Here is a 57,671-nt window from a genome sequence, read left to right on the forward strand (position 1 = left end):
GTTAGAAAGAGGAATATCTGGAATTATTTATACAAATGATCTTTCATGGATAAAAAAAATAAAACATTCTTCTGAATTTTGCAACATTAACGATAAATTAGAAGTTATTGTTTTATCATTAGATATTCAAACAAGAAGATTAAATTTAGGACATAAACAATTAACGGAAAATCCATGGAATCAATATGAAAAAATTTACCATGTAGGAAGTATTCATAATGGAATGATAGTCAATTTTTTAGATAAAGGTGCTATAGTCAAATTTTCAAATCAAGAATTTGAAGCATTTGCTCCACTACGTTTTTTAGAAAAAAAAGATGGGAACATTATTAAAAAAGGAGAAAATATTAATTTTAAAATCATAGAATTTAATAAAGATACTAAAAAAATTGTAGTTTCTCATACTTCAGTTTATCGTGATAAAGAACAAAAGAAAGAACAACGTATTAGTAGAAATAGGAAATTAGAAAAATCAACTTTGGGAGATATTGCTGGATTAGTTAAGTTAAAAGAACAAATAGAAAAAGAAAAAAAATAAATAATTTTCAGAGTATATTAGTATAGTCGAGTAGTTAGTTTAGTAGTATGGAAACACACCCTATTGCAGAAAAAGAAGGATGGAAAGTTGGAAAAGATATCCCAATATGGGCTAATAACGAACTGTATTTAACTACGATTAAAGGAGGATATTTATTAGATGGAGAAACTCCTTTTGAAGCGTATAAAAGATTGTCTAAAAATGCTGCTAGAATTCTTAAAAAACCAAAAATAGAAGAAAAGTTTTTCAATATCCTATGGAAAGGATGGCTTATTCCTTCTACTCCAGTTATGGTCAATTTAGGTACTGAAAAAGGATTGCCTATTAGTTGTTTTTCAGGAAGAATTGGAGATAGTATGTATGAAATTTATAGAAAAAATTTAGAGATGGCAATATTAAGTAAGCATGGAGGAGGAACTTCTTATGATTTTAGTCTTGTAAGACCTGTAGGAAGTCCTATAAAAAATGGAACATTGGGGTCTTCTGATGGAATAATTCCTTTTATTAAATCATATGATAGTACCATTGTAGCTAGTAAACAAGGAAGAACAAGAAGAGGTGCAGTTGCTATTTATTTAAATATAGAACATAAAGAATATCCAGAATTTTTAAAGATCAGAGAACCTAAAGGGGATATTAATCGTCAATGTCATAATGTTCATCAAGGTGTGATAATTACTAATTCTTTTATGGAAAAAGTGTTGAAAAATAATGGAAAAGAAAGAAATTTATGGATCAATACATTAAAAGAACGTGTAAAAACTGGAGAACCTTATCTTTTTTTCAAAGATAATGCTAATCAAAATCTTCCGGAAAACTGGAAAAAACATGGATTAAGAATCCATCATAGTAATCTTTGTTCAGAAATTATGTTGCCAACAGATGAAAGTCATACTCTTGTATGTTGTCTTTCCTCATTAAATTTATACAAATATATAGAATGGAAAAATACAAATACTGTATTTTATGCTGTTTTATTTTTAGACGCTGTTTTGCAAGAGTTTATTGATAAAGGAAAAAATATACGAGGAATAGAGGATTCTGTTCGTTTTGCGGAAAAAAGTAGAGCATTAGGTTTAGGCGCTTTAGGTTGGCATTCTTATTTACAATCTAAAATGATTCCATTTATATCTAAAAAATCTGAAATACTAACTCATAATATATTTAAATATATACAATTAGAATCTAAAAAGGCAACTCAATATTTAGCTAAAGAGTATGGAGAATCAGAATGGAATAGAGGAACAGGAAGAAGAAATTTAACCTTAATGGCTATGGCTCCGAATAGAAGCTCTGCTAAATTAGCAGGAGGACTATCACAAGGGATAGAACCTTTAGCCGCAAATATATATGTGGATGATGATGCAAAAGGAATGCATATTCGAAAAAATCCTCATTTGGAAAAAGTTCTTATAAAAAGTGGATATAATCTACCAGAAATTTGGGAACAAATAGCTAATGAAAAAGGATCTTGTTTAAACTTAACTGATCTTAGTGAAAAAGAAAAAAATGTGTTTAGATGTTTTAAAGAAATAAATCAGCTAGGATTAATAAAACAAGCTAGCATACGACAAAAATATATTGATCAAGGACAAAGTCTCAATTTTGCTTTTCCCCAAAAAACTCCTGCTAAATTTATAAATCAAGTTCATGTTGAAGCTTGGAAAATAGGATTAAAAAGTCTTTACTATTATAGAAGCGAAAGTATTTTACGTGCAGAAACAAAAAGTAGAGATTTATATTCGGAGTGTTTACTATATAATAAAAATAAATAAAAAAAAGGGCGGCGACTTACTCTCCCAGAATAACCAGTACCATCAGCGCTAATGTGTTTAACTTCTCTGTTCGGAATGGAAAGAGGTGGGACCACATTGCTATAACCACCCATATAATTGAAATGACATAACATACATACATAATCATATAAATCATGAATTGAATTGAATGAAAAAAAATAAAAGCTTATGGGTGATTAGTACTACTTAGCTATGACATTACTGTCTTTACACTTATAGCCTATCAACGTTGTCATCTTCAACGACCCTTAAAAGAAGCCTAATCTTGTGGTGAGTTTCGCACTTATATGCTTTCAGTGCTTATCTCTTCCGAACATAGCTACTCAGCAATGCATCTGGCGACACAACTGATACACCAGAGGTTCGTCCAATTCGGTCCTCTCGTACTAGAATCAGGTCCACTCAAGCTTCTAACGCTCGCAATAGATAGAGACCGAACTGTCTCACGACGTTCTGAACCCAGCTCGCGTGCCACTTTAATGGGCGAACAGCCCAACCCTTGGGACCTTCTCCAGCCCCAGGATGTGACGAGCCGACATCGAGGTGCCGAACCTCCCCGTCGATGTGAGCTCTTGGGGGAGACTAGCCTGTTATCCCCGGAGTACCTTTTATCCTTTGAGCGATGGCCCTTCCATGCGGAACCACCGGATCACTATGCCCTACTTTCGTACCTGATCGACTTGTAAGTCTCACAGTCAAGCACCCTTATGCCATTACACTCTACACACGATTACCAAACGTGTTGAGGGTACCTTTGGGAGCCTCCGTTACCTTTTTGGAGGCGACCACCCCAGTCAAACTACCCACCACGCAATGTCCTCAATAGTTAATTATCGAGTTAGATTTCAACTAAAAAAAGGGTGGTATTTCAAGGGTGACTCCATACTGCCTAACGACAATACTTCAAAGTCTCCCACCTATCCTACACATTTTTTAATCAAAACCAATACGAAGCTATAGTAAAGGTTCACAGGGTCTTTTCGTCCCATTGCGAGTAATCGGCATCTTCACCGATATTACAATTTCACCGAGCTCACGGCTGAGACAGTTTCCAGATCGTTACACCATTCGTGCAGGTCGGAACTTACCCGACAAGGAATTTCGCTACCTTAGGACCGTTATAGTTACGGCCGCCGTTTACTGGGGCTTCAGTTAAAAGCTTTGCTAAAAAAAAGCTAACCTTCTTCTTTAACCTTCCAGTACTGGGCAGGTGTCAGACCCTATACATCATTTTTCAATTTAGCAGAGTCCTATGTTTTTGATAAACAGTCGCCTGGATATTTTCACTGCGACCTTCCTGAAGGAAGGCTACCTTTCTCCCGAAGTTACAGGTTTATTTTGCCTAGTTCCTTAGCCGTGAATCACTCGAGCACCTTAGGATACTCTCCTTAACTACCTGTGTCGGTTTTGGTACGGATCACTTTTATCTGAAGCTTAGAGGCTTTTCTTGGAAGTTCTTACCTGTACTATCCATTCGCCCGAAGGTTTATGGTACTATCATAGATCAGCAAAATATACGGATTTTCCTATATATTTTATACCTAACTATTTTAACGTACACTTCCGTCCGTACGCGACAGTTTCATAACTCCGTCCCCCCTTCGCAATAAAAGCAAGTACCGGAATATTAACCGGTTTCCCATCGATTACATCTTTCGATTACATCTTAGGATCCGACTAACCCTCAGTTGATTAACATAGCTGAGGAATCCTTAGTTTTTCGGTGTGCGGATTTCTCATCCGCATTATCGTTACTTATACCTACATTTTCTTTTGTAAGAACTCCACTATATTTCACAATATAGCTTCAGCGTTCTTACAATGCTCCCCTACCGATTGATTTTTCAATCCCATAGTTTCGGCGATATATTTATGCCCGATTATTATCCACGCTCAATCACTAGACTAGTGAGCTGTTACGCACTCTTTAAATGAATAGCTGCTTCCAAGCTAACATCCTAGCTGTCTATGTAATTAAACCTCGTTTTTTTCCAACTTAATATATACTTAGGGGCCTTAACTGATGGTCTGGGTTGTTCCCCTCTCGGACATGGATCTTAGCACCCATGCCCTCACTACCGTGAAACATAATAACAGCATTCGGAGTTTGTCAGGAATTAGTAGGTGATGAAACCCCTTCATCCAATCAGTAGCTCTACCTCTGTATTATTTAACACGATGCTGCACCTAAATGCATTTCGGGGAGTACGAGCTATCTCCGAGTTTGATTGGCCTTTCACCCCTACCCACAAGTCATCCGAAGACTTTTCAACGTCAACCGGTTCGGTCCTCCACTATGTGTTACCACAGCTTCAACCTGCTCATGGGTAGATCACTCGGTTTCGCGTCTAATTCTTCCGACTAAACGCTCTATTAAAACTCGCTTTCGCTACGGCTCCATAGCTAAACTACTTAACCTTGCCGGAAAAATTAACTCGTAGGTTCATTATGCAAAAGGCACGTCGTCACCTCACTAAGAGGCTCCGACAGCTTGTAAGCGTATGGTTTCAGGATCTATTTCACTCTTCTATTCGAAGTACTTTTCACCTTTCCCTCACGGTACTAGTTCACTATCGGTCTCTGAGTAGTATTTAGCCTTACCGGATGGTCCCGGCAGATTCAGACAAGATTTCCCGTGTCCCGTCCTAATCAGGTTACTACTAGATGATTTTTACATTTCGCATACAGGATTATCACCTTCTATGATTGGTTTTTCCAAACCATTCTACTATATAAAAATCTACCTTATTTGTAGACCTACAACCCTATTGTAGTTTTATCTACAATAGTTTAGGCTTTTCCGATTTCGCTCGCCACTACTAACGGAATCACTATTGTTTTCTTTTCCTCTAGATACTTAGATGTTTCAGTTCTCTAGGTTTGCATTACTTCTTCAAAAGTAATATCATATGATTAATATGATAGGTTCCCCCATTCGGACATCTGCGGATCAATTTGTATGTGCCAATCCCCGCAGCTTATCGCAGCTTATCACGTCCTTCTTCGCCTCTCAGAGCCAAGGCATCCACCATACGCCCTTACTTAGCTTTTTTTTATTACCTCAATTCAATACAAGAACAATAAATTATTTTGTATGTTATGTTATGTCAAAGAACTTTCTTAAAAAATGAAAAAAAACAATGGAGAATATCGGAGTCGAACCGATGACCTCCTGCGTGCAAAGCAGGCGCTCTAGCCAGCTGAGCTAATCCCCCTTCTACAATCTCATACTCATAGTACATAAATTACATTTACATTACAATATATAATAATCACTAAAAACTACTACAATATTCCACATACAACAACACAATAGTCTCGCGCGGAATTGAACCGCGGACCTCTACATTATCAGTGTAGCGCTCTAACCGTCTGAGCTACGAGACTGATGATACCACCATTATATATATATTATTATTCATTTTAGCTTTTAGCATTCTTTATTATCAATATATAAACTTCTAAAGTCTGATTCCTCAAATTTTTTAATAAGTATTATAAAAATCCTCTATAAAAAAAGAGATGTTCCAGCCGCACCTTCCGGTACGGCTACCTTGTTACGACTTAGCCCCAGTTATCGATTCTACCTTAAGCAGCTCCTTATTATGGTCACCGATTTCAGGTCTCCCCGACTTCCATGGCTTGACGGGCGGTGTGTACAAGGCCCGGGAACGTATTCACCGCATCATGGCTGATATGCGATTACTAGCGATTCCAACTTCATGGAGTCGAGTTGCAGACTCCAATCCGAACTGAGATCGGTTTTTAGAGATTAGCTCTTGATTGCTCAGTAGCAACCCTTTGTACCGACCATTGTAGCACGTGTGTAGCCCAAGGTATAAGAGCCGTGATGATTTGACGTCGTCCCCACCTTCCTCTCGACTTGCGTCGGCAGTCTTGTTAGAGTCCCCGACTTAACTCGCTGGCAACTAACAATGAGGGTTGCGCTCGTTGAGGGACTTAACCCAACACCTCACGGCACGAGCTGACGACAACCATGCAGCATCTTGTACTCCGTCCGAAGACTAAACTATTTCTAATTTATTCGCAGTACATTTAAACCTTGGTAAGGTTCCTCGCGTATCATCGAATTAAACCACATGCTCCACCGCTTGTGCGGGCCCCCGTCAATTCCTTTGAGTTTCAGCCTTGCGGCCGTACTCCCCAGGTGGATCACTTATCACTTTCGCTTAGCCACTGAATATTAAAATCCAACAACTAGTGATCATCGTTTACGGCGTGGACTACCAGGGTATCTAATCCTGTTTGCTCCCCACGCTTTCGTGCCTCAGCGTCAGTATAGACTTAGTAACCTGCTTTCGCGATCGGTGTTCTGTGTGATATCTATGCATTTCACCGCTACACCACACATTCCAGTTACTCCAATCTCACTCAAGTCTATCAGTATCAATAGCCATTTTAACAGTTAAGCTGCAACATTTCACTACTGACTTAATAAACCGCCTACGCACCCTTTAAACCCAATAAATCCGGATAACGCTTGTGTCCTCCGTATTACCGCGGCTGCTGGCACGGAGTTTGCCGACACTTATTCGTATAGTACATTCATAATCTCTATCCCGTAGAGATCTTTATTCCTAAACAAAAGCAGTTTACAACCCATAAGGCATTCTTCCTGCACGCGACGTGGCTGGTTCAGAGTTTCCTCCATTGACCAATATTCCTCACTGCTGCCTCCCGTAGGAGTCTGGTCCGTGTCTCAGTACCAGTGTGGGGGATCACCCTCTCAGGCCCCCTACCGATCATTGTCTTGGTAGGCCTTTACCCTAACCAACTAACTAATCGGACGCACGCCCATCTTTTGCCGCATTTCTGCTTTAATAATATCATCATGCAATAATATTATTTTATTATAGAACATTAATCCAAGTTTCCTCGGGCTATTTTCTAGCAAAAGGTAGGTTACGTACGTGTTACGCACCCGTTCGCCGGTCGCCATCAAAATCTAAATACATAGATTTTATGCTGCCCCTCGACTTGCATGTGTTAAGCCCGCCGCTAGCGTTCATCCTGAGCCAGGATCAAACTCTTCGTTGTATTTTATATAAAAAAATAATAATATCAAAATACGCAAAAAACTTACTTAAAAATCCTTAGAATCAGGCCTAGAAGCAATTTCCAATATACAAAGAACAATCATAATAAACAATGCAAATATACACTTTTTATTGGAAAAAAAAAAGTTTTACACAAATAAAATAACAAATATATATATTTTTTTACAAAAAAAAAACGGACCTTATGTTAAAGAATTCAATATTTAGTATGAAAATATGAGAACTTCAGATTTTGACTTTGTATTTCCATCAAATCTTTTAGCTTATCAACCAACTCAGGAAAGAGACGAATCTAAATTAATGGTAATTCATAGAAAAAATAATAAAATTGAACATAAATTATTTAAAGACTTATATCAATATTTTGAAGAAGGAGATACTATAATCCTTAATAATACAAAAGTTTTTCCAGCAAGACTGTTTGGAAATAAAGAAAAAACAGAAGCAAAAATAGAAGTTTTTTTACTTAGAGAATTAGACACAAAAGATAGAACTTGGGACGTTTTAGTAGATCCAGCAAGAAAAGTAAGAGTAGGAAACAAATTAAATTTTGGATCTGGATTAACTGGAGAGGTTATAGATAATACAACTTCCAGAGGAAGAATTTTACAACTTCATTTTGATGGAAATCATGAAGAACTTATAAAAAAAATAAAAGAATTAGGAAAAACTCCTTTACCAAAATATATTGATAGATTACCAGATAAAAATGATGAAGAAAGATATCAAACTGTTTATGCAAAAACAGAAGGATCTGTAGCTGCTCCTACAGCAGGTCTCCATTTTTCAAAACATTTATTAAAAATATTAGAAATAAAAGGAATTAATCTAGTAGAAATTACTTTACATCTTGGATTAGGTAGTTTTTTACCAGTAGAAGTAGAAGATATATCTAAACATAAAATGGATTCTGAAAAATGTTTTATAAACAAAGATACATGTGATTTAGTCAATCAAACAATTCAACAAAAAAAATGTGTATGTGCAGTAGGAACTTCATCTATGCGTGCTATTGAAAGTTCTGTATCTTCCAGAAGATATTTAAATCCTTTTTCCGGATGGACTAATAAATTCATATTTCCTCCTTACAACTTTAGTATAGCAAATTCTATGATTACAAATTTTCATATGCCTAAATCCACATTACTTATGATGACAGTAGCTTTTGCAGGATATGACTTAATTATGAAAGCATATCAAATAGCTATACAAGAAAAATACAGATTCTATTCCTATGGAGATGTTATGTTAATCTTATAGAAATAGAAAGATCTAGTCTTTTAGACTACTCTACTCCACTCTACTACTATACTATATTATATCCCCTCTATATTTTTAAAAAGATAAGAAATATATCAGTAAGTAGTTAATAGGAGGGAGCAGCATAGCATAATCGTAATTATGACAAAAAAAATCCTTGAAAAAATAAAAATATCTATAAAAGAGGAAATGAAAATTTTTGAAAAACAATTCCTTTCTATTATTATAGAAAGTCAAGTTCCTCTTATAAATCAAATTACTCATTATATTATCCATAGAAAAGGAAAACAAATTCGTCCTATGTTTGTTTTTTTAATTGCTAAAATGTTAGGAAAAACGAAAAAAAAAACATATCATACTGCATCTTTAATAGAACTAATTCATACAGCAACCTTAGTCCATGATGATGTTATAGATAATAGTCACCTTAGACGTGGTTTTTTTTCTGTCAATGCAATATGGAAAAATAAAATAGCTGTTTTAGTAGGAGATTATTTACTGTCTAAAAGCCTTTTATTAGCTACAAATAATAATTATTATGACCTTCTTAAAATTGTTTGCAAAACAATAAAAGATATGAGCGAAGGAGAATTATTACAAATGGAAAAATCAAAAAAATTAGATATCACTGAAAGTGTTTACAATAAAATTGTTTATCATAAAACAGCTAGTTTAATTGCAGCTTCTTGTGAAGGAGGAGCTCGTTCAGTTGATGCAGATGAAAATACAGCATTAAAAATGAGAGAGTTTGGAGGATTAACTGGAATTGCTTTTCAAATAAAAGATGATCTATTTGATTATGAAGATAAATATAATAAAAATCTAATAGGAAAACCTGTTGGAATGGATTTAAAAGAGAAAAAAATAACACTTCCACTTATTTATGCCATAAAAAATGCTTCTCAAGAAGATCAAAAATGGATCCTTAATTCTATAAAAAATTATGATGAAAAAAAAAGAGATCAAATTATTGCTTATGTCAAACAATCTGGAGGATTAGAATATGCTTCTCAAAAAATGAAAAAGTTCCGTAATCATGCATTAAAAATATTAGAAAATTATCCAGAAAGTACAATTAAAGATGCTTTAAAAACAATGGTTAATTTTCTTGTTGAAAGAAATAAATAAAACTAAAATCGTATTTTTTTTTTGTTCTAGAATATTTTTTAATATTGAAAAATGAAAGAAAATTTAGTAATTGTAGAATCACCTACCAAGGCTAATACTATACAAATGTTTCTTGGAAAAAACTTTTATGTAGTTCCTAGCTATGGACATCTTATAGATTTACCAGAAAAAAAAATAGGAATTGACATAAATAAAAATTTTCATCCTAATTATGTTATACTTCCCAAAAAAAAGAAAATAGTTCAAAATCTTCAATCTTTAATTGAAGATTATAAAATTATCTGGTTAGCTTCTGATGAAGATCGTGAAGGAGAAGCTATTGCTTATCAAATTTACAAAACATTAAATATTCCCAATGAAAAATTTAGAAGAATAGTTTTTCACGAAATTACAAAAAAAGCTATTTTTGATGCTATAAAAAATCCTAGAAAAATTAATTATAATCTTGTTTATGCTCAACAAGCAAGACGTATTTTAGATAGATTAGTAGGATTTCAATTATCTCCTATTTTATGGAAAAAAATTAATTCCGGTCTTTCTGCCGGAAGAGTTCAATCTGCAGCAGTTAGACTAATAGTAGAACGTGAACAAAATATTCAAAATTTTATTCCTATTCCAGTTTATCAAATTCACGGTATTTTTACCGATGAAAAAAAAACAATTTTTAATGCAAAATTGGAAAAGAAAATAGAAGATAAAAAGAAAATGGAAAATATTTTAATGTCATGTATAAATACTTCTTTTTTGATAAAAAATATTATTACTAAATACGAAAAAAAAGCTCCTCCTCATCCATTTACAACATCTTCTTTACAACAAGAAGCTAGTCAAAAACTAAATTACTCTATATCTAAAACTATGTTTCTTGCACAAAAATTATATGAAAAAGGGTATATCACATACATTCGTACTGATAGCACAAATTTATCAAAAGATATTTTATCAAGTATTAAAGATTATGTTCTTTTTTCATATGGAGAACAATATTTTTCTCCAAAAGAATTTTCATCCAAAAATAAATTTGCCCAAGAGGCTCATGAAGCTATTCATCCCACAGATATCAGAAAAAATTCTGTAGATATTTTAGATGGGGTCCAAAAACGTCTTTATCAACTTATATGGGAAAGAACCATAATAGGACAAATGTCAGATGCATATATAGAAACTAAAAATTTTTACATTCAATCTTCTAATTTCGAGTTGGAACATCCTTTTATACATACGGAAAAAACTGTAATATTCGATGGTTTTATGAAAATAAAAAATAAAAGGAATCTTGATCTTGATGAGATTGATAATAAAAAAAAAGATTTTTTTTTATCAAAAATAAAAGAAGGAACTCCATTGCAAAAAAAGGAAATAATAGCAAAACAAGTTTTTACGAAACATTTACCGAGATACAATGAAGCATCTTTGGTCAAAAACTTGGAAAAATTAGGGATAGGAAGACCATCTACTTATGTTCCTATTATTTCCAATATACAAAAAAGAAATTATGTGAGTATACAAAAAATTATTAAAAAAATAGAAGTTCGTGAAACTTTTTTCCTTAAAAAAAATACTATAACCGAAAGAAAAGATAAAATAACTGAAATAGAAAAAAACAAATTTATTCCTACAGATATGGGAATTTTAATTACTAATTTCTTAAAAAAAAATTTTCAAGAAATTATAGATTACAGTTTCACAGCAAATTTAGAAAAAAATTTTGATGATATAGCTAAAGGAGAAAAATCTTGGAATAAGATTATTCAAAATTTCTATGATGGATTCCATAAAAAGATAGAATATGTAAAAAAAAATGTAGATAAAATTCACAAAAAACGTTTTCTTGGAATAGATCCAATATCGAACAAAAAAATTTTTGCAAAAATAGGACGATTTGGGCCCATTGTTCAAATGGGAGAATTTCAAGATAAAAAAAAACCAAAATTTTCTCCTTTGTTAAAAAATCAAAAAATTGACACTATTTCTTTAAAAATAGCATTAAAGCTTCTTGAATTACCTAAATTATTAGGAACTTTTGAAAACAAAGAAATTTTTTTGAAAATTAACAAACATAATATCTATATAAAACATAAAAATAAATCAATTCCAATTGAAGAAAATATTTTTTTTAATTCTATTAATTTGGATTTAGAACAAGTAATAAACATTATATTAAAAAACAGAAAAAAAGAAAAAAAATCAATTTTATGATTCATTTTTTTTTATAAAAAAATAAAGAGGAAAGTAAGGAACTAACTATCAAAATATCTTTGATTTAAATAAGTAGTAGGATATGCTTGATCATGTCCTGTGCGTCTGACATGATCCAAATATTTAGGAATATATGATAAAGCTTTTACTCTATCAGACAAAGACATTCTGTTCCATATATTTTCTGCCATTTTTTTTTTACCCACTTTATATTTATAATCTGTCCAAAAACGATTAAAAGATAAATCTGCAGGAATTTCTTCTATAGAAAATGAAGATTTTGTATTTTTCATTTTATTTATAATAGATTCATTATAAGGTAAATATTTTCCTATCCATATATAATGTGATAAAGAAAGACTTTCAGGAAAGATTACCTCTCTTAAAAAACCATTTAAATCATATTTAAATATGATATCTCCAGAGACTAAACGACTTCTAAATATATATTGTTTACCTTTCATTCCTTTTTTTATTTCATCAGCATTAATTCATTTTTTCCCCTTCATTTCATGAATTATTTATTTATTTGATAATGATAATTTTATAAAGAAGATCAAGATAATTCTTTCACATAATTTAGGGATATTTTTTTTCAATTAATAATAAATAATATATAATTGAATGATTCAAATCATCTCATTTTAATTTCATTTAATTTTATAAAAAAAGATGAAACTCATAGTTTATTTTTATTATAGTTAGAGTTAGATTCATATTCTACTAATAATTTATCCATACGAAAGTATTTATGGAATTTTACTCTTTTACTCTATATCTATACTATAAAAAAGACAATATCTTTTTTACACAATTTCAAAATTTAGTAAAGTGCTATTATACATTGTTCCTACTCCTATAGGAAATCTTGAAGATTTTACTTTCAGAAGTCTACGAGTCTTAAAAGAAGTAGACCTTATTCTGGTAGAAAATTACAATTTTTCAAAGAAATTATTAAATTTTTATAATATTAAAACTCATACCAAAACTTATCATATTCATAATGAACATAAAATAATTCCTTCTATTTTAGAAAAAATAAAGAAAGGAAAAAAAATAGCATTAATTTCCAATGCAGGAACACCAAGTATATCTGATCCAGGTTTTTTGCTCATTAAATCCTGCATAAATGCTTCTATATCTGTAGAATGTTTACCAGGACCGACAGCTTTTATTCCAGCATTAGTCATTTCTGGATTTCCTATTCATGAATTTGTATTTATTGGTTTTTTACCGAAAAAAAAAAGAAAAAAAAAACTAGAAAATTTATCTAAAGAAAATAGAACCTTGATTTTTTATGAATCTCCTCATAGATTAGTACGAACATTAAATGATTTAAAATATTTCTTTGGATTGGAAATAAATATTGTCATATGTAAAGAAATATCAAAAATTTTTCAAAAAACGTTAAGAGGAAATATTGAAGACATCATTTTATATTATAAAACACAAAAAAAAATATTGGGAGAATATACTTTAATTATTAGCAAAAAAAATAATAATTAAACATACTTTTTTTCCATCAATAATTCTGCAATTTGAATCGTATTTTTGGCAGCTCCTTTACGTAAATTATCTGCTACAATCCAAAGATTTAATGAATTTATACATGAATAATCTTTACGAATACGTCCAACAAAAACTTCATCTTTTCCATGAGAAAAAAATGGCATAGGGTAGATATTTTCTTTTGGAGAATCTTGAACAATGACCCCTTTTGTTTTGAAAAGAATTTCATATATTCTATTGATATTTGGTTCTTTTTTAAATGTTATATTGACACTTTCTGAATGTCCTCCTGTGACAGGAACTCTTACAGAAGTTGCTGTAATGGATATATTTTGATCATTCATTATTTTTCTTGTTTCCTTCATTAATTTGATTTCTTCCATTGTATAACCATTGCTGCTATCAAATGAATCACAATGTGGTAATACATTTTGAAAAATAGGATATGGATATATTTTCTCATATTCATCTTTATAATAAGAATACCCTTCTTTTTCTTTATTAAATTGATTTAAAGCTTTTTGTCCTGTACCAGTGATTGATTGATATGTAGATACGACTACACGATCTATACAATATTCCAAATGCAAAGGATATAAAATCATCACCAATTGTATTGTGGAACAATTTGGATTAGAAATGATTTTATCTGTTTTTTTTAAACAAGAAGCGTTTATTTCAGGAACAATTAATTTTTTGTCAGGATCCATTCTCCATGCAGAAGAATTATCAATAACAGTCACCCCCATTTCTGAAAATTTAGGAGCCCATTTTTTTGAAACATCTGATCCAGCTGAAAATAAAACAATCTGAGGAGATTTTGATAATAATTTTTCTATACTAATAACATTATATTTTTTTTTTTTGAAGAAAAATTCTTTTCCTATTGATTTTTCAGAAGCAGATAAATACAATTCATCTATTGGAAAATTTATTTGTTCTAAAATATCTATCATTACACGTCCAACCATACCGGTAACCCCTACTATTCCTAATTTCATAATATACATAGAATTAAAAAAAACGTAAATTTATAATAAAAAAAGGAAATAATAGTCTTTTCCATGTTTTTCATTTTTTTTATTTATTATGAATTAAATTGAAAAATCATAACAATGAAAATGGGAAAAATGATCATTTTATCAGGCCCTTCAGGGTGTGGAAAAACTACAATTTCTCATTATCTTCTTTCAAAAATTCCAGAATTGAAATTTTCTATATCATGTACTACACGAACAATTCGTTATCATGAAAAACATGGAAAAGACTATTATTTTCTTTCTAAGGATCAATTTATTTCTAAAATAAAAAAATATCAATTTGCAGAATGGGAAGAAGTTTATCCTAAACTATTTTATGGAACCTTAAAAAGTGAAATTTTAAGAATTTGGAAAATTAATAAACATGTTTTGTTTGATGTGGATGTAAAAGGGGGATTACATTTAAAAAAACAATATCCAAATAATTCATTATCTATATTTATAATGGTTCATTCCATAGAAATTTTAAAAAAAAGACTTTTCATAAGAAATTCTGAAAAGTTATCAAAAATTAAAATACGTTTAAATAAAGCAAAAATAGAATGTAATTATGCAAAATTATTTGATATTATATTACCAAATATTAATTTGATTAAGGCACAAAAAGAAGCAATAAAACTTGTTTCTAATTTTATATTTTAGAATAAATAAAAATCGGGGTGACTGGATTTGAACCAGCGACCACACGCCCCCCAGACGTGTACTCTTACCAATCTGAGCTACACCCCGAAAGCAATTTCCTGCTCCTCAGGCTGGATTTGAACCAGCGACACCCTGATTAACAGTCAGGTGCTCTAACCAACTGAGCTACTGAGGATTATTTATTTAATGGAATTTTTTCTATTCTAATTTTGTGTCTTCCTCCTTCAAAATCTGTTTTTAAAAACATTTCTACTATTTCTAGAACTTTATTTTTATTTATAAAACGTGCTGGAATACTAATCATATTAGCATTATTATGTCTTCTTGCTAAAAAAGCAACTTCTTTTTTCCATACTAATGCAGCACGAATTTTTTGATATTTATTAGCAGTCATAGCAGCGCCATTTCCGCTACCACAAATAATAATACCAAAATCTGCTTCTCCTTTTTCTACAAATTTAGCAACAGGATGAACAAAATCAGGATAATCCACCTTTTTTCCATAATGGGAAAATCCAAAATCTTTTATTTGACATCCTTGATTGATCAAAAAATCAATAATTAAACATTTATAATTTATTCCTGTATGATCGGATCCTATTGCTATTTTCATCAAAAAAACCAAATACCACAAAATTACATTAAAAATTTGTAATTTTTAATCGTTTTTTTTATTTCCAAAAAATTGTCACATTGATATTGTGAATAAAATAATATGTATGATATGATAAAAATCAATCAAATAAAAACTGTAAATGATTTTAATTTCAAAGATAAAATAGCTATAGTAAGAGTTGATTTTAATGTTCCCATTAATCATTTTTCTCATAAAATAATAGATGATACTAGAATTCAATACAGTATTCCTACTATTCAAAAAATTATTTCTGATCATGGAAAAATCGTATTAATATCTCATCTTGGAAGACCAAAAGGAAAACATTGTAAACGTGATTCTCTAAAAATTATAGTTCCTTTATTATCCAAAATCCTACAAATACCTATCAAATTTTCTGAAGATTGCATAGGAGAAAATGTAAAAAAAAATGTTTTTGAACTAAAAAATAAAGAAATTTTATTATTAGAAAATCTTCGTTTCTACAAAGAAGAAGAAGAAGGAAATAAAAATTTTGCCTTCAAATTAGCAAGTTTAGGAAATATTTATGTTAATGAAGCTTTTAGCGTTTCACATCGTTCACATGCTTCTATAAGTGTTATTCCAAAATTTTTTGGAAATAAAAAATGTATTGGACTTCTAATGAAAAAAGAAATTCAATGTTTAGAAAAAATATTAGGAAAAGGAAGAAAACCTATTACTATTTTATTAGGAGGAGCTAAAATATCTTCTAAAATTAACATTATTGAACATATTATTCATTTTGCAGATCATATTTTAATAGGGGGAGGAATGGCGTATCCTTTTATTAAGATGCAAGGAGGAAATATAGGAAAATCCATGATAGAAAAAGATCAAAATGAAAAAACTAAAAAAATACTAAAAAATATTCTTAATAAATGTAAAAAAAAAAAAAATTTATTTTTTCCAAAAGATGTTGTTATAGCCGATTCATTCAACAATCATGCTAATAAAAAAATTGTATCTATTCATTCTATACCTAATGGATGGATGGGACTAGACATAGCTCCTAACTCTATAAAATATTTTTGCGATATAATAAATCAATCTAATACTATTTTTTGGAATGGTCCTGTAGGGGTTTTTGAATTTTCTAATTTTTCCTTAGGAACTCGATCCATAGCAAAAGCAATTGTTAATGCAACTAAAAAAGGAGCTTTTTCTTTAATAGGTGGAGGAGATACTATTGCTTCATTAAAAATGGAAAAATGCGAAAAAAAAATAAGTTATCTCTCTACTGGAGGAGGCGCTATGTTAGAAAGTTTAAAAAATGAAACACTTACAGGAATAAAAGCTATCATTTCATAAAAACGAAACTTACAGTTAATTTTTTTAAAATTATTATATTTGTTGTCAATATTTGTTTTCAAAATAAAAAACTATGTTATTTAAACTTCCAAAATTATCTTATTCTTATAAGGATTTTGAACCTTATATAGATCGAAAAACTATGGAAATTCATTATACAAAACATCATTCGGCATATACTAACAACTTAAATAAAGCTATTGAGGGAACAGACATGGTTAATTTATCCATTGAAGAAATTTTAAGAAGGGCAAATATTGAAACTTCAATAATACGAAATAATAGTGGTGGATTTTATAATCATAATTTATTCTGGAAAATATTAATTCCTCATTCAGAAAGTACTCTTCCAAGTATGGATCTAAATGAAATTTTTAAAAAAAATTTCAAATCTTTTGATTCTTTTAAAGAAAAATTTTCTGAAATTGCGGCAAATCGTTTTGGTTCTGGATGGGCTTGGCTATGTGTGAAAAATAAAAATGAATTAACTATTTGTTCTACAGGAAATCAAGATAATCCATTAATGTTAGGAATAGGTTGTTGTGAAGGAACTCCAATTTTAGGACTAGATGTTTGGGAACATGCTTACTATCTTCAATATCAAAATCGTCGTTTAGATTATATTTCTTCTTTTTGGAATATTGTTAACTGGAAAAAAGTTGAAGAAAATTATAAAATAGCCATAGAAAAATAATTGAGAATACAAACAAAAATACATAAATCATAAATGATAATGATCTTATCATAATTCATTAATATTAATGGGGAAGATTATTTTAGAAAACATAAAATTATTTGGATTTCATGGATGTATGCCGGAAGAAGCATATGTAGGTTCTTATTATACAGTAAATATAGAAGTTGAATTGGATTTTTCTCAAGCTTCTATCAAGGATGATTTATCAAAAACCATTAATTATATACACTTATATCGTATTGTAAAAGAAGAAATGGCTATTAATTCTAAATTATTAGAACATTTAGCTCAAAGAATAATTCAAAGAATTAAAAAATATAGAACAAATTTAATCAAGTATACAAAAATAAAAATTTGTAAAGAAAATCCTCCCTTACAAAGTAGTGTAGATAGAGTATGCATTCTTTTAGAGGATCTCAGAGAATAAATCAATAAGAAAATTGTAAAATTATTTATTAATAATAATTTTTATTTTGGCACTGTGGCCGAGTGGAAAGGCAGAGGTCTGCAAAACCTTTTATAGCGGTTCGATTCCGCTCTGTGCCTTTTTTTATTAAGAATCTCTTAAAAAGAGAGAGATTTTTTTTTAGATTTATCTATTTCTATATTTTCTGTACATTTGCGAATTTAAATTGTAATTATAAAAATTTAAAAAAGAAAATAAGAATAACAAGATTTGATTTATTATATATTTATAAATTAAAATAATGAAGATCAATAATATTCTCATTTCACATCCTATGACAGGTTCAAATTCTCCATATCTAGAACTCAGTAAAAATAATAAAAATATAAAAATCGATTTTCGATCTTTTATAGAAGTAAAAGGAGCATCATCTGTCGATGTTAGAAAACAAAAAATTAATTTTTCTGATTTTACGGTGGTTCTTTTTATAAGTAAAAATTCTGTAGATCACTATTTCAGATTAGCAGAATCTATGCGTTTCAAAGTTCCTATTTCTATGAAATATGTTTGTCTAACAGAAACAATAGCTTATTATTTGCAAAAATATATAGTCTATAGAAAAAGAAAAATCCATGTTGGAAAAAAATACTTTCAAGATATACTCCCTTATATCAAAAAACATTCAAAAGAAAAATTCCTTTTACCATCTTCAGACATATTGAAACCAGAAATACCAAACATGCTAAATAAACTCAATAATCTTTTTTGGAAAAGAGCTATTCTATATAAAACTTCTTCCAGTGATTTATCTGATTTAAAACATATTATATATTATGATATTTTAGTTTTTTTTAGCCCTGCATGTATCAAATCTTTATTTGAAAATTTTCCAAATTTTAATCAAAAAAATATAAAAATTGCAACTTTCGGAAAGAATACTTTGAACGCTGCAGCTAAAGCTGGATTAAAAATAGCTATTAAAGTTCCCACTCCAGAATTTCCTTCTATGTCTATGGCTTTAGAAAAATATATAAAAGAATATCGTTAACTATTTATTATTCCACTGTTACAGACTTAGCTAAATTTCTTGGTTGGTCCACATTTTCTCCTCTTATAAAAGCTATTTGATAAGCCAATAATTGAAGAGGAATCACGGTTACTAATGGACTAAGTTCTTCAGAAATATTTGGAACCTTAATAACATAATCCGCTAACATGCTCACTTGAATATCTCCCTCATTTACTATAGCTATAATCTTTCCTTTTCTTGCTTTAATTTCCTGAATATTTCCTATTATTTTTTCATAACACCCTTTTTTTGTTGCAATAATAACTACTGGCATATTTTCATCTATTAAAGCAATAGGTCCATGTTTCATTTCAGCTGCAGGATACCCTTCAGCATGAATGTAGGAAATTTCTTTTAATTTTAAAGCTCCTTCCAAAGCCACTGGAAAATTAATTCCTCTTCCCAAATAAAGAAAATTATTGACATTATGATATACTTTAGATATTTTTTTTATGGATTCTTCATCTATTTTTAACGTTCTGTTCACTTTTTCTGGAATAGATCCAAGCTCTTGACACAAATAATTATAACGACTTTCTGTAATAGCTAGTCTATATTTCCCTATTTTCAAAGCTAACAAAACAAGAACTGTAATTTGTGCAGTAAAAGCTTTTGTAGAAGCAACTCCAATTTCAGGACCTGCATGTGTATAAGCTCCTGCATCTACATTTCTTGCAATAGATGATCCTACAACGTTGCAAATACCAAAAACAAAAGCTCCTTTTGTTTTTGCCAAATTTAAAGCCGATAAAGTATCTGCAGTCTCTCCTGATTGAGAAATAACTATAACAATATCTTTTTTTTCTATAATAGGATTTCTATATCTAAACTCAGAAGCATATTCCACTTCCACTGGAATCCGTGCAAGTTCTTCCAACAAATACTCTCCAATTAAACTTGCATGCCATGAAGTCCCACATGCAACTATAGTAATAGATTTGGCATTAATAAAAATATCTTTATTAGATTCAATTCCATTAATACAGATTAATCCATTTTTTATCAATAATCTTCCACGCAAAGTATCCAAAATGGTTTTTGGTTGTTCATAAATTTCTTTTAACATAAAATATTTATATTCTCCCTTTTCAATTTCTTTGAGATTAATTTGAAGCTCTTTAATAATTGGACTAAGTTTATGATTATCCACAATCTTACGAAGGTCCAATTCTTGATCCTTTCTAAGAATTGCCATTTCTCCATCTTTCAAATAAATAGCATTTTTTGTATAATCTAAAAAAGGAATAGGATCAGATGCAATAAAAAATTCTCTTTCATTAATTCCTAATGCAAGAGGACTTCCTAATTTTGCAATAACAATTCTTTCTGGATGAGATTTTTCTACTATAGCTATAGAATATGCTCCAACTATCTCATTCAAAGAAATTCGTACCGCTTCTTCTAAGGATAGCTTATTTTTCTTTTGAATATATTCAATCAAATTGACAAGAACTTCTGTATCTGTTTTACTTTTAAAAGTAAAACCATTTTTAAGTAAAATAATTTTAATTGCATGATAATTTTCTATAATTCCATTGTGAATTAAAATAAGTTCATTAGAATTAGAAACATGAGGGTGTGCATTAATATCATCTGGAATTCCATGTGTTGCCCATCTAGTATGTCCTATCCCTGTTGTTCCTTTAATTTTATAAGAAGAAATTTTTTTCTTTAATTCATGAACTTTCCCTTTGGATTTATATAAACTATATCCATTTTCATAAAAAATGGCAATTCCAGAACTATCATATCCGCGATACTCCAATTTCTTTAATCCATTAATCAGAATAGGATATGCTTCTCTATATCCCAAGTAACCAATTATACCACACATTCTAACTGATGATTAAATTAGAATTTAATTTTTTTTATTATATTAGTTAGATTAATTAATTTGTTCTAAAACAGTTTCTTTATAAAATTGTTGATAAACGGTCTCTATTTTTTCTACAGGATAATATTTTAATACTAAAAACTTGTTTTTTTCTATATAATCTTCTATTTCTTTTGGAAAAAAAAGATCTCCTTTTATGATAGCATCAGAAAAATCCATACACAACTTAATTAAGTTGAAATAATTTGGATTTTCTAGTAATTTTATTTTTTTATACTTAATTCCATCAAATTTAATTTTATTAATAAGATCTTCATTTAAAGATCCTTTAAAAGTCTTATTATATATAGATACAATTATTTTTGCATTTTGATAAATAGGATCATTTTTATAAAAATTCTTAATATATAATGGAATTAAAAAACTAATCCAACCGTATATATGAATAATGTCAGGAATCCAATTTAATTTTTTTACGGCTTCCAAAACTCCTTTTGTAAAGAATAAAGCTCTTTCATCATTATCATGAAAAAAAATCCCATTTTCATCTTCATATATTGCCTTTCTTTTAAAATATTCTTCGTTATCTATAAAATAAACTTGTAATCTGGCATCAGGAATAGACGCCACTTTAATCAATAAAGGTTGATCTATATCATTAATAATTAAATTCATTCCTGATAAACGAATAACTTCATGTAATTGATGTCTACGTTCGTTGATTACTCCAAATCTAGGCATAAAAATACGGACATCGTTACCAATAGACTGCATAAACTTGGTAACCTTAAAAACTGATAAAGAAATTGTATTCTCTGAAGAAAAAGGAAATAAATCTGAAGAAACATATAATATACGTTTACCTGTCATCTTAGAGTTATTTTTTTTATATTTTGATATATATATAGTAAAAAAACGGATCATTGCAAATATAATAAATAATATCCAATACTGAATGAGAACATATATGTCAAAAATGTATTTATCATTTCTTTATATCTAAATTTTTGTAGATTGCAGATTTTTTAATCTATAAAAAAACGGATCATTTTTATTGTTTATCATGAAAAAGAAAAAAAATAAATATAATAATTTCACTACTGGATTCATCAACATAACTAGATATGGATATGCATTTGTAAATGCAAATGGATTTCAAAAAGATATTTTTATTTCTAAAAAAAATACAAATAGAGCTTTAGAAGGAGATTTCGTTAAAATACGATTTAAAAATCGTTCTTCTAGTAGTAGTGGAAGAATAGAAGGAGAAGTCCTAAAAATTATCAAAAGAAAAAGAAAAAATTTTATTGGAATATTGAAAATTCAATCAAATTATAAATATGGATCAGTTATAATTTATAACAAAACTATTCATGTAAACATTCATATTTCAAAAAACAAATTAAAAGGACATTTTCATAATGAAAAAGTATTAGCACGAATAATATCATGGCCAAAAAATTTCAATAATCCTTTAGGAGAAATTATAAAAGTCTTTGGATTCTCCGGAGAACATAAAACAGAACTTTCTTCTTTGTTAGAAGAATATGAAATCCCATATAAATTCCCTAAAGAAGTAGAAAGAGAAGCGAAAAAAATTGGATACGAAAAAAATTTGGAGACCAATCAAAGAAGAGATATGCGAAATATTAATACTTTTACTATAGATCCTATTGATGCAAAAGATTTCGATGATGCTCTTTCCATTAGAAAATTAAATTCAAACATTTGGGAAATAGGAATTCACATTGCAGATGTATCACATTATGTAAAAGAAGGGAGTTTGTTAGATCAAGAAGCATATACACGTGCTACATCTATTTATTTTGTAGGTAGAGTAATCCCCATGCTTCCAAAAATATTATCCAATGATATTTGTTCTTTGCATCCAAAAAAAGATAAACTCAGTTTTTCATTCATTTTTAATATAAATAACAAAGGAAAAATATTAAAAAGTTGGTTTGGAAAAACAATTATACAATCTAATAGAAAATTTACATATGAAGAAGTTCAAAAAATCATAGATAAGAAAAAAGGAGATTTTTACGAAGAAATTTCTACTTTATTATTTTTTTCTAAAATTTTAACTAAAAATAGATTAAATGATGGGGCTATTTGTTTAGATAAAATGGAAATAAAATTTCATTTAGATGAAGAAAAGAATCCAACAGAATTATATTTAGAAAAAAATAATGAATCTCATAATCTAATAGAAGAATTTATGTTACTGGCTAACAGAAAAATTTCAGAATTTGTCAGTTTAAACATAGATGGAAAACCTTCCCAAAAAACATATATTTACAGAGTACACGATAAACCAGATTTTCAAAAAATTTTTGTTTTAAAAAAAATAATAGAACCTTTGGGATATTTCTTAGATATAAAAAATTTAAAAACATCCATTAATCATCTATTGAAAATAATTAAAGAGAAACCAGAAAAAAATATGATTGAAAATTTGATTTTACGTTCCATGAGTAAAGCAAAATATTCTACAAAAAATATAGGACATTATGGATTATCTTTTGTTCATTATACTCATTTTACTTCCCCTATAAGGAGATATTCAGATATTATAGCACATCGTTTATTGTATTATTATTTATTAAACAAAAAAAAATGGAAATCAAAATTAAAATCTGTAGATTTTTATGAAGAACAATCTAAACATTGTAGTTATAAAGAACGTATAGCAATAGATGCAGAAAGAGAATTTTCTAAATTTATACAAGTTAAATACCTAAAAAAATATTTAGGTCAAGAATTTGATGGTATCATTACAGGATTTACAGATTGGAGTGTTTATATTGATTTGATATTATTTCAAACTGAAGGAATGATACGATTACGTGATATTAAAGGGGATACTTATAGACTAAATCAAAATAATTACAGTATCATTGGTAAAAAAAAAAGAAAAGTTTACCATTTAGGAGATAAAGTAAAAGTTAAATTGATTGATGCCGATATAGAGAAAAAACAAATAACTCTTGATTGGTTGTAAAAAATTTAAATTCTCACAGAAGGAGGAACAAAAACAGTATAATCTCCCCCATTTCTTATGATATCTCTCACAATACAAGAACTAATATGAGATTTACTATAAGAAGAAAGAATCAATACCGTTTCAATACAATTCGTTTTTTCTAATTCTCTATTTGCATAAAACATATTTTTTTCAAATTCAAAATCTAATTGATTTCTAATTCCTCTTAACAAAAATTTAGCCTGTTTTTTTTTACAAAAAGAAGTCATCAGTCCTTGACATAATATATCTATTTCTATTTTAGAAAACCCTAAAAAAGTTTTTTTTATCCATTCTTTTCTTTTTTTAAAAGAAAACATATTTTTTTTTTCATAATTTTTTCCAATAACTATAATTATTTTATCAAATAGATTTAAAGATCTAATAATAATATCATAATGCCCTAAAGTTATAGGATCAAAAGAACCAGGAAAAACAGCAATTCTTTTCTCCATAAAATGAAAATGATCTTCTATCTATTATACACATAATATAAAAATTATTCTCAATAAATAAGAAGCATAAGAAAAGTTTTATTTTTGTTTTTGTAAACTCATTAAAATAAGATAATGGAAAAATTATGTTCTGGTTGTTTAAAAAAGGAATTCATCAACAACAATAATAATAATTTTTTATCAAAAAATAATATGAGACAAAAAAAACAATGTCTAAAAAAACTCGACGTAGTGGATTGGTTATCTAATATACAAACTCCTTTCAATTTTAGAAGAGATGATGATAATGATAACATAGTGGAAGTACAATTTAAAAATGATAGAAAAGAATTTTTTCATAATAAAGAAAAAATTATCCTGAGTAAAGGAGATTTTGTAACTGTGGAATCTAAATCTGGTGGATATGATGTAGGAAGAGTAACTATAACTGGAGAATTAGTAAAATTACAAATACGAAATAAAAATATTCCTTTGAATTCCTTAACAAAAAAAATATATAGAAAATCAACGGATAAAGAAATAGAAATATGGAATTCTTTGAAAAAAAAAGAGGACATAAGACTTATTCAGTCTAGAAAAATTGCAAAAAATTTAAATATTTCCATGAAAATTTGTGATATAGAATACCAAGGGGATGGAAAAAAAGCTACATTTTATTATACCTCAGAAAATAGAATAGATTTCAGAAAATTGATTAAAAAATTAGCTTTAACATTTCGTATACGTATAGAAATGCGTCAAATAGGATATAGACAAGAAGCAGCAAAAATTGGAGGAATCGGATCTTGCGGTCGTGAACTTTGTTGTTCGACTTGGTTAAAAAGTTTTAAAAGCGTTAATACGAATTCAGCGAGATATCAACAACTTTCTATCAAGATAGAAAAATTAACTGGACAATGTAACAAATTAAAATGTTGTCTCAATTATGAATTGGAGACCTATTTATTATCTATAAAGGATTTTCCAGAAATTAATAATAGTAAAATATACACAGAGAAAGGAGTGGCACAATGCATGAAAATTGATGTATTCAAAAAAACAATGTGGTATTCTTACATTAAGAATCCAAATACTTGGTTTAGAATAGAAGTAAAAAAAATAAAGGATATTTTAAAAAATAGAAACAATCAAATAGCTCCTTCCCTGGAGAAATTATCAACAATTAATGCTATTCATAAAACAGAATTAACATATTCTATTTAATAGTAGAGTAGTAAGTAGTAGAAGATAATCGTAGGAGTATGTTTTTTTTACTACAACTATATAATAATAAATAAAGTAGAAAAGTAGGCGTTAGTAATAATAATATATTGTTTTGCTTTTGTAGTAGTAGTAAAAAATAAAGACACAACAACATAAAATGCAAAAAAATAAAATAATTTTTATACGTGTATAAAAAAAATACAAAAATAAGTTTTTATTTTCGTATGCTTCTTTTTTATTTTTGGTTTTTCTTTTTTTTAGGGATTAGTATACTTTTTATAATTTTTTATGCTGCATCTAAAGGATACTTAGGAAATTTACCCAGTACTAAAGATATAGAAAAACCTACAATGGAAGTAGGATCAGAGGTCTATGATACCAATGGTATTTTACTTGGAAAGTTTTTCTCAGAAAATAGAACATTAATTACTTATAAACAACTTCCAAAAAATTTTGTTAATGCTCTTATAGCAAAAGAAGATATTCGTTTCAAATATCATTCAGGAATAGATATTAAATCTCTTATTAGAGCTATTCTTTCTTTAGGGAAAAAAGGTGGAGGAAGTACCATTTCTCAACAATTAGCAAAACTTCTTTTTACAGGAACATCTGCAAAAAATAAATTACAAAGAATTCATCAAAAACTTTTAGAATGGGTTATGGCAGTTGAATTGGAAAAACGTTATACAAAAGAAGAAATTATTACGATGTATTGTAATAAATTTGATTTTTTATATAATGCAAAAGGAATTGAAACCGCAGCTCATACTTATTTTAACAAAACAGCTTCTGAATTAAATTTAGGAGAATGTGCAACATTGGTTGGAATGCTAGAAAACCCTTCTTTATATAATCCAAAAATGTACCCCAATAGAGCTAAGAAACAAAGAAATTTAGTTTTGCATCAAATGAATAAATATGACTTTTTGAATATGTATAAATATAAAAAAGAGTTAAAAAAACCTATAATAATAAACTTCAAAATACAAAAAAAAGATTTTGAGTTGTTAACCTATTATGGAGATTTTTTGAAAAAGGAAATTCAAGAAGCATTAGATGCTTACGAAAAAAGAACTGGGGAAAAACTGAATCTTTATTCTAGTGGACTAAAAATATATACATCTATTGATGCAAAAATGCAAGATTATGCAGAAAAAGCTGTGAAAAAACATCTAAGTCAGTTGCAAATTTTATTTAATAATTTTCAAAAAAAAAATAAAAATGCTCCATTCTTAAATATATCTCCAGAAAAAACAAAAAGAATTCTTATATCTGCTATGCATAGAACACAATTTTATCAATATCTTAAACAAAAAGGAATAACAGAAGAAAAAATTATAGAAGAATTTAAAAAACCGAAATATATAAAATTGTTTACCTGGAATGGAGAAAAAAAAGTTTTAATGTCTCCATGGGATTTTATTCGTTATCAAAAAAGTATTATACAAGCTGGTTTATTATCTATAGAATCTTCTACTGGATATATAAAAGCATGGGTAGGTGGAATAGATTTTAATTATTTTCAATATGATCATGTGGCAAAAACACAACGTCAAATTGGTTCTGTTTTCAAGCCTATTTTATATGCTACAGCTATTAATGAATTACATTATACTCCTTGTACAAAAATTTCAAATGAAAAATTTCATTTAGGAAAATGGAGTCCTAGAAATTCAAATGGAAAATATGGAGGATTTCTTACATTAAAAGATGGATTAGCACAATCTGTCAATACTATTTCTGCTCGTCTCATTTCACAAATGACCCCTGGACCAGTTATTAGATTAGCAAGAAAAATGGGGATAGAATCTATAATTCCTGAACATCCATCTATTGCTCTTGGATCTGCAGATTTAACATTATATGAAATGACAGGAGCTTTTAATACATTTACTAATTACGGGGGGTACATCAAACCTAGTATTTTAGTTAAAATAGAAGATGAATATGGAAAATTCATCAAAGAACCCATAGATCTTAGTAGTATAAGGCAAGTATTTAGTGAAGAAGTGGCATATATAATGTTAAAATTAATGCAAGGAGTAGTGCAATATGGAACTGCTAAAAGATTGTTGAAGAAATATAATTTTTTTGGAATAGATATAGCAGGAAAAACTGGAACAAGTAATGATAATTCAGATGGATGGTTTATAGGAATGATTCCAAATTTAACTACTGGAATTTGGGTTGGTTGGGAAGATAGATTTGCTCATTTTGATAATATTAAATTAGGACAGGGAGCTAATATGGCATTACCTATATGGGCTTATTATATGCAAAGTTTATATAAATACATGAGACTCATTTATCATGAAAACTTATTATTTCATAAACCAGAAAACTATCAATATCATTGGGATCATTGTGAAGAAAACTTTTCTAAAAAGAATGAACATAAAGATGAAAAAGAAAAAAATACTGTTAAAGAAGAAGATATTATAATAAATTTTGATGAAAATTTAAATACTGAAAATAATAAAGATTATGATCAATAAAATTGATATTAGTTATGATAAAAAGAATATTAATTTTAGATAAAAATCATCCTTTTATTGTCTATAAATTAAGAAAAGAAGAATTTATTTGTGATGAAAATTATTCTGATTCTATAGAAAAAATTATAAAAAATATTTACTTGTATGATGGGGTTATTTTGAGAAGTCGTTTAAAAATAGATAAAACATTTATTAAAAAAGCAACAAATTTAAAATTTATAGCTAGAGTTGGATCTGGGATAGAAAATATAGATAAAGATTATGCTTTAAAAAAAGGAATTACATTAATTTCTTCTCCAGAAGGAAACAAAGATTCTGTAGCTGAACATGCTATAGCTATGCTTTTATGTATGATGAATAATGTTATTCGTTCGAATCAAGAAATTAAAAAAGGAAAATGGAATAGAGAATCAAATAGAGGAAAAGAGATAATGGGAAAAACAATAGGGATTATTGGATATGGAAATACAGGAAAAGCTTTTGCTAAAAAACTTTCAGGATTTGAAACAAAAACTTTATGTTACGATATACTCCCTAAGGTAGGGGATGCTTATGCAAAGCAAGTAGATATGAAAACAATTTTTATAAAATCGGATATAATTAGTTTACATGTTCCTTATACAAAGAAAACAAAAGGAATGATAAACGAAAATTTTATAAAAAATTTTTGTAAGCCTTTTTATTTTGTTAACACTTCTCGTGGAGGATGTGTGCTTACTGATCATTTAGTAAATGCATTGAAAAATGGGAAAATATATGGAGCATGTTTAGATGTATTAGAATATGAAAAATCTTCTTTTGAAGATTTTTTTGCTCATAGAACCCTTCCTAAAATTTTTTTTCAGCTTATTCGTTCTGAAAAAGTTATATTAACTTCACACATTGCTGGATGGACAAAAGAATCAAAATATAAAATGGCTAAAAATATTGTTGATAAAATTATTTCTTTAAAAAAAAAGTTTCAATTTAATTAATTGAATTGAACTCATTTATCACACATGATATTTATTCATATTCATTCTATTTTTGTCAATAGACAGATTTTAAATAACGTCCATTTTTTTTCATTTTTTTTATGAATTTTTTTGAGGAAAATATTCCTATTTCTTCTTCTATTAGACGAAATAATGTATTTTCTACATCTATGCTCATAGGATTTTTTTTTCCACAAATGTATATATATGCCCCATTTTTTATCCATGTGAAAATATTTTTACGATTTTCCCATATTTTATCTTGAACATAAATCTTTTTATTTTTATTATCTCTTGAAAAAGAGGTAGTTAAATAATTTAATACTCCATTTTTTTTCCAATTTTGGATTTCCATTTTATATAAAAAATCATTTTTAAAATGTTGATTTCCAAAAAAAAGCCAATTTTTTCCAGAATCTTGATGAACTTCTCTTTCATATAAAAAAGAACGGAAAGGCGCTATGCCTGTTCCAGCAGCAATGAGTATTATGTCTTTATTTGATTCTGGTAATTTTAATACGTGGTTTTTATGAACAAAAAAAGATAGTTGATCTCCTTTTTTCAATTTAGAAAGAAAATTAGAACAAAATCCATATTTCATTTTTCCATTTAGTTGAAAACTATGACGTAACACTGTAATATGTATTTCATTATTGTGTACTATGGGAGAAGAAGAAATAGAGTATAATCTAGGTTTTATAGGATCCATGATCCTAATCAAATCTTTTAATTGAATTTTTTTTTTATAGGAAATTCTTTCAAAAGAGAAAAAAAACTACATTTTCTATTATTGTCATTAGGAATGAAATTCATTTCTGATAAAAAAGAATATCTTTTCATCATATTTATGGATAAATGAACAATATTCAATTGTTTTTTTAATAAATTGAATATCATATTTTCTTCATATTTATTTTTTTCCAAAAAAATTTTTTCATTTTTCTGAAAAAGATTCATAATCTTATGAACTTCATATGAAGAATTTTCAGCTATGACGGATATAGAATCTCCCGGGGAATAGTCAACTTTTTTTTTATCCATTATTAATATTTCAATATGATGAAATTCTTTAGATTTTTCTCCTTCTATGCTTCTTTTTTTGTTTAAAAGAACATTAGTCAAAACTATTCCATTTTTTTTGACATTATTATTTTCTTCTCCTTTTTGCATTATTATTATTGATATACATTATTTTTTATTCTTAACATTTTTTTTGATTATTTTTATTCTTCTATTTCTTCGTACTAATATAAAAAAAGATTCTCTACTGATAAATATCTTTCTCCAGTATCATAATTAAATGTAAGTATTGTAGAATTTTTAGGAATATTAGGGAGTTGTTTTTCTATAGCTGAAAGAGAAGCCCCTGTAGAAATTCCTACAAGAATTCCTTCTTTTATTGCTATTTTTCTAACAAAATTAAATGCTTCTTCTTTGGATACTAAAAAAGATCCATTTAATATTTTAACATTTAGAATAGAAGGAATAAATCCAGCTCCTAATCCTTGCAAAGAATGAGGCCCTCCTTTTCCTCCAAATATAACCGGAGACTCCACTGGTTCTACAGAAAAAATTTTTATATTTGGAAATTTTTTTTTCAACACTTCTGAAACTCCAGTGATGTGTCCTCCAGTTCCCACTCCTGTAATAAAATAATCTATTCCTTTTGGAAAGGAATTAATAATTTCCCTTGCTGTTGTGTGTTTATGTATATTTGTATTTGAAACATTGTCAAATTGTCTTGGCATCCAAGAATTAGGAATGGAGTGGATCAATTCTTCTGCTTTTTTAATAGCTCCTCTCATGCCTTCTTCTTTAGAAGTAAGAACAAATTTTGCTCCAAAAATAGAAAAAAGTTTTCTTCTTTCAAGACTCATAGATTCAGGCATTACTAAAATAAGACGATAACCTTTTACAGCGGAAACCATGGCCAATCCGACTCCTGTATTTCCAGAAGTAGGTTCTATGATGATATCTCCTTTTTTAATAATTCCTTTATTTTCTGCATCTTCAATCATTGATAATGCAATTCTATCTTTAATACTTCCTCCAGGATTATTTTTTTCCAATTTCATCCATACTTGATGACTAGGAAACAAACGATGAAGATGGACATGAGGTGTATTTCCAATAGTTTTCAATATATTTTCTACTCTCATTTTATTTTTTTTATTATATATTATTAAAAATTATATCATAAAATTAATAGGATCAGGAAAAGGACTATTATTACGCATTCTAATTTCACTTTTTTGATATACTATAGAAAAAGGTGGAATACTACGTGTAACCCATACATTTCCTCCAAGGACACTATCATGTCCAATAACGGTTTCTCCTCCTAGAATTGTTGCTCCAGCATAAATAGTGACTTTATCTTCTATAGTAGGATGACGTTTTTTATTTGCTAATTGTTTATCAACATATATAGCTCCTAAAGTTACTCCTTGATATATTTTAACTTGATTTCCTATTTTTGTGCTAGATCCAATTACAATTCCAGTTCCATGATCTATGACGAAAGCTTTTCCTATTTCTGCAGAAGCATGAATATCTATTCCAGTTTTGCTATGGGCATATTCTGTTATTAACCTAGGTAAAATAGGAATTTTTTGAATCCATAATTGATGAGACATTCTATATAATGCTGTAGCAAAAAAACCAGGATAAGACAAAAAAATTTCTTCTAGAACAGTTGCTGCAGGATCAAATTCGAGTATAGCATTAGCATCTATAATTAATAGATGATAAATATGAGGAATTTTATCAAAAAAGATTTGAGAAATTTTTTCAGCATTTTTTTCTTTTATATTCAATTCTAGTAAAATTGAATACAATTTTTTTTGTAATATTTTGTAATTCTCTTTAAAAGAGAAAACATCCTTTAAAAGATTTCTATCAGGTGTAAAAAGAATATGAAATAAATCTTCTACAAATTTTTTGGATGTTTTTTTATTAGGAAAATAAGATTTACTTTTTTTATTATTTTCAAACAATTTTATTAAAAAATTTGAATTTGACATTTACTTAACTAATTTTTTTTTATTTATCCTATTTTTTTTATTATTATCATACAAAATATAAAACATCATTTTCATTATTTAATGAAATAATTTTTTTTATTATTTTTTAACTTTATGTTATGTGTTGTGTGTGTTATTATTATTATTGATAGATAGTAAAAATAAATATAATAATTTATTGATTTAACATTTTTTTTGAAAAAATTATTATTGATTTTTCACTCATTTTTTTTATGGAAAAAAATTTATATTATATTATGACAATGAAAAAAATAAAAGTGGATCATCCTATAGTGGAAATGGATGGAGATGAAATGGCGAGAGTCATATGGAGATATATCAAAAAATATTTGATAATTCCTTATTTAGATATAAAAATTATATACTTTGATCTTGGAATAAAAAATAGAGATTTTACAAATGATCAAATCACTATAGATGCAGCTCATGCAATAAAAAAATATAATGTAGGAATAAAATGTGCAACTATCACGCCTGATGAGGAAAGAATGAAAGAATTTCATTTAAAAAAAATATGGAAATCTCCAAATGGAACCATTAGAAACATGATAAATGGAACTATTTTTAGAGAACCTATCATCGCAAAAAATATTCCTCGTTTGATTCCAAATTGGAAAAATCCTATCTGCATAGCACGTCATGCATATGCAGATCAATATAATGCAATTGATTTTCTTGTTAAAGAAAAAGGAAAATTGTATATCTCTTTTATTCCAGACAATAATGAAAATATTCATCCAAAAAATCATTTTCAAAAATTTGAAATACACCATTTTTTAGGACCAGGAATAGCTATGGGAATATATAATACAGATCAATCTATCTATGGATTTGCTCGTTCTTGTTTTAATTATTCTATTTATAAAAAATGGCCTCTTTTTCTTTCTACAAAGAATACCATTCTCAAAACATATGACGGTAGATATAAAGATATTTTTCAAGATTTGTATGAAAACGAGTTTCAATCAAAATTTAAAGATTTGAAAATTACTTATGAGCATCGTTTAATTGATGATATGGTAGCAAATGTAATAAAATCAAATGGTGGATTTGTATGGGCATGTAAAAATTATGATGGAGATGTACAATCGGATGCAATAGCTCAAGGATTTGGATCATTAGGAATGATGACTTCAATTTTACTAACTCCAGATGGAAAGACATTAGAATCCGAAGCTGCTCATGGAACTGTAACAAAGCATTATAGATTGTATCAAAAAGGAGAAAAAACATCAACAAATCCTATTGCCTCTATTTTTTCTTGGACACGTGGACTTAAACATCGTGCATTTCTAGATAAAAATAAAGATTTAAAAAATTTTTCTGAAAAAATAGAACAAACATGTCTAGAAGTGATAGAATCTGGAAAAATGACTAAAGATTTATTCCAACTTGTTCCTTATAATAAAAAGAAAAAAAAGAATTATTTTAATTACTTAGATACAAAATCCTTCCTTCATTTATTAAAATTTCATTTTGAAAAAAAAATACAAAAAATTTAATTTTTTTTTTGAATGAGTTCATTTATTATTTTTTTTCTATTAAATTTTTCAAATGAATTTTTTGAAAATCTTTCCACAAAAAAAATATGTTTTGGCTTATAAAATTTTTTTTTTCCGACAAAAATTGATTCTGGAATTTTGAAATTGAAAGGTTTACTTTCAATAACTAATACAATTTTATCCCCTAATTTTTTATCTGGGATTGAAGATACAAAAAATAGTTTATGAAAAGGAATAAATGGAAAAATCTCTTTTTCTATTAATTCAGGAATAACTTTTATTCCACCGCTATTAATCATATTATCATATCTTCCAACCCAATTAAATTTATGTTTTGATATCATATGAACAATATCATTCGTTTGAATAAATGAATCTGAATCCAGAATAATATTATTATTACTACGATGATATGGGGAAAATATTTTTAAGCAGTTTCTTTTGTCTACACTTAAATGAACATCTTTAAATGATTGATAATAATTAGTTTTATCTAAGCCATTAATTTTTTTTAAAGCAATATGACCTAATGTTTCTGTCATTCCATAAGTAGAATAACAAAGAGTTGAAATATTTTGTAATTTTTTTTCTAAATCAATAGAAATAGGAGCCCCACCTATTAAAAGGATTTTTATTTTTTCTCTTTTTAATTTTTTTAAAGATGAATAAACTTGTATAGGAACCATTGAGGAAATATCAAAAGATTCTTTGATATCTTTTAATGGATTAGATGATGGAAGAATACAATAAACATTCCATTTAAATATAATTGCACGAACCAAAAACATTTTTGTTGCTATATAATCTATAGATAAACATAATAAACCTAGAATTCCATTTTTTTTTAAATCTAAAAAATCTACTGTCATTTTTGCACATGCTATCATATATTTTTTATTTAAAAAAATTTTTTTAGGAATTCCCGTTGTTCCAGAAGTAAAACCAATTAATACTGGACTACAGTCATACCAACTTTTTAAAAAAGAAAAAATTGATTTTTGCAAAAAAAATAAAGGATGATCACTAGAAATTAAATTAGTGAATATGTTTTTTGAAGAAAAATCAATCCATATTCCTAAATGAGATTTTTTATTTTCCATTTTCGTAAAGGATTATACCAAATATTTCCTTTTTCTACCTGCAAAGGAGAATAAAAATTATTGATATAAAAAGATCCTGTATTTAATCCATGAACAATTGAATGATTTCTTTTTTCAACAATATTAAAAGTCCATTGAGAAATAGCGTTGATTCCTATATTACTTTCCAAAGAAGAACTAATACACCAACCTATTTTTCTTTTTTCAGCTTCTAATATCCATTCTTCAGAACCAAAAAAACCTCCACATATATTGGGTTTGATAACAATATAATGAGGACATATAATATCTAATAATTTTTTTTTCAGTTTTAAATTATGAATTTTTATTAATTCTTCATCTAATGCAATAGGTAATTTTGAATTTTTACATAAATGAGACATATCATTCCAATTTCCAGAACCTATAGGTTGTTCTATATAATGAATAATATTTAAATCAAATAATTTTTCTATACAATCTAAAGCATTTTTTCTACTTTTAAAAGAACCATTTGCATCTACACGTATTTTTATATGAGGATATTCTTTTTTAACCTTTTTTAATACCAAATATTGATAATAGAAAAATTTTGAATTTATTTTCATTTTAATAAATGAAAATTTTTGAAGAATTTTTTTTTCTATTGATTTGAATAATAAAGTTTTATCTTCTTTAAAAGTATTTAACCAAATTAAACTGTTTGTAGGAAGTCCTACTTTCCCATTAGTAAAATCAGAGCTATATAATATTGGAAATCTATTTTTTAGACTTAAAAAAGCTTGTTCTAATCCAAAAAAAATAGATGAATATGAAATAAATCTATGATAATAATAGCATTCCATTTTTTTTAAAATATTTATCCTTTCAGAAAGATATTGTAATTCTTTTTCATAATTATTCAAATTATCAAATGCAAATTGATCCAATAATGGATTACATTCTCCAATTCCTATTTTATTTTCTTTTTTTATGACTAAAAACCAAATAATATTATACTTAAATATTCTATTTGAGTTTTTTACTTTTTTTTGAAAAAAAAACTGATATTTCTTTAATATAGATTTCATTATCAATATAATACATACAATAAATAATCAGATCCATATAGTTTCTCCCATTTTTGGTAAAAAAAGCTCCTTTTTATTTTCAGAAAATTTATTTTTTGCTTCTTTTTTATTAATTTGAATTGTTTCAAAAGTATCATAATGCACACCTAAAACTTTCTTACATTGCAAAAAATCCGAAGCAATTATAGCTTCTTCTACATCCATTGTATAAATTCCACCTATAGGAAGAATAGAAATTTTTAAATTCCCAAATTTAGGAATGAGTTTCATTTCATATGTAAGAGAGGTATCTCCTGACAAATAAATATTTCCTTGATCCGTATGTAAAAGAAATCCTCCAGGATTTCCTCCATAAGTTCCATCATTAAAAACACTAGAATGAGCAGACCAAACATATTTTAATTTTCCAAATGGAAAAGAAATAAAAGATCCATAATTCATTCCATATGTTTTTAATCCTTTATTTTCAAAATAATTAGATATCTCATAATTTGAGATCACTAAAGATTCAAATTTTTTTGCAAAAAATTCTGTATCAAGAACATGATCATAATGTGCATGCGTTAATAAAATATAATCTACTTTTTTGAAAAAATTCATACATTTATCGAATAATAAAGAATCATTTTTTAATATAGGATTATCAGAAAAAAAAGGATCTACTAATAAAAGAAATTTATGTATTTCTAATGTATACGTACTATGAGTGAAAAAAGTAATTTTCATATTTTTTTTGGATTATTTTCAATATATTTCAATATAGGATTCCAATACCTATACTCATAGAATGAAAAAAAGTCATTAAAATTAGTTTTTTTAGTTCTAAATTCAAATCTTTTGGATTTGATATCCAAATGATTTTTTGAATATGTTTTGCAAAAAAAGGAAAAATAGAGACAAAACAAAACCATTGAAAAATCCCTTTATAATTTAAAAAAATAAAATATCCTCCTAAAAATAAAGAAATTAAAACAGAAAAAATATGATATTGTTTTGCATATTTAATTCCCAATACTCCTGCTATTGTATATTTTCCATTTTTACAATCATTTTCTATGTCTCTCATATTATTAATATTTAACACGGATACATTTAGAAATCCTACAGAAAAAGATAAAAATAAGATATCCATGCAAAAAGTATGAGTATATAAAAAATAACTTCCCATTACAGAAACGAGTCCAAAAAAAATTAAAACAAATAAATCCCCCATTCCAACTATATAACCATAAGGATTTTTTCCAACAGTATACTTTATGGAACTATATATACAAATCAAAATCCCTATAAGGAAAAATAAAAAAATGAAAATATTTTTTATGTTAATTGATATTGATTGTAAAATCAATAATATACCAGAAAAAAAAGATAAAAAAGAAAGAATTTTTACTGCTTTTCTCATTTCTAATAATGAGATAAACCCACTTTGAATTATTGTATTATGTTGTATCATAGGATCTTTATTAGAGTAGTAATAGTTGTCAACCCCTTTTATAAAATCTCCATAATTATTTGAAAAATTAGCTAATATTTGCAATAATAAAGCAGTTATAAGACATAAAAAATAAGTATAAAAACTTACGTCTCCTCTAGATTTAGAGATTAAAAAACTTAAAGTCACCCCAGAAAAAGATAATGGTAAAGTATGAATACGAACAGATTTATACCAGTATTTCAACTTCATATTCCTCATTTCTTTATAGAAGTTTAGAAAATTTTTTAAAATTTGGATCTCTTTTTTCTAAAAATGCGTTTTTTCCTTCTTGAGATTCATCCATCAAATAAAACATAAAAGTGGCATCTCCTGCTAATTGCATTAATCCATGTTGACCATCTAATTCTGCATTTAAACACCGTTTAATCATTCTCAAAGACATAGGACTTCTTTTTTGTATCATTTGACACCATTCTATGGTAACTTTTTCTAATTGATTTATAGGAACAACTTTATTAATTAACCCCATATTCAAAGCTTCTTTTGCAGAATATTCTTTACATAAAAACCACATTTCTCTTGTTTTTTTTTGACCAATATGACGTGCTAAATAAGAACATCCAAATCCCCCATCAAAAGATCCAACTTTAGGACCAACTTGACTAAAAATAGAATTCTCTGATGCAATAGTCAAATCACAAACTACATGCAAAACATGTCCTCCTCCTACAGCAAACCCATTAACCATAGCAATAACTGGTTTAGGTAATTCTCGTATTTTTTTATAAAAGTCTAGAATGTTCAATTTTGGAATTCCATCCTTTCCTAAATACCCTCCTAATCCTCTTGTTTTTTGATCCCCTCCAGAACAAAAAGATTTTCCAGATCCAGTTATAATCAATACATCAATATCTTTTCTGTCACGACATATATCTATAGCATCAATCATTTCTTGAACTGTTTCTACACGAAAAGCATTATGACATTGAGGTCTATTAATTTCTATCTTAGAAATTCCCTTCCAAAAAAGGAATAAAATATCTTCATATTTTTTAATTGGAATCCAATTTATTGTATAATGCATAACTTAAAAAGTTGAATTTTAAAATTGACATTTATTTTAATAAACAAAATAACAAAAAAAATTCTTTCTTTAGAAAGAGTATTTTAATAGGATAATGTTCAGAAATATCTTTTCAGTAATTATAGGAATAGGAGTAAGTATAACAGAAATTCTTTCTGCTATTGAATTAATAAAAAAATGGTTTGTAAAAATTCAATTCATTCCATTAAAAAATTTGCAAGATATTTTTATTTATGCACCAACTGAATTTTTTATAATTCTTACATTTTTTTATGCAATTAGTTCATTTATAGGAGGAATAACAACAGCTCTATTTGTAAAAATAGCTAAAAAAGCTTATGCAGTATTAAATGGATTTATTTTATTTATTATTGCCTTTATTCATATTTTTTTGTATACACTTCCCCTTTGGTTTAAAATTATTATTTTTCCCATTTTTTTTTCCTTCTCATATCTAGGAGGAGAATTTATAGAAAATTTTTACAAAAAAAAAGATTTTATTAATAAATAAGAGAATCCAGAAAAATATCCTATAAAAGCTAACCAACTAATTTTTTTTAGATACCAAAAAAAATCTATTTTTTCCATTCCCATAGCTGCAACTCCAGAAGCAGATCCTATAATCAAAAGACTTCCTCCTGTTCCAGAAACATAAGCTATAAAATGCCAAAATTCATGATCAATAGGATAAGAAAACATAGATATAGTAGCTGCAACCAACGGAACATTATCTATAATAGAGGATATAAAACCAAATATAAATGTTGTTAATTTCCATGTAAAAACTATTTTTCTAATCCAATGAGATAAATGATATAACAAACCTAAAGATTCTAATGCTGAAACAGAAAGTAATATCCCTAAAAAAAATAAAACACTAGACATCTCTATTTTTCTACTAAATACTTCATTTAAAGAAAAATTTCTATTCAAAATAGTTATTACAATACAAAATGCTCCAAGAGAAAACAGCATTCCCATATATGGAGGAACACCAGTTATAATTTTAAAAATAGGAACGAATAACATAAATAATAAACCTATATTAAACAAAATAAAACCTTTTTTAATATCTGATTTAGATAATCCTGTTTTTTTCACTTGAATAATTCCATTAAAAATAGACATTTTAGAACCTATTAAAGTAGAAGAAAACATGCATAAAAAAGATGGAATAAATATTTCTTTGATAAGATTTATAGTCGTTACTTTATTAGAAATCCATAACATTGTCGTAGTTATATCTCCAATAGGAGACCATACTCCTCCTGCATTCGCAGAGATAATCACAAAACCCAAATAATGTAAACGTTCTTTATAATCAGAAATAATTTTTCGTAAAAGAGAAACCATAACTATAGTTGCTGTAAGATTGTCTATTATTGCAGATAATAAAAAGGATAAAAAAGTAATTATCCATAAAAATTTTCGTTTTGTATTATTAGAAAATAATTCTCTTAAAGATTCAAATCCAGAAAAAGCATCAATAATAGAAATAATAGACATTGCTCCAATAAGAAAAAAAATAATTTCAGATGCTTTTCCTAAATGAAGTAATAATAAATGATGTTTAGGACCGTTCCAATTTATTAAATGTTTATCATTCAATTCAAAAACAGGAATTTTCCAAAACATAATTAAACTCCAACAAATAGAAGCCATAATAAGAGATGGAATAACCTTATTTAAGGAGACAACATTTTCAAGGGTAATAAATAAATATCCAATGATAAAAACTAATATTATTACTATTACCATTATTATTACATTGATTCCTTACTTGTTTTTATTGTTTTTGAAAATCTTAAAAAAAAAACTTACCATCAAAAACTAAAAAAATAAAAAAAAATGGAAATAAAAAGGTAAATTTTTTCATGGGAAAATCCATCCTGGATAATAGGAATTATTTCCAAGTATTTCTTCAATACGAAATAATTGATTATATTTTGAAGTTCTTTCAGAACGATTAATAGAGCCTGCTTTAATTTGTCCAGTATTAAAAGCTACAGAAAAATCTGCTATGAAAGTATCTTCTGTCTCTCCAGAACGATGAGAAATAATATTGTTATATCTATTTTTTTTCGCCAAATTAACAGTTTTTATCGTTTCTGTAAGTGTTCCTACTTGATTTACTTTAATAAGAATAGAATTAGCAATTCCTTTTTTTATCCCTTGACTTAATTTTTCTTCTTTTGTTACAAAAAGATCATCTCCTACTAATTGAACCTCTTTTCCAATCTCATGAGTTAATAATTTCCATCCTTCCCAATCATTTTGATCCATCCCATCTTCAATAGATAAAATTGGATATCTTTTAGTTAAATATGATAAATAATTTATATGTTCTTCTCTAGACTTTCTTATTTCTCGTTCTTTTACTTTTTCAAATTTTGAATAATTATATTGATTATCTTGATAAAATTCAGAAGCGGCACAATCTAAAGCTAAACCTATATGATCATACGGTTCATAACCAGACATATGTATAGCTTCCAAAAGATTATCCAGAACATCTTCTATGTTATTAAAACTTGGAGAAAATCCTCCTTCATCCCCAAGATTAGTCGAGAATCCTTTTTTATGTAAAATATCTTTTAATTGATAAAAAACTTTATGTCCCATTTGAATAGCTTCAAAGAAATTATTTGCTTTCACAGGAATAATCATAAATTCTTGAAAAGGAATAGAAGAGTCTGAATGTTTTCCCCCATTTATAATATTTATTAAAGGAACTGGCAAAATATTTGAAGATATTCCTCCCATATATTTATAAAGAGGGAGTTTTAATTCTTTTGCGGCTGCTTTTGTGACAGCTAAAGAAATTCCTAAAGTTGCATTAGCACCCAATCTTTTTTTATTTTTTGTTCCATCTAAATCTAACATTAATTGATCAATATATTCTTGATCTAGAACAGATTTTCCAATTAGTTCAGGTGCAATAATTTTATTAACATTTTGAACTGCTTTAAAAACTCCTTTTCCTAAAAAAGACTCTCCGTAATCACGTAATTCAACAGACTCTTCTTTTCCTTTTGAAACACCAGATGGTACAGATGCACGCCCCAATACATTATTATTTGTAATCACATCTACTTCTACAGTAGGATTTCCTCTAGAATCCAGAATTTGTCTTGCTTTTATTTTTTTAATTTTTCTCATCTTGTTATTTTATCTTCTTCTTTTTTTTTATTAAATCTATTTTTTTTTAAGACGATTACTACGTCTTACAGATTTTATTACATTTTTTTTATTAACAAGATAAAAATCATTAAAATCTACTAATTCAATTAAAGAATATTTAGACATATCTCCAAATCGAAATCCAACTTTTATAATTCTTGTATATCCACCAGAACGTTTTCGTACTTTATTAAAAGAATCTTTAAAAAGTTCTGATACTGCTATTTTATCTCTTAAAAATGAAAATATATTTCTTCTTGAATGAGTAGTATTTATTTTAGATTTAGTAATAATAGGTTCTATATATTGTCTCAATGCTTTAGCTTTAGCTAAAGTTGTAAAAATTTTTTTCTTTTTAATTAAAGAAGAAGACATATTAGAAAGCATAGATTTCCTATGTCCAAATTTTCTACTCAAATGATTATTTTTCTTTTTATGATTCATTCATTCATTAAATTCATCTAATCTTAATCTAAAATACTAAATAAAATTTTATTTTTTTGATTTAAAATCGGAGAGATCCATTCCAAAAAATAACCCTTTTTTTTTCATTTGATTTTCTAACTCTTCTAATGATTTTTTTCCAAAATTTCTCATTCTCAATATAGTATCTCTACTACAGAGTACTAAATCAGCTATAGTTTTTATAGAAGCAGATTTTAAACAATTTTTTGTACGAACAGATAAATTCATGTCATTTAATTTAGCTTTTAATAAAGTACGCATACGTAAATATTCTTCATCATATTTTTTTTCTTTATGAATTTTTTCATGTTCTTTTTTTCCAATTTTTTCATAAGAAAAGATAGAAAAATACTGTATCAGTATTTTAGAAGCTTCCATTAAAGCAGATTTAGGACATATAGATCCATCTGTTTTTATTTCCAATGAAAGATTTTCAAAATCCGTTTTCTGACCCACACGACAATTTTCTATTGTGTATTTTACATTTCTAATAGGAGTATAGATGGAATCTATAGGAATAGTATCAATTAAATAATCATTATTATTTTTTTTATTTTCTTCTGCTGGAACATATCCTCTACCTTCTTCTATAGTAAAATTCATTTCTAGTGGAACAAATTTATTTTTATTACAAATGACTAAATCAGTATTTAAAATTTGAAAACTAGAAATAAATTTATTTAATATTTTTCCAGTTACTTGTTCATAATCACTATCAATATAAGCATTCACTATTTCTTTATTAATTCCAGAAACTTTTCGTTTTAAACGAATTTTTTTAAAATTTAAAACAATTTCAGTTACATCTTCAACAACTCCTTCTATAGTAGTGAATTCATATTTCACTCCTTTAATTCTAATAGAAGTCACTGCTAATCCTTTCAATGAACTTAAAAGAACTCTCCTTAATGCATTTCCCAATGTAACCCCATAACCGGGTTCTAAAGGTTTTAAATGGAAAATACCTTTGCAATTAGAAAATTCTGATGTTGTAATCCTATCAGGTTTAACAAAATCTAGAATATCCATAAAAATTTTTTATATTATTTTGAATACAATTCAACAATTAGCTGTTCTTTGATATTTTCTGGAATTTGAGTCCTTTTTGGAATCGTTCTAAATATTCCAAACATATTTTTTTCATCTAAAATTAACCATTCTACTAAAGTTCCTTCAACTTTTTTATTTATTGATTCTAATATAACTGGATGTTTTTTAGATTTTTCTTTAATTTCAATTTTATCTCCAGGTTTTAATCTAAAAGATGGAATGTTAACAATATGATTATTTACCATAATATGTCTATGAGAAATTATTTGACGTGAAGAAGATCTAGAAGGTGCAAACTTTAATCTAAAAACAACATTATCTAAACGAGATTCGCATGCTTGTAATAATAATTCTCCAGTTACTCCTTTTTTTCTTGCAGCTTCCAAAAATAACTTTTCAAATTGACGTTCCAATATACCATAAGTATATTTAGCTTTTTGTTTTTCTAATAATTGCATAAAGTATTCCGAACGTTTTCCTCTTCGTCTGTTATTCCCATGTTGACCAGATGGATATTTTCTTCTTTCAAAATATTTATCTTCTCCATATATACATTCTCCGAATTTTCTAGATATTCTAGTTTTTGGTCCTATGTATCTTGCCATAAACATAAAATTTAATAATTAAACTCTTCTTCTTTTAGGAGGACGACATCCATTATGCGGTAATGGAGTAATATCTTTTATTAATGTAACTACAATTCCAGAATTACTTAACGCGCGGATTGCAGCATCTCTCCCAGATCCTGGGCCTTTTACTTTAACTTCTACTTTTTTTATTCCAGCATTTAATCCTTCTTTTGCTACATTTTCTGCCGCCATTTGAGCTGCATAAGGAGTATTTTTTTTGGATCCTTTAAAATTCATTTTTCCAGCAGAAGACCAAGCGATTACATCCCCTTTTTTATTCGTTAAAGTAATAATAATGTTATTAAAAGTAGATTGTATATGAGCTTCTCCAAATGAATCTACTACAACTGATCTTTTTTTTTTCCCGGATGATGATTTCCCCATTTTTATATTTTATTTTGTTGCTTTTTTCTTATTAGCTACAGTTTTTCTTCTTCCTTTTTTAGTTCTACAATTATTTTTAGTTTTTTGTCCTCTTAAAGGTAAACATTTTCTATGTCTAGTTCCTATATAACAACCAATATCCATTAATCTTTTAATATTCAACTGAGTTTCTGACCTTAATTCTCCTTCAATTTTTATATTATCTGATATATATTTTCTAATATTACTAATCTCTTCATCCGACCAATTCATTACTTTTTTATTTTCATTTATTTTAACAGATAATAATATTGTTTTTGACAAACTTTTCCCTATTCCATATAAATAAGTAAGACCTATAACTCCCCTTTTAGATTTTGGAATATCTACACCCGAAATTCTAGCCATAATTTTTTAAACTCACATTATTTTAATACCCAATATTATCTTAATTCTTAACCTTGTTTTTGTTTAAATCTTGGATGTTTTTTATTGATGATACGCAAACGTCCTTTTCTGATAATAATTTTACAATTATTTGTCCTTTTTTTCAAAGAAGCTCTTACTTTCATTTTTTTTTCGAAATTTAATTAATATCTATATGTAATTCTTCCTCTTTCCAAATCATAGGAAGACATTTCCAATCTTACTTTATCTCCTGGCAATATTTTTATATAATGCATTCTCATTTTTCCAGAAATATGAGCTTTAACAATGCATCCATTTTCTAATTCAACACGAAACATTGCATTTGGTGATGATTCTATAATAGTTCCATCCACTTCAATATGCTTCTGTTTAGCCATAAACAAACACAATTATAATTACCAATCAATAAATATATATAAAAAAAACAAATAAAAACTATTAGAAATTAATAGTTTTTATTTCTATTATTTCTTCTATTATTATATCTAAATTTACTATTTCTATTTTTTATTTTCATCATCATCAACCCATCATAATGATAATTTAACAAATAAATATCAACTTGTTGTATGATATCTAAAATCACTCCAACTACAATTAATAGTGATGTTCCTCCATAAAACAATGCAAAATTTTGAGTAATTCCTATACGATAAACTATAGATGGTAAAATTGCAATAATAGCTAAAAGAATTGATCCAGGTATAGTTATATTAGATAAAACATGATCTATATATTCTGCGGTTTCTCTACCAGGTTTTATTTTTGGTATATGACCTCCATTTCTTTTTAAATCATCAGCCATTTGATTCACTGGAATAGTAATAGCAGTATAAAAAAAAGTAAAAATTATTACTAATAAAAAAAAAGCAAAATTATACCATAATCCATAAATATCTTGAAAAAGATGAAAAAAACTTTTTATTTTATCACTGCTCACATAATCAGAAAAAGTTAATGGAAAAAGCATAATAGCTTGAGAAAATATAATAGGCATAACTCCTGCTGCAGTCATTTTTAACGGAATATATTGATGTTTTTTTTGAATTAACTTGGAACTAGAACCTAAAGATTTATAATGTGAAACATATTGTACAGGAATTTTTCTAATTGCTTGTATAATAAGAATAGAAAAAAGAATAACTAATAACCATAATAAAAATTCAAAGAATAAAACAATAAATCCTCTATTTCCAATTTCTACTTTAGAAAGTACTTCTTTGTAAATAGCATCTGGAAAACGAGCTATAATCCCAGACATGATAATTAAAGAAACTCCATTTCCTATTCCTTTATCCGTAATTTTATCCCCTAACCACATAGTAAATAAAGTTCCAGATGTTAATACTATGATTCCAATTAACCAAAATAAAGTTTTTCCATAAAAAGTATTTATATTAATGAGATAAGTATTTGATAAAATAGATGAATAAGATGAAAATGGAATAAATTGTTGAGTTAGAGAAATCAGATATACAGGAGCTTGTATTAAGCATAACCCTAAAGTTAACCATCTAGTCATCAAACCAATTTGTTTTCTACCACTTTCTCCATCTTTTTGCAATCTTTGAAGATAAGGAATAACAATACACATTAATTGAATGATAATAGAAGCTGATATATAAGGCATAATTCCAAGTGCTAAAATAGAAGCCCTATTAAAAGCACCCCCAGTAAAAGAAGAAAGAATTTGTAGAAGGCCTTTAGATCCTGAATTTAAATTTTTTATAAAATCACTAATTCCTAAAGGGTTAATTCCAGGAATAGGGATATATGATCCAAAACGATATACCAATAGAAAACTTAAAGTAATTATTATTTTTTTACGTAATTCTTTTGCATTCCAAATATTATGAAATGTGATTAAAAAATTATTCATGAATAATTTTTATTCCATAAATAAAACATCTCCACCTACTTTTTTTATGGAAGAAATAGCTTTTTTACTAAATTTATAAGCACAAATTTTCAATGGAGAGAGCAACTTCCCTCTTCCTAAAATTTTTATAAAATCATTTTTATTAATTAAATTATTGGATAATAAAACTTTTTTATCAATAATATTTTTTTCAGATATTTTTCCTCTCTCTACCAAATTTTGTAATGTTTCTAAATTAATACAAGAATATTTTTTTTTCTTTTTATTAAAGAATCCAAATTTAGGAATACGTCTTTGTATAGGCATCTGTCCACCTTCAAAACCAAATTTTTTGGAATAACCAGAACGAGATTTTGCCCCTTTATGTCCTCTTCCACAAGTCCCTCCTTTTCCAGAACCTTGACCTCTTCCTAATCTTAATTTTTTCTTATTCGATCCTTTACTTGGTTTTAAACAACCTAATATCATAAAATTAAAATTTTATTTTATCCACTATATACTTTTTTTATTGAAATACCTCTTTGTTTTGCAATTGTTTGTACGTCTCTTATACTACTTAATGCTTTAATAGTGGCTTTAATAACATTATGAGGATTAGATGATCCTTTAGATTTTGACAAAACATTTCTCAAACCTGCAGCTTCAAGAACAGCTTTTAAAGTCCCTCCAGCAATAATTCCAGTTCCATCAGAAGCTGGTTTTATAAGGATCCGAGCTCCTCCATATTTTGCTTCTTGTTCATGAGGAATAGTTCCATTAGATATACATACTTTACATAAACTCTTTTTTGCTTTTTCTCCTGCTTTATGAATAGCATCAGGAGCTTCTTTAGATTTTCCAAATCCATATCCTACCATTCCTTTTTCATTTCCTTTAATGACAATAGCACTAAAACTAAAATATCTTCTTCCTTTTGTAACTTTGCAAACTCTAGTAACTCCTACTAATTTTTCTCTTAGTTCTACTGATATATTTCTTCCTTTTTTTTTCTTTTCCATATTAATTAATAATATTTTCCATACTTAATTAAGATTATATTTTTTTAAAATTTTAATCCCGTTTCCCTAATTCCTTCTACTAAAGATTTTACTCTTCCATGATATAAATATCTTCCTTTATCAAAAACAGCTTTTTTTATATTTAATAATGTTTTTACTTTTTTTCCAAAAAGTTTTCCTACTTCATTAGATAACTCCATTTTTGTTTTTTTTTCCTTTTGAAAAATTTTTTCTCTTGAAGAAGAAGAAACTAAAGTTTTTCCAGAAGTATCATCTATCATTTGTACATAAATAGATTTATTACTTCTAAAAACAGATATTCTAGGTTTATTAGAATTTCCAAAAACTTTTCTCAAATTTTTAATTTTTTTGTTTCTCATATCAAATATAAAAATTAATACTAAAATTAATTTTTTATAAACTAAACGGATTTTCCTGTTTTTCTACGAACATTTTCTTTTAAATATCTAATTCCCTTCCCTTTATAAGGTTCTGGTTTTCTAAATGATCGTATTTTTGCTGCAATCATTCCTAAAAGTTGTTTATCATAGGATTTTAAAATAAGAATAGGATTTTTCCCTTTTTCTATTTTTGTTTCCATATAAATTTCCTTGGGAATTTTCATCATAATATTATGAGAAAACCCTAAATTTAATTCCAATATTTCTCCATAATTAGAAACTTTATATCCAATTCCTACTAACTCCAATTCTTTTTGAAATCCTTCAGAAACACCTTTTACCATATTATTAATTAATACACGATATAAACCATGTAAAGATTTAGACTTTTTATCTTCTTGATTTCTAATCAAAATCAATTTTTTATTCTTGTGAAAGATTAACTTAATTTGATCAGGAATTTTTAAATATAAAGAACCTAATCTTCCTTTAATAAAAATTTCATTATTTACAATTTCTATTTGTACATTTTCAGGGAAAAAAATTGGATTATTCCCAATTCTAGACATATTATTTTATTATTATTAAAAAATATTTTAATTAATAGACATAACATAACACTTCTCCTCCTAATTTTCTCTTTCTTGCTTGTTTATCTGTCATCACACCATAAGATGTAGAAATAATAGAAATTCCTAATCCATTTAATACACGAGGAAGATTTTTGTATTTAGAATATCTCCTTAATCCTGGTTTGCTTATTCGAATTATTTTTTGAATAACAGATATTTTTTCTTGATAATATTTTAAAGCAATTTTTATAAATTTTTTGTTTTCTTTTATTTCTAATTTATAATCCAATATATATCCACTTTCCAACAATACTTTAGTAAGTTCCTTTTTTAATTTAGAAAATGGAACTTCTAAAAGTTTATGTTTTGCAAGACAAGCATTTCTAATTCTAGTCAAAAAATCAGAAATAGGATCTATATTCATAATACAATAAAAATTATCATTACCAACTAGCTTTTTTTACTCCAGGAATAAGTCCTTGAGAAACCATATTTCTAAAAACAATTCTAGATATTCCAAATTGCCTCATGTATCCTCTACATCTCCCTGTAATAGAACATCTATTTCTCAAACGGACTGGAGAAGCATTTCTGGGGAGTTTTTGAAGAAGTTCATAATTTTTGGAATCCTTTAAAAACTTACGTTTATTTGCATATTTTAAAACTATTTTTTCTCTTTTTTTTTGTCTTGCCTTTACAGATTCTTTAGCCATTTTTTTTAAAAATTTATTTATTTTTAGTAGTAATAAATGGTATTCCAAAATAAGATAAAAGATATTTAGCTTCTATATCATTTTTAGCAGAAGTAACAAATGTAATATTCATTCCCATATTTTTCTTAATTTTATCAATATCAATCTCAGGATAAATGATTTGCTCATGAATTCCCATATTATAATTTCCATAACCATCAAAACTACTGGATTTTACTCCCATAAAATCTCTTACTCTAGGTAAGGAAACATTGATCAATCTTTCCAAAAATTCATACATTTTCATTCTTCGCAAAGTAACTTTCACTCCTATAGCCATTCCTTTTCTAAGTTTAAATCCAGATTCATCGTGTTTTGAATAACAAAAAATAGCTTTTTGTCCGACAATAGATGTTATTTCATTCATAGAATGATCTATTATTTTTTTATCATCAAATACAGAAGATCCAACTCCTTGATGAATAACAATTTTTTTTAGTTTAGGAACTTCCATAACAGAATGATATCCAAACTTCTTTACAAAAGAAGGAATAATTTCATTTTCATATAATTTTTTTAAATTAGGATAATCAACCATGACTTTCCTTTTTCAAATTAGACAAGTGTATAGGTAATTCTTTTTTGATAATTTCTCCTTTGGGTTTTTCTGCACTAGGTTTTATATGTTTTTTAACTATATTTATACCTTGTACAATAACTTTACTTCTTCTAGGAAAAACTTTTAATACAATTCCTGTATTTCCTTTATAGTTTCCTGACAAAATAAAAACTTTATCACCTTTTTTTATCATAATATCATAAAAAAATATTAATAATTTTTATATTATAAAACTTCTTGTGCCAAAGAAATAATTTTCATATACTCTTTATCTCTCAACTCTCTAGCTACAGGACCAAAAACTCTAGTTCCCATCATTTCTCCTGATGGATTAATAAGAACACAGGCATTATCATCAAAGCTAATATATGATCCATCTTTTCTTCTTGTTCTTTTTTTTGTTCTTATAACTATGCCTTTAAAAATTTGACCCTTTTTCACAAGGGTTCCACCTGAAATAGCCGATTTAATTGTAACAACTATAGAATCTCCTAATGAAGCATATCTTTTTTTTGTTCCACCTAAAACTCTAATCACTAATACTTCTTTAGCTCCTGTGTTATCTGATACTTTGCATATAGATTCTTGTTGTAACATATCAAAAATTTAATAATTTTATAAAATTGAAACTAATCTCCAACATTTATTTTTGCTTATAGGACGTGTTTCCATAATACTCACATAATCTCCTTTTTTAGAAATATTTTTTTCATCATGAACCATATATTTTTTTCTTTTCAAAATGCTTTTTCCGTAATATTTATGTTTTACTTTTTTAATTTCAGAAACAATAATAGTTTTATTCATTTTATCACTTATTACTATTCCTTTTCTTTGTTTTCTAACATTCCTACTACTATTGATAAACGATTCTTGATTATTATGATTCTTTTTTTTGATCATTTATTTTTCTTTTATTCAATTCAGTTTTTAATCTTGCAATATCTTTTCTTAACATTCTAATTTCCATAGGATTTTTTTTTAATCCTATTAAAGGATGATACATTTTTATAAATTGAAAATTTTTTTCTTTAATTTTTATATTTTCTTTTATTTCCTCTAAAGAAAAAACCTTAATATCTGAAAATTTCATGTTTTTATATATATAAAACTTTTTTTAGTTCAAATTAAAAACTGAAAAAATAAACTTCATTTTTATGGGAAGTTTTTGAGCTGCTAATCTTAATGCTTCTTTAGCTATTTTCATAGAAACTCCATCAATCTCAAATAAAATTCTTCCAGGTTTTACCACAGAAACCCAAAATTCCACAGGCCCTTTTCCTTTTCCCATACGTACTTCTTGTGGTTTTTTCGTAGCAGGTTTATCTGGAAAAATATTGATCCATAATTTTCCTTCTCTTTTCATATATCTTGTAGCAGCTACACGAGCTGATTCCAATTGTCTAGATGTTATCCATGCTCCTTCCAAAGCTTTTATTCCATACAATCCTCTTGAAAGAAAAATTCCTTTTTTAGAATTTCCACGTATACGTCCTTTTTGTTTTTTCTTATATTTTGTTTTCTTTGGTTGTTGTAACATAATACAATAAAAAATTTATAATTTTTTTTTTCTAAAAAAAGAAGATTTATTTCTTTGTTTTTTTTGTATTATTCCTCCTTCTAAAAATGGAGATAATTCTCTTTTTCCATAAACTTCTCCTTTCATAATCCAAACTTTTACTCCTATACTTCCATAAATAGTATGAGCTACTTCCATATGATAATCCACATCCGCACGAAAAGTTCCAAGAGAAATTCTGCCTTCTTTATAAGATTCACATCTAGCCATTTCTACTCCATTTAAACGACCAGACATTTGTATTTTTATTCCTTGAGCATTCATTCTCATTGCAGAAAGAATAGATAATTTTATTGCTTTTTTATAAGATATTCGATTTTCTAATTGTCTAACCAATCCTTTAGAAACTAAAGTTGCGTCCAATTCAGGACGTTTGACTTCAGAGATATTTATTTGAACTTCTTTTCTAGTTAATTTTTTCAATTCCTTTCTAACCGTATCAACTTCATCTCCTCTTTTTCCTATAACAATAGCGGGTCTTGAAGTTCTAATAGTTATAGTAATAAATTTTAAAGTTCTTTCTATAAAAATTCTAGAAATAATTCCTTTTGGAAATCGTGCTTCTATATATCTTCTTACTTTAAAATCTTCCTGTATTCTATCTCTATAATTATTACACCAACTAGATTGCCAACCCATAATAATTCCTAAACGATTTACAATTGGATTTGTTTTTTGCCCCATATCATGGTTATTTTTTTATTATATTTTCCATTTGAACTTTTTTTATCAATTTGATTCTCTTTTTGTTTATCTATTTTGTTTATCTAAAATAATAATAACATTACTTGATCTTTTTCTAATTCTGTGGCCTCGACCTTGAGGAACAGGACGTAATCTTTTTAATGTCTTTCCTTGATTAACTCTAATATTTTTTATATATAAAGAGTTCGATAAACTTCTATTATTAAGAGAAAATTCTTCTTTTTTCATATATTTTTTATTCCAATTAGATAATGAAGAAAGAATTAATTTTTTTATAAAAATAGAAATACTAGATTTAGAACTATATTTTAAGATATCTAAAGCTTCTTGTATTTTTTTAGATTTAATTAAATCTGTTACCAACCTTATTTTTCTTGGAGACCTACGAATTCCATTTAATGAAGCCGAAATAGTAGTAGAGATATTCTTTTCTTCTTTTTTTTTTCTGCTCATTTTTTTTTTAATTAATCTCTTAGAGAAAACCTAATTTTTCATTTTCAACTTATTTTTAGATCCAGCATGTCCTCTAAAAGTACGTGTAGGTGCAAATTCCCCTAACTTATGTCCAATCATATTTTCTGTAACATATACATTAATAAATTGTCTTCCATTATGAACAGAAAAAGTTTGTCCAACAAAATCTGGTAAAATAGTTGATGGTCTTGACCATGTTTTGATAATAGTTTTTTTTTCAGATTTTATGTTATTTAAAACTTTATTGTATAATGTATGTGATACATATGGTCCTTTTTTTAAAGATCTAGCCATAATAATTAATTATTTTTTTCTTTTTCTCCGTTGCAAAATATATTTATCTGAATGTTTCTTTTTAGAACGTGTTCTAAATCCTTTAGAAGGAAATCCTTTTCTACTTCTAGGAATTCCTCCAGATGCTTTTCCTTCACCTCCTCCCATTGGATGATCTACCGGATTCATAGCAACTCCTCTCGTTCTAGGTCTCCTACCTAAATGACGATTTGTTCCTGCTTTTCCATACATTTCTAATTGATGATCAGGATTAGAAACAATTCCAATAGTTGCCATGCAAGTAATCATAATCATTTTTACTTCTCCAGAAGGAAATTTTACAGTTGCATATTTTCCATCTTTTGCAAATAATTGAGCATAAGATCCTGCACTTCTTGCTATTTTTGCACCTTGTCCAGGTCTAATTTCTATACAAGAAATATTAGTTCCTAAAGGAATTTCGCTTAAAAAAGTAGAATTTCCTATATTAAAAGGAATTTTATATCCTGAAATAATTTCCTGTCCTATTTTAAATCCATCCATAGCAATAATATATCTTTTTTCTCCATCTTTATAATGAACTAATGCAATAAAAGAAGATCTATTAGGATCATACTCTATAGATTTTACAATAGCTGATACTCCAAATTTTCTTCTTTTAAAATCAATGATACGATATCTTTTCTTATGTCCACCTCCAAAATAACGCATAGTCATTTTTCCAGAATTATTTCTTCCTCCAGATTTACATTTTCCTTTTGACAAAGATTTTTCAGGAGAAGAAACAGTAATTTGATCAAATCTATTTACAACTTTAAATCTTTGACTTGGTGTTATCGGTTTTAATTTTCTAACTGACATTAGAATTTTTTTTTGAATTTAAAAAATCAATTTTTTGATCTTCACTCAGTTGAATAATAACTTTCTTTATCTTATTAATTTTTCCATATAAAAGTCCTTTTTTAGTATATTTAGATTTATTTTTTTTCGGATAAATCATTGTTCTAACATTTTTTATTCTATTTACAGAAAAACCAAACATTTCACCAATTTTTTTTTTTATTTGGATTTTGTTCCAATGAATAGGAACGGAAAAAGTATAACAATTTTCTTTCTCTTTAAAAAAAGAGGATTTATCTGTAACAAAAGGTTTAATCAAAAAAACCATAATTTTTTTATTATTTTGAAAACTTCAAAAAATCATGTATTTTACTCATTGAATTTTCAGAAAAAATAATATATGAAGAATCTAATAATGAATAACTATTTAATTCATCTATATTCAATAACTTAAAATTTTTCAAATTTCTAGATGATAAATATAAATTTTTATTTGATTTTCCAGTTATCATTAATAATTTTTTATTTTTTAATTGTAATAAATTTAATATTTTCAAAATAAATTTAGTTTTTGGAGTTTCTAATTCGATATCTTCTATTATTTTTATTTTGTTTGTTTTTAATTTATATCCAATAATATATCTTCTTACTAATTTTTTAGTTAATTTATTTAATTTGAAAAAATAATGTTTTGGCCGTGGCCCAAAAACTCTCCCTCCTCCTCTAAATATGGGATTTTTAATATCCCCTTTTCTAGATCCTCCCGTTCCTTTTTGTCTATGCAACTTTCTTGTACTTCCAGATAATTCTCCTCTTTCTTTTGATTTATGTGTACCTTGACGTTGTGCAGATAAAAATCTTTTTATTTCTAAATAAACAGAATGATCATAAGAAAAATTTACAGTAGTAAAAATAGAATCATCTATTTTTACTTTTCTATTTGTATTATTTCCTTTAATATCCAAAATTTTTAGTTCCATTTTTTTTATTTACCATTAAATATGAATTTTTATTACCTGGAACTGATCCTTTTAAAATTAAAAGATTCTGATCTTTATCTATTTTTAAAATTTTTAAATTTTTAACAGTAACATTTTTCCCCCCCATTTTTCCAGCCATTTTTTGACCTTTAAAAACACGTGAAGGATCAGATCCAGCTCCTATAGATCCAGGAGCTCTCAAACGATTATGTTGTCCATGACTTCTTTCTCCAACTCCTGAAAAATTATGCCTTTTAACTACTCCTTGAAATCCTTTTCCCTTGGATATTCCTTTGATATCTACTAACTCCCCTTCTTTAAAAAAACTCGCATTTATTTGATCGCCTAATTTTAAATGATAAAAAAAATCTCCTCTAAATTCTAATAACTTTTTTTTTGGAAAAACTCCCGCTTTTTCAAAATGACCTTGTAAAGGTTTAGTTGTTCTTTTTTTCTTTTTATCAATTATTCCTAATTGAACAGAATAATAACCGTCATTTTTTACAGTTTTTATTTGAACTACATAACATGGTCCTATTTTTATAATAGTACATGGAATATTTTCTCCGTTTTTAGAGAAAAAACTTGTCATTCCAAGATTGATTCCTATTCCTCCAAACATTTTATTATACTTTTATTTCTGCTTCTACACCACTAGGTAATTCTAATTTCATTAAAGCATCTACTGTTTTCGATGAAGCATTATGAATTTGCAAAAGTCTTTTGTGAGTGGGTAGTAAAAATTGTTCTCTTGATTTTTTGTTGACATGAGGAGAACGTAATACAGTAAATATTTTTTTTTCTGTAGGTAAAGGAACTGGTCCATTTAAAACGACTCCAGTTGGAAGTACAGAATTGACAATTCTTTCTGCAGATTTATCTAACAAATTATAATCATAAGATTTTAATTTAATTTTTATATCATGACCCATAGAATATTGTATTTTTTATTATTTTTTTGATTTTCTTTTATCATAGAATGAATTTTTTCCAATTTCCATAATAATATCATCTGTAATATTTACTGGAACTGGATCATAATGAGAAAATTCCATAACAGAAGTTGCTCTTCCAGAAGAAAGAGTCCGCAATATAGTAACATATCCAAACATTTCTGATAAAGGAACTAAAGCTTGAACAATTTTGATATTATTGTTATTACTACCACCACTACTACTACGACTAGTCATATTTTGAACAATTCCTCTTCTACGATTTAAATCTCCTATTATATCTCCCATATTTTCTTCTGGAAGAATAACTTCTAATTTCATTATTGGTTCTAACAAAATAGGTTTAGCTTTTTTTGCGGCTTCTTTAAAACCAATTTTTCCTACTATTTCAAAAGATAATTGATCAGAATCTACAGGGTGATAAGAACCATCTAGAATGGTAATTCTAGCACTATCTATTTCATATCCAGATAAAGGACCTATTTTCATCATTTCTTTACATCCTTTTTCTATAGAAGGAATAAATTCTTTAGGAATATTTCCTCCTTTTATCTTATTAATAAATTCTAATCCCATATTCTTCTCTCCTGGTTCTAATCTAAAAAATATATCTGCAAATTTTCCCCTTCCTCCTGTTTGTTTTTTATAAATTTCTCTATGTTCCACTGAATCTGTTAATGCTTCTTTGTATTCCACTTGCGGTTTCCCTTGATTAACTTCAACTTTAAATTCTCTTTTCATACGATCCACAATAATTTCCAAATGTAATTCTCCCATTCCAGAAATAATAGTTTGACCGGTATAATTATCTGTTCGAACTTGAAAAGTAGGATCTTCTTCCATAAGTTTAGATAAAGCCAAACTCATTTTGTCTATATCTGATTTAAACTTTGGTTCTATAGCCACCCCTATTACTGGTTCAGGAAAAGAGATATTTTCTAATAATATTGGAAATTTTTCATCACATAATGTATCTCCTGTTTTAATATCTTTAAATCCTACTATAGCTGCAATATCTCCAGCTCCTATTTCTGAAATAGGATTTTGTTTATTAGCATGCATTTGATATATTCTAGAAATACGTTCTTTATTTCCTGATCTAGAATTAAAACTGTATGATCCTGCATTTATTTTTCCAGAATAAACTCTAAAAAATGCTAAACGTCCTACAAAAGGATCACTAGAGATTTTAAAAGCTAAAGCTGAAAATGGTTCTTTCTCACTAGGTTTCCTTGTAACTTTCATTTGATTAATAGGATTTACACCTACAATATCTTTAACTTCAATAGGAGAAGGTAAATAACGACAAATAGCATCTAACATTACTTGTACTCCTTTATTTTTAAAAGAAGAACCGCATAAAATAGGAATAACTTTCATGTTTATTGTATTTTTATGTAAAGAAGAAATTATATCCTCTTCAGAAAGAGAAGAATTCTCACATAAAAATTTTTCCATAATTGTATCATCATGTTCAGATAATGACTCAATCAACTGATAATGATAATCATTTACCATTTTTTTCATTCCAGATGGAACAGGAACTTCCTGGTATGTCATTCCATAATTATTATCATCCCATACAATCGCTTTATTAGAGATCAAATCCACTACTCCTATAAAATTTTCTCCAGAACCAATAATAGGGATCTGCAATGGGACAGAATTTGCCCCCAACATTTTTTTAATTTGTAAACAAACATTCAAAAAATCAGCTCCTTGTCTATCCATTTTATTTACAAATGCAATTCTAGGAATATGATATTTATCTGCTTGTCTCCAGACTGTTTCCGATTGAGGTTCAACTCCATCTACTGCGCTAAATAAAACAACCATTCCATCTAAGATTCTCATAGATCTTTCTACTTCCACTGTAAAATCAACATGCCCTGGAGTATCAATAATATTAATTTGATATTTTTTATTTTTATATGTCCATTCGCAACATGTTGCCGCTGATGTAATAGTAATTCCACGTTCTTGTTCTTGTAACATCCAATCCATTGTCGCCGCTCCATCATGAACTTCTCCTATTTTATGATTAATTCCCGTGTAAAATAAAATTCTCTCCGTGGTAGTAGTC

Annotated in this window: 63 protein-coding genes, 5 tRNA genes and 3 rRNA genes (2 of these 71 cut by a window edge); 18 read left to right on the top strand and 53 right to left on the bottom strand. The window is 27.3% G+C overall.

Annotated elements, in window-relative coordinates:
- Nucleotides 1-538, top strand: the end of a protein-coding gene (gene rpsA / locus H0H53_RS01595) for a 30S ribosomal protein S1 (RefSeq protein ID WP_185870276.1). The gene continues 1,292 nt to the left of window position 1, outside the view; only the last 538 of its 1,830 coding nucleotides appear in the window; its start codon lies off the left edge, out of view; the stop codon is at nt 536-538.
- A gap of 47 nt (nt 539-585) precedes the next feature.
- Nucleotides 586-2,313: a ribonucleoside-diphosphate reductase subunit alpha gene (locus H0H53_RS01600; protein WP_185870277.1), complete on the top strand. Its 1,728-nt coding sequence runs from the start codon at nt 586-588 to the stop codon at nt 2,311-2,313.
- A 3-nt stretch (nt 2,314-2,316) separates the two neighbouring features.
- Here H0H53_RS01600 and rrf read toward each other — a convergent pair.
- The 5 genes from rrf to H0H53_RS01625 form a co-directional block, all read right to left on the bottom strand.
- Nucleotides 2,317-2,426, bottom strand: a 5S ribosomal RNA gene (gene rrf, locus H0H53_RS01605).
- A gap of 64 nt (nt 2,427-2,490) precedes the next feature.
- Nucleotides 2,491-5,387: ribosomal RNA gene (locus tag H0H53_RS01610) — 23S ribosomal RNA — on the bottom strand.
- Nucleotides 5,388-5,475: 88 nt separating this feature from the next.
- Nucleotides 5,476-5,549, bottom strand: a tRNA-Ala gene (locus H0H53_RS01615).
- A gap of 98 nt (nt 5,550-5,647) precedes the next feature.
- Nucleotides 5,648-5,721: transfer RNA gene (locus tag H0H53_RS01620), tRNA-Ile, on the bottom strand.
- A 128-nt stretch (nt 5,722-5,849) separates the two neighbouring features.
- Nucleotides 5,850-7,392, bottom strand: a 16S ribosomal RNA gene (locus tag H0H53_RS01625).
- The 16S, 23S and 5S rRNA genes sit together here with 2 tRNA genes alongside, the layout of an rRNA operon.
- A 236-nt stretch (nt 7,393-7,628) precedes the next feature.
- Here H0H53_RS01625 and queA point away from each other — a divergent pair.
- The 3 genes from queA (at nt 7,629) to topA (ending at nt 11,999) form a co-directional block, all read left to right on the top strand.
- Entirely contained in the window at nt 7,629-8,672 is a 1,044-nt protein-coding gene (gene queA, locus H0H53_RS01630; RefSeq protein ID WP_185870278.1) for a tRNA preQ1(34) S-adenosylmethionine ribosyltransferase-isomerase QueA, read from the top strand.
- 141 nt (nt 8,673-8,813) lie between these two features.
- Nucleotides 8,814-9,800 carry a polyprenyl synthetase family protein gene (locus tag H0H53_RS01635; RefSeq protein WP_185870279.1) on the top strand — a complete coding sequence of 329 codons (987 nt, stop codon included), beginning with the start codon at nt 8,814-8,816 and terminating at the stop codon, nt 9,798-9,800.
- Nucleotides 9,801-9,851: 51 nt separating this feature from the next.
- Entirely contained in the window at nt 9,852-11,999 is a 2,148-nt protein-coding gene (gene topA / locus H0H53_RS01640; RefSeq protein WP_185870280.1) for a type I DNA topoisomerase, read from the top strand.
- 41 nt (nt 12,000-12,040) lie between these two features.
- On the opposite strand, the gene H0H53_RS01645 is transcribed toward topA, so the two are convergent.
- Nucleotides 12,041-12,463: a hypothetical protein gene (locus tag H0H53_RS01645; RefSeq protein ID WP_185870281.1), complete on the bottom strand. Its 423-nt coding sequence runs from the start codon at nt 12,461-12,463 to the stop codon at nt 12,041-12,043.
- 367 nt (nt 12,464-12,830) lie between these two features.
- On the opposite strand from H0H53_RS01645, the gene rsmI reads away from it, so the two are divergent.
- Nucleotides 12,831-13,505 (top strand): 16S rRNA (cytidine(1402)-2'-O)-methyltransferase, encoded by a 675-nt coding sequence (gene rsmI / locus H0H53_RS01650; protein ID WP_185870282.1) that lies wholly within the window; start codon nt 12,831-12,833, stop codon nt 13,503-13,505.
- On the opposite strand, the gene H0H53_RS01655 is transcribed toward rsmI, so the two are convergent.
- The gene (locus H0H53_RS01655) at nt 13,502-14,509 is read right to left on the bottom strand and encodes an aspartate-semialdehyde dehydrogenase (protein WP_185870283.1); all 1,008 of its coding nucleotides are present in this window, start codon (nt 14,507-14,509) and stop codon (nt 13,502-13,504) included. The genes rsmI and H0H53_RS01655 overlap by 4 nt on opposite strands.
- Before the next feature lie 114 nt (nt 14,510-14,623).
- Here H0H53_RS01655 and gmk point away from each other — a divergent pair, with 114 nt between their 5' ends.
- A complete protein-coding gene (gmk, locus tag H0H53_RS01660) occupies nt 14,624-15,190 on the top strand; it encodes a guanylate kinase (RefSeq protein ID WP_185870284.1) in 567 nt (188 codons plus the stop codon).
- Nucleotides 15,191-15,202: 12 nt separating this feature from the next.
- On the opposite strand, the gene H0H53_RS01665 is transcribed toward gmk, so the two are convergent.
- From H0H53_RS01665 to H0H53_RS01675, 3 genes are all read right to left on the bottom strand, one after another.
- Nucleotides 15,203-15,277: transfer RNA gene (locus H0H53_RS01665), tRNA-Pro, on the bottom strand.
- Nucleotides 15,278-15,291: 14 nt separating this feature from the next.
- Nucleotides 15,292-15,365: transfer RNA gene (locus tag H0H53_RS01670), tRNA-Asn, on the bottom strand.
- On the bottom strand, nt 15,366-15,803 hold the full coding sequence (locus H0H53_RS01675; RefSeq protein WP_185870285.1) for an RpiB/LacA/LacB family sugar-phosphate isomerase: 438 nt from the start codon (nt 15,801-15,803) through the stop codon (nt 15,366-15,368).
- A gap of 102 nt (nt 15,804-15,905) precedes the next feature.
- Between H0H53_RS01675 and H0H53_RS01680 the strand changes: the two genes are divergently transcribed.
- From H0H53_RS01680 to H0H53_RS01700, 5 genes are all read left to right on the top strand, one after another.
- Entirely contained in the window at nt 15,906-17,135 is a 1,230-nt protein-coding gene (locus H0H53_RS01680) for a phosphoglycerate kinase (protein WP_238784245.1), read from the top strand.
- A gap of 73 nt (nt 17,136-17,208) precedes the next feature.
- Nucleotides 17,209-17,829, top strand: coding sequence for a superoxide dismutase (locus H0H53_RS01685; protein ID WP_185870286.1), 621 nt, complete (start codon nt 17,209-17,211; stop codon nt 17,827-17,829).
- Nucleotides 17,830-17,896: 67 nt separating this feature from the next.
- Nucleotides 17,897-18,259, top strand: a complete 363-nt coding sequence (folB, locus tag H0H53_RS01690; RefSeq protein ID WP_185870287.1) for a dihydroneopterin aldolase — start codon at nt 17,897-17,899, stop codon at nt 18,257-18,259.
- A 48-nt stretch (nt 18,260-18,307) separates the two neighbouring features.
- A tRNA-Cys gene (locus H0H53_RS01695) sits at nt 18,308-18,378 on the top strand.
- 161 nt (nt 18,379-18,539) lie between these two features.
- Nucleotides 18,540-19,286 (top strand): uroporphyrinogen-III synthase, encoded by a 747-nt coding sequence (locus H0H53_RS01700; RefSeq protein WP_185870288.1) that lies wholly within the window; start codon nt 18,540-18,542, stop codon nt 19,284-19,286.
- Nucleotides 19,287-19,293: 7 nt separating this feature from the next.
- Here the strand turns inward: H0H53_RS01700 and glmS are convergent, their stop codons facing one another.
- Both glmS and H0H53_RS01710 read right to left on the bottom strand, forming a co-directional pair.
- On the bottom strand, nt 19,294-21,141 hold the full coding sequence (gene glmS / locus H0H53_RS01705) for a glutamine--fructose-6-phosphate transaminase (isomerizing) (protein WP_185870289.1): 1,848 nt from the start codon (nt 21,139-21,141) through the stop codon (nt 19,294-19,296).
- A 51-nt stretch (nt 21,142-21,192) separates the two neighbouring features.
- Nucleotides 21,193-22,011 carry a glycogen/starch synthase gene (locus H0H53_RS01710; protein WP_185870290.1) on the bottom strand — a complete coding sequence of 273 codons (819 nt, stop codon included), beginning with the start codon at nt 22,009-22,011 and terminating at the stop codon, nt 21,193-21,195.
- Between the two features lie 193 nt (nt 22,012-22,204).
- Between H0H53_RS01710 and rnr the strand changes: the two genes are divergently transcribed.
- The gene (gene rnr / locus H0H53_RS01715) at nt 22,205-24,145 is read left to right on the top strand and encodes a ribonuclease R (RefSeq protein WP_185870291.1); all 1,941 of its coding nucleotides are present in this window, start codon (nt 22,205-22,207) and stop codon (nt 24,143-24,145) included.
- 5 nt (nt 24,146-24,150) lie between these two features.
- On the opposite strand, the gene coaD is transcribed toward rnr, so the two are convergent.
- A complete protein-coding gene (gene coaD, locus H0H53_RS01720; RefSeq protein WP_185870292.1) occupies nt 24,151-24,621 on the bottom strand; it encodes a pantetheine-phosphate adenylyltransferase in 471 nt (156 codons plus the stop codon).
- Between the two features lie 114 nt (nt 24,622-24,735).
- On the opposite strand from coaD, the gene H0H53_RS01725 reads away from it, so the two are divergent.
- The 3 genes from H0H53_RS01725 (at nt 24,736) to H0H53_RS01735 (ending at nt 29,293) form a co-directional block, all read left to right on the top strand.
- The gene (locus tag H0H53_RS01725; RefSeq protein WP_185870293.1) at nt 24,736-25,824 is read left to right on the top strand and encodes a PSP1 domain-containing protein; all 1,089 of its coding nucleotides are present in this window, start codon (nt 24,736-24,738) and stop codon (nt 25,822-25,824) included.
- Between the two features lie 224 nt (nt 25,825-26,048).
- Nucleotides 26,049-28,319: a transglycosylase domain-containing protein gene (locus tag H0H53_RS01730; protein WP_185870294.1), complete on the top strand. Its 2,271-nt coding sequence runs from the start codon at nt 26,049-26,051 to the stop codon at nt 28,317-28,319.
- A gap of 14 nt (nt 28,320-28,333) precedes the next feature.
- Nucleotides 28,334-29,293, top strand: a complete 960-nt coding sequence (locus tag H0H53_RS01735) for a 2-hydroxyacid dehydrogenase (protein ID WP_185870295.1) — start codon at nt 28,334-28,336, stop codon at nt 29,291-29,293.
- Nucleotides 29,294-29,348: 55 nt separating this feature from the next.
- On the opposite strand, the gene H0H53_RS03070 is transcribed toward H0H53_RS01735, so the two are convergent.
- The 4 genes from H0H53_RS03070 to H0H53_RS01750 form a co-directional block, all read right to left on the bottom strand.
- Nucleotides 29,349-30,002, bottom strand: coding sequence for a flavodoxin domain-containing protein (locus H0H53_RS03070; RefSeq protein ID WP_238784246.1), 654 nt, complete (start codon nt 30,000-30,002; stop codon nt 29,349-29,351).
- Between the two features lie 17 nt (nt 30,003-30,019).
- A complete protein-coding gene (locus H0H53_RS03075; protein ID WP_238784247.1) occupies nt 30,020-30,463 on the bottom strand; it encodes a ferredoxin reductase domain-containing protein in 444 nt (147 codons plus the stop codon).
- A 74-nt stretch (nt 30,464-30,537) separates the two neighbouring features.
- A complete protein-coding gene (cysK, locus tag H0H53_RS01745) occupies nt 30,538-31,452 on the bottom strand; it encodes a cysteine synthase A (RefSeq protein WP_185870296.1) in 915 nt (304 codons plus the stop codon).
- Nucleotides 31,453-31,482: 30 nt separating this feature from the next.
- Nucleotides 31,483-32,316 (bottom strand): serine O-acetyltransferase, encoded by an 834-nt coding sequence (locus H0H53_RS01750; RefSeq protein ID WP_185870297.1) that lies wholly within the window; start codon nt 32,314-32,316, stop codon nt 31,483-31,485.
- A gap of 263 nt (nt 32,317-32,579) precedes the next feature.
- On the opposite strand from H0H53_RS01750, the gene H0H53_RS01755 reads away from it, so the two are divergent.
- Nucleotides 32,580-33,839, top strand: a complete 1,260-nt coding sequence (locus H0H53_RS01755) for an NADP-dependent isocitrate dehydrogenase (RefSeq protein ID WP_185870783.1) — start codon at nt 32,580-32,582, stop codon at nt 33,837-33,839.
- On the opposite strand, the gene H0H53_RS01760 is transcribed toward H0H53_RS01755, so the two are convergent.
- From H0H53_RS01760 to menB, 5 genes are read right to left on the bottom strand one after another with little or no spacing between them, the layout of a single operon-like run.
- Nucleotides 33,836-34,939: an AMP-binding protein gene (locus H0H53_RS01760; RefSeq protein WP_185870298.1), complete on the bottom strand. Its 1,104-nt coding sequence runs from the start codon at nt 34,937-34,939 to the stop codon at nt 33,836-33,838. The two genes, H0H53_RS01755 and H0H53_RS01760, sit on opposite strands and share 4 nt — an antisense overlap.
- Entirely contained in the window at nt 34,915-35,988 is a 1,074-nt protein-coding gene (locus H0H53_RS01765; protein ID WP_185870299.1) for an enolase C-terminal domain-like protein, read from the bottom strand. The genes H0H53_RS01760 and H0H53_RS01765 overlap by 25 nt, the downstream gene beginning before the upstream one ends.
- Before the next feature lie 27 nt (nt 35,989-36,015).
- Nucleotides 36,016-36,714 (bottom strand): metal-dependent hydrolase, encoded by a 699-nt coding sequence (locus tag H0H53_RS01770; protein ID WP_185870300.1) that lies wholly within the window; start codon nt 36,712-36,714, stop codon nt 36,016-36,018.
- Between the two features lie 28 nt (nt 36,715-36,742).
- Nucleotides 36,743-37,672, bottom strand: a complete 930-nt coding sequence (menA, locus tag H0H53_RS01775) for a 1,4-dihydroxy-2-naphthoate octaprenyltransferase (RefSeq protein WP_185870301.1) — start codon at nt 37,670-37,672, stop codon at nt 36,743-36,745.
- Between the two features lie 13 nt (nt 37,673-37,685).
- Complete coding sequence (gene menB / locus H0H53_RS01780) at nt 37,686-38,507, bottom strand: 1,4-dihydroxy-2-naphthoyl-CoA synthase (RefSeq protein ID WP_185870302.1); 822 nt, start codon at nt 38,505-38,507, stop codon at nt 37,686-37,688.
- 94 nt (nt 38,508-38,601) lie between these two features.
- Here menB and H0H53_RS01785 point away from each other — a divergent pair, with 94 nt between their 5' ends.
- A complete protein-coding gene (locus tag H0H53_RS01785; RefSeq protein WP_185870303.1) occupies nt 38,602-39,018 on the top strand; it encodes a hypothetical protein in 417 nt (138 codons plus the stop codon).
- On the opposite strand, the gene H0H53_RS01790 is transcribed toward H0H53_RS01785, so the two are convergent.
- The 31 genes from H0H53_RS01790 to fusA all read right to left on the bottom strand — a co-directional run.
- Nucleotides 38,988-40,265 (bottom strand): SLC13 family permease, encoded by a 1,278-nt coding sequence (locus H0H53_RS01790; RefSeq protein ID WP_185870304.1) that lies wholly within the window; start codon nt 40,263-40,265, stop codon nt 38,988-38,990. The genes H0H53_RS01785 and H0H53_RS01790 overlap by 31 nt on opposite strands.
- Nucleotides 40,266-40,379: 114 nt before the next feature.
- Complete coding sequence (eno, locus tag H0H53_RS01795) at nt 40,380-41,666, bottom strand: phosphopyruvate hydratase (protein WP_185870305.1); 1,287 nt, start codon at nt 41,664-41,666, stop codon at nt 40,380-40,382.
- A gap of 36 nt (nt 41,667-41,702) precedes the next feature.
- Nucleotides 41,703-42,131, bottom strand: a complete 429-nt coding sequence (rplQ, locus tag H0H53_RS01800) for a 50S ribosomal protein L17 (protein ID WP_185870306.1) — start codon at nt 42,129-42,131, stop codon at nt 41,703-41,705.
- 48 nt (nt 42,132-42,179) lie between these two features.
- Entirely contained in the window at nt 42,180-43,181 is a 1,002-nt protein-coding gene (locus H0H53_RS01805) for a DNA-directed RNA polymerase subunit alpha (protein WP_185870307.1), read from the bottom strand.
- Nucleotides 43,182-43,195: 14 nt separating this feature from the next.
- Nucleotides 43,196-43,807 (bottom strand): 30S ribosomal protein S4, encoded by a 612-nt coding sequence (rpsD, locus tag H0H53_RS01810; RefSeq protein WP_185870308.1) that lies wholly within the window; start codon nt 43,805-43,807, stop codon nt 43,196-43,198.
- A gap of 18 nt (nt 43,808-43,825) precedes the next feature.
- On the bottom strand, nt 43,826-44,215 hold the full coding sequence (gene rpsK / locus H0H53_RS01815; RefSeq protein ID WP_185870309.1) for a 30S ribosomal protein S11: 390 nt from the start codon (nt 44,213-44,215) through the stop codon (nt 43,826-43,828).
- A gap of 9 nt (nt 44,216-44,224) precedes the next feature.
- Entirely contained in the window at nt 44,225-44,602 is a 378-nt protein-coding gene (rpsM, locus tag H0H53_RS01820; protein ID WP_185870310.1) for a 30S ribosomal protein S13, read from the bottom strand.
- A gap of 47 nt (nt 44,603-44,649) precedes the next feature.
- The gene (rpmJ, locus tag H0H53_RS01825) at nt 44,650-44,766 is read right to left on the bottom strand and encodes a 50S ribosomal protein L36 (protein ID WP_185870311.1); all 117 of its coding nucleotides are present in this window, start codon (nt 44,764-44,766) and stop codon (nt 44,650-44,652) included.
- 18 nt (nt 44,767-44,784) lie between these two features.
- Nucleotides 44,785-45,000 carry a translation initiation factor IF-1 gene (infA, locus tag H0H53_RS01830; RefSeq protein WP_014726678.1) on the bottom strand — a complete coding sequence of 72 codons (216 nt, stop codon included), beginning with the start codon at nt 44,998-45,000 and terminating at the stop codon, nt 44,785-44,787.
- A gap of 68 nt (nt 45,001-45,068) precedes the next feature.
- Nucleotides 45,069-46,502: a preprotein translocase subunit SecY gene (gene secY, locus H0H53_RS01835; protein WP_185870312.1), complete on the bottom strand. Its 1,434-nt coding sequence runs from the start codon at nt 46,500-46,502 to the stop codon at nt 45,069-45,071.
- Between the two features lie 9 nt (nt 46,503-46,511).
- Nucleotides 46,512-46,970: a 50S ribosomal protein L15 gene (rplO, locus tag H0H53_RS01840; RefSeq protein WP_185870313.1), complete on the bottom strand. Its 459-nt coding sequence runs from the start codon at nt 46,968-46,970 to the stop codon at nt 46,512-46,514.
- Nucleotides 46,971-46,987: 17 nt separating this feature from the next.
- Nucleotides 46,988-47,500 carry a 30S ribosomal protein S5 gene (rpsE, locus tag H0H53_RS01845; protein WP_185870314.1) on the bottom strand — a complete coding sequence of 171 codons (513 nt, stop codon included), beginning with the start codon at nt 47,498-47,500 and terminating at the stop codon, nt 46,988-46,990.
- Between the two features lie 44 nt (nt 47,501-47,544).
- Entirely contained in the window at nt 47,545-47,880 is a 336-nt protein-coding gene (gene rplR / locus H0H53_RS01850; protein WP_185870315.1) for a 50S ribosomal protein L18, read from the bottom strand.
- A 41-nt stretch (nt 47,881-47,921) separates the two neighbouring features.
- Nucleotides 47,922-48,470 carry a 50S ribosomal protein L6 gene (gene rplF / locus H0H53_RS01855; protein WP_185870316.1) on the bottom strand — a complete coding sequence of 183 codons (549 nt, stop codon included), beginning with the start codon at nt 48,468-48,470 and terminating at the stop codon, nt 47,922-47,924.
- 31 nt (nt 48,471-48,501) lie between these two features.
- Nucleotides 48,502-48,897 (bottom strand): 30S ribosomal protein S8, encoded by a 396-nt coding sequence (gene rpsH / locus H0H53_RS01860; protein ID WP_185870317.1) that lies wholly within the window; start codon nt 48,895-48,897, stop codon nt 48,502-48,504.
- 19 nt (nt 48,898-48,916) lie between these two features.
- Entirely contained in the window at nt 48,917-49,186 is a 270-nt protein-coding gene (rpsN, locus tag H0H53_RS01865; RefSeq protein WP_185870318.1) for a 30S ribosomal protein S14, read from the bottom strand.
- 13 nt (nt 49,187-49,199) lie between these two features.
- Nucleotides 49,200-49,763, bottom strand: coding sequence for a 50S ribosomal protein L5 (gene rplE, locus H0H53_RS01870; protein WP_185870319.1), 564 nt, complete (start codon nt 49,761-49,763; stop codon nt 49,200-49,202).
- Entirely contained in the window at nt 49,756-49,977 is a 222-nt protein-coding gene (rplX, locus tag H0H53_RS01875) for a 50S ribosomal protein L24 (RefSeq protein ID WP_185870320.1), read from the bottom strand. Before rplX ends, rplE begins: the two co-directional genes overlap by 8 nt.
- Before the next feature lie 32 nt (nt 49,978-50,009).
- Nucleotides 50,010-50,381 carry a 50S ribosomal protein L14 gene (gene rplN / locus H0H53_RS01880; protein ID WP_185870321.1) on the bottom strand — a complete coding sequence of 124 codons (372 nt, stop codon included), beginning with the start codon at nt 50,379-50,381 and terminating at the stop codon, nt 50,010-50,012.
- A gap of 18 nt (nt 50,382-50,399) precedes the next feature.
- Nucleotides 50,400-50,687, bottom strand: a complete 288-nt coding sequence (gene rpsQ, locus H0H53_RS01885) for a 30S ribosomal protein S17 (protein WP_185870322.1) — start codon at nt 50,685-50,687, stop codon at nt 50,400-50,402.
- A complete protein-coding gene (rpmC, locus tag H0H53_RS01890; RefSeq protein WP_185870323.1) occupies nt 50,665-50,877 on the bottom strand; it encodes a 50S ribosomal protein L29 in 213 nt (70 codons plus the stop codon). The genes rpsQ and rpmC overlap by 23 nt, the downstream gene beginning before the upstream one ends.
- A gap of 24 nt (nt 50,878-50,901) precedes the next feature.
- Entirely contained in the window at nt 50,902-51,324 is a 423-nt protein-coding gene (gene rplP, locus H0H53_RS01895) for a 50S ribosomal protein L16 (protein ID WP_185870324.1), read from the bottom strand.
- 15 nt (nt 51,325-51,339) lie between these two features.
- Nucleotides 51,340-52,047, bottom strand: a complete 708-nt coding sequence (rpsC, locus tag H0H53_RS01900; RefSeq protein WP_185870325.1) for a 30S ribosomal protein S3 — start codon at nt 52,045-52,047, stop codon at nt 51,340-51,342.
- A 66-nt stretch (nt 52,048-52,113) separates the two neighbouring features.
- Nucleotides 52,114-52,521, bottom strand: coding sequence for a large ribosomal subunit protein uL22 (locus H0H53_RS01905; RefSeq protein WP_185870326.1), 408 nt, complete (start codon nt 52,519-52,521; stop codon nt 52,114-52,116).
- Nucleotides 52,522-52,551: 30 nt separating this feature from the next.
- Nucleotides 52,552-52,836 (bottom strand): 30S ribosomal protein S19, encoded by a 285-nt coding sequence (rpsS, locus tag H0H53_RS01910; RefSeq protein WP_185870327.1) that lies wholly within the window; start codon nt 52,834-52,836, stop codon nt 52,552-52,554.
- Between the two features lie 9 nt (nt 52,837-52,845).
- Nucleotides 52,846-53,676 carry a 50S ribosomal protein L2 gene (gene rplB, locus H0H53_RS01915; RefSeq protein WP_185870328.1) on the bottom strand — a complete coding sequence of 277 codons (831 nt, stop codon included), beginning with the start codon at nt 53,674-53,676 and terminating at the stop codon, nt 52,846-52,848.
- Nucleotides 53,666-53,983, bottom strand: coding sequence for a 50S ribosomal protein L23 (gene rplW, locus H0H53_RS01920; RefSeq protein WP_185870329.1), 318 nt, complete (start codon nt 53,981-53,983; stop codon nt 53,666-53,668). The genes rplB and rplW overlap by 11 nt, the downstream gene beginning before the upstream one ends.
- 10 nt (nt 53,984-53,993) lie before the next feature.
- Nucleotides 53,994-54,635, bottom strand: coding sequence for a 50S ribosomal protein L4 (rplD, locus tag H0H53_RS01925; RefSeq protein WP_185870330.1), 642 nt, complete (start codon nt 54,633-54,635; stop codon nt 53,994-53,996).
- The gene (gene rplC, locus H0H53_RS01930) at nt 54,610-55,257 is read right to left on the bottom strand and encodes a 50S ribosomal protein L3 (RefSeq protein WP_185870331.1); all 648 of its coding nucleotides are present in this window, start codon (nt 55,255-55,257) and stop codon (nt 54,610-54,612) included. The genes rplD and rplC overlap by 26 nt, the downstream gene beginning before the upstream one ends.
- A 4-nt stretch (nt 55,258-55,261) precedes the next feature.
- Nucleotides 55,262-55,567: a 30S ribosomal protein S10 gene (gene rpsJ, locus H0H53_RS01935; protein ID WP_012821541.1), complete on the bottom strand. Its 306-nt coding sequence runs from the start codon at nt 55,565-55,567 to the stop codon at nt 55,262-55,264.
- An 18-nt stretch (nt 55,568-55,585) separates the two neighbouring features.
- Nucleotides 55,586-57,671: the 3' portion of an elongation factor G gene (gene fusA, locus H0H53_RS01940; RefSeq protein WP_185870332.1), read on the bottom strand. The gene runs 62 nt beyond the window's last position; the window shows 2,086 of its 2,148 coding nt (coding positions 63-2,148); its start codon lies off the right edge, out of view — the gene reads right to left on this strand; the stop codon is at nt 55,586-55,588.

Origin of the sequence: Blattabacterium cuenoti (genome assembly GCF_014251955.1) — a bacterium.
In the GTDB taxonomy this organism is placed as follows: domain Bacteria; phylum Bacteroidota; class Bacteroidia; order Flavobacteriales; family Blattabacteriaceae; genus Blattabacterium; species Blattabacterium cuenoti_L.

Excerpts from the sequence above, each read along its gene's own strand:
- coaD (WP_185870292.1), bottom strand. The coding sequence starts at position 24,621 with ATGGAGAAAAGAATTGCTGTTTTTCCTGGTTCTTTTGATCCTATAACT.
- rplW (WP_185870329.1), bottom strand. The coding sequence starts at position 53,983 with ATGGTTTTTTTGATTAAACCTTTTGTTACAGATAAATCCTCTTTTTTT.
- gmk (WP_185870284.1), top strand. The coding sequence starts at position 14,624 with ATGAAAATGGGAAAAATGATCATTTTATCAGGCCCTTCAGGGTGTGGA.
- H0H53_RS01765 (WP_185870299.1), bottom strand. The coding sequence starts at position 35,988 with ATGAAATCTATATTAAAGAAATATCAGTTTTTTTTTCAAAAAAAAGTA.
- H0H53_RS01790 (WP_185870304.1), bottom strand. The coding sequence starts at position 40,265 with ATGGTAATAGTAATAATATTAGTTTTTATCATTGGATATTTATTTATT.
- H0H53_RS01905 (WP_185870326.1), bottom strand. The coding sequence starts at position 52,521 with ATGAGCAGAAAAAAAAAAGAAGAAAAGAATATCTCTACTACTATTTCG.
- rplX (WP_185870320.1), bottom strand. The coding sequence starts at position 49,977 with ATGATAAAAAAAGGTGATAAAGTTTTTATTTTGTCAGGAAACTATAAA.
- H0H53_RS01735 (WP_185870295.1), top strand. The coding sequence starts at position 28,334 with ATGATAAAAAGAATATTAATTTTAGATAAAAATCATCCTTTTATTGTC.
- H0H53_RS01750 (WP_185870297.1), bottom strand. The coding sequence starts at position 32,316 with ATGTCAAATTCAAATTTTTTAATAAAATTGTTTGAAAATAATAAAAAA.
- H0H53_RS01755 (WP_185870783.1), top strand. The coding sequence starts at position 32,580 with ATGAAAAAAATAAAAGTGGATCATCCTATAGTGGAAATGGATGGAGAT.
- rplO (WP_185870313.1), bottom strand. The coding sequence starts at position 46,970 with ATGATATTAGGTTGTTTAAAACCAAGTAAAGGATCGAATAAGAAAAAA.
- rpsS (WP_185870327.1), bottom strand. The coding sequence starts at position 52,836 with ATGGCTAGATCTTTAAAAAAAGGACCATATGTATCACATACATTATAC.
- menB (WP_185870302.1), bottom strand. The coding sequence starts at position 38,507 with ATGCATTATACAATAAATTGGATTCCAATTAAAAAATATGAAGATATT.
- H0H53_RS01680 (WP_238784245.1), top strand. The coding sequence starts at position 15,906 with ATGTATGATATGATAAAAATCAATCAAATAAAAACTGTAAATGATTTT.
- H0H53_RS01685 (WP_185870286.1), top strand. The coding sequence starts at position 17,209 with ATGTTATTTAAACTTCCAAAATTATCTTATTCTTATAAGGATTTTGAA.
- H0H53_RS01785 (WP_185870303.1), top strand. The coding sequence starts at position 38,602 with ATGTTCAGAAATATCTTTTCAGTAATTATAGGAATAGGAGTAAGTATA.
- queA (WP_185870278.1), top strand. The coding sequence starts at position 7,629 with ATGAGAACTTCAGATTTTGACTTTGTATTTCCATCAAATCTTTTAGCT.
- rpsD (WP_185870308.1), bottom strand. The coding sequence starts at position 43,807 with ATGGCAAGATACATAGGACCAAAAACTAGAATATCTAGAAAATTCGGA.
- rpmC (WP_185870323.1), bottom strand. The coding sequence starts at position 50,877 with ATGAAATTTTCAGATATTAAGGTTTTTTCTTTAGAGGAAATAAAAGAA.
- rpsN (WP_185870318.1), bottom strand. The coding sequence starts at position 49,186 with ATGGCTAAAGAATCTGTAAAGGCAAGACAAAAAAAAAGAGAAAAAATA.
- rplC (WP_185870331.1), bottom strand. The coding sequence starts at position 55,257 with ATGTTTGGAGGAATAGGAATCAATCTTGGAATGACAAGTTTTTTCTCT.
- rpmJ (WP_185870311.1), bottom strand. The coding sequence starts at position 44,766 with ATGAAAGTAAGAGCTTCTTTGAAAAAAAGGACAAATAATTGTAAAATT.
- H0H53_RS03075 (WP_238784247.1), bottom strand. The coding sequence starts at position 30,463 with ATGCAAAAAGGAGAAGAAAATAATAATGTCAAAAAAAATGGAATAGTT.
- rpsJ (WP_012821541.1), bottom strand. The coding sequence starts at position 55,567 with ATGGGTCATGATATAAAAATTAAATTAAAATCTTATGATTATAATTTG.
- rplD (WP_185870330.1), bottom strand. The coding sequence starts at position 54,635 with ATGGAACTAAAAATTTTGGATATTAAAGGAAATAATACAAATAGAAAA.
- H0H53_RS01635 (WP_185870279.1), top strand. The coding sequence starts at position 8,814 with ATGACAAAAAAAATCCTTGAAAAAATAAAAATATCTATAAAAGAGGAA.
- rplN (WP_185870321.1), bottom strand. The coding sequence starts at position 50,381 with ATGTTACAACAAGAATCTATATGCAAAGTATCAGATAACACAGGAGCT.
- rplP (WP_185870324.1), bottom strand. The coding sequence starts at position 51,324 with ATGTTACAACAACCAAAGAAAACAAAATATAAGAAAAAACAAAAAGGA.
- H0H53_RS01675 (WP_185870285.1), bottom strand. The coding sequence starts at position 15,803 with ATGAAAATAGCAATAGGATCCGATCATACAGGAATAAATTATAAATGT.
- rpsK (WP_185870309.1), bottom strand. The coding sequence starts at position 44,215 with ATGGGGAAATCATCATCCGGGAAAAAAAAAAGATCAGTTGTAGTAGAT.
- H0H53_RS01805 (WP_185870307.1), bottom strand. The coding sequence starts at position 43,181 with ATGGATATTCTAGATTTTGTTAAACCTGATAGGATTACAACATCAGAA.
- rpsM (WP_185870310.1), bottom strand. The coding sequence starts at position 44,602 with ATGGCTAGAATTTCGGGTGTAGATATTCCAAAATCTAAAAGGGGAGTT.
- rplE (WP_185870319.1), bottom strand. The coding sequence starts at position 49,763 with ATGGTTGATTATCCTAATTTAAAAAAATTATATGAAAATGAAATTATT.
- rplB (WP_185870328.1), bottom strand. The coding sequence starts at position 53,676 with ATGTCAGTTAGAAAATTAAAACCGATAACACCAAGTCAAAGATTTAAA.
- H0H53_RS01760 (WP_185870298.1), bottom strand. The coding sequence starts at position 34,939 with ATGGAAAATAAAAAATCTCATTTAGGAATATGGATTGATTTTTCTTCA.
- H0H53_RS03070 (WP_238784246.1), bottom strand. The coding sequence starts at position 30,002 with ATGGATCCTATAAAACCTAGATTATACTCTATTTCTTCTTCTCCCATA.
- eno (WP_185870305.1), bottom strand. The coding sequence starts at position 41,666 with ATGAGAAAAATTAAAAAAATAAAAGCAAGACAAATTCTGGATTCTAGA.
- rplQ (WP_185870306.1), bottom strand. The coding sequence starts at position 42,131 with ATGAATCATAAAAAGAAAAATAATCATTTGAGTAGAAAATTTGGACAT.
- glmS (WP_185870289.1), bottom strand. The coding sequence starts at position 21,141 with ATGTGTGGTATAATTGGTTACTTGGGATATAGAGAAGCATATCCTATT.
- H0H53_RS01725 (WP_185870293.1), top strand. The coding sequence starts at position 24,736 with ATGGAAAAATTATGTTCTGGTTGTTTAAAAAAGGAATTCATCAACAAC.
- rplR (WP_185870315.1), bottom strand. The coding sequence starts at position 47,880 with ATGAGAAACAAAAAAATTAAAAATTTGAGAAAAGTTTTTGGAAATTCT.
- rplF (WP_185870316.1), bottom strand. The coding sequence starts at position 48,470 with ATGTCTAGAATTGGGAATAATCCAATTTTTTTCCCTGAAAATGTACAA.
- rpsH (WP_185870317.1), bottom strand. The coding sequence starts at position 48,897 with ATGAATATAGATCCTATTTCTGATTTTTTGACTAGAATTAGAAATGCT.
- topA (WP_185870280.1), top strand. The coding sequence starts at position 9,852 with ATGAAAGAAAATTTAGTAATTGTAGAATCACCTACCAAGGCTAATACT.
- rpsC (WP_185870325.1), bottom strand. The coding sequence starts at position 52,047 with ATGGGGCAAAAAACAAATCCAATTGTAAATCGTTTAGGAATTATTATG.
- H0H53_RS01770 (WP_185870300.1), bottom strand. The coding sequence starts at position 36,714 with ATGAAAATTACTTTTTTCACTCATAGTACGTATACATTAGAAATACAT.
- rpsQ (WP_185870322.1), bottom strand. The coding sequence starts at position 50,687 with ATGATCAAAAAAAAGAATCATAATAATCAAGAATCGTTTATCAATAGT.
- folB (WP_185870287.1), top strand. The coding sequence starts at position 17,897 with ATGGGGAAGATTATTTTAGAAAACATAAAATTATTTGGATTTCATGGA.
- H0H53_RS01710 (WP_185870290.1), bottom strand. The coding sequence starts at position 22,011 with ATGACAGGTAAACGTATATTATATGTTTCTTCAGATTTATTTCCTTTT.
- menA (WP_185870301.1), bottom strand. The coding sequence starts at position 37,672 with ATGAAGTTGAAATACTGGTATAAATCTGTTCGTATTCATACTTTACCA.
- infA (WP_014726678.1), bottom strand. The coding sequence starts at position 45,000 with ATGGCTAAACAGAAGCATATTGAAGTGGATGGAACTATTATAGAATCA.
- cysK (WP_185870296.1), bottom strand. The coding sequence starts at position 31,452 with ATGAGAGTAGAAAATATATTGAAAACTATTGGAAATACACCTCATGTC.
- rnr (WP_185870291.1), top strand. The coding sequence starts at position 22,205 with ATGAAAAAGAAAAAAAATAAATATAATAATTTCACTACTGGATTCATC.
- H0H53_RS01600 (WP_185870277.1), top strand. The coding sequence starts at position 586 with ATGGAAACACACCCTATTGCAGAAAAAGAAGGATGGAAAGTTGGAAAA.
- secY (WP_185870312.1), bottom strand. The coding sequence starts at position 46,502 with ATGAATAATTTTTTAATCACATTTCATAATATTTGGAATGCAAAAGAA.
- H0H53_RS01655 (WP_185870283.1), bottom strand. The coding sequence starts at position 14,509 with ATGAAATTAGGAATAGTAGGGGTTACCGGTATGGTTGGACGTGTAATG.
- H0H53_RS01645 (WP_185870281.1), bottom strand. The coding sequence starts at position 12,463 with ATGAAAGGTAAACAATATATATTTAGAAGTCGTTTAGTCTCTGGAGAT.
- H0H53_RS01730 (WP_185870294.1), top strand. The coding sequence starts at position 26,049 with ATGCTTCTTTTTTATTTTTGGTTTTTCTTTTTTTTAGGGATTAGTATA.
- H0H53_RS01700 (WP_185870288.1), top strand. The coding sequence starts at position 18,540 with ATGAAGATCAATAATATTCTCATTTCACATCCTATGACAGGTTCAAAT.
- rpsE (WP_185870314.1), bottom strand. The coding sequence starts at position 47,500 with ATGGAAAAGAAAAAAAAAGGAAGAAATATATCAGTAGAACTAAGAGAA.